The sequence below is a fragment of the Pseudidiomarina aestuarii genome (genome assembly GCF_048263735.1).
Classification (GTDB): Bacteria; Pseudomonadota; Gammaproteobacteria; order Enterobacterales; family Alteromonadaceae; genus Pseudidiomarina; species Pseudidiomarina aestuarii_B.
On the sequence record NZ_JBLXDX010000001.1, the window covers coordinates 115,344 to 172,882 of the forward strand.

Genomic DNA, 57,539 nt, shown 5'->3' on the forward strand with positions numbered 1-57,539 from the left:
TTGCGAGAGATAATCAGGCTTCTGCGTCAGACTGCAGGTTCGGGTGCGCAGCCTCAACCCATGGTAATTCGAGTAACCGTTTACCAATTCGGGTCAAATAGGGATACGCGCTCACATCGATGCCAAATCGCTCGGCACTATAGAGCTGTGGCACTAAGCAGACATCCGCCAAGGAAAACTCGTCACCGACACAAAACTCACCACTGGTTTCATGCAAACTCTGCTCGAAAGCCGAGAACGACTGTTGGAACCAATGGTCGAGCCACGCTTTTTTCTGTGCATCGGTGACACTGAGTTCTTGACTCAAATATTGCTGCACCCGCAGGTTGATCAGTGGTTGCAACTCAGCTGCTAGATCCAATGCAAGTGCGCGAATCGCAGCACGCTTCGCTGCTTTACCCGGCAATAATGCAGGACCCGGATATTTCTCTTCGAGATATTCCATAATCGCTAACGATTGATGAATTACCACCGGGCCATCGACTAACGTAGGGACCAGTCCATTGGGGTTGAGTTGTCGATAGGCGGTCTTATGTTGCTGACCGCCCTCTTTCAACAAGTGAACTGGAATGTAGTTGTAATCAAGACGCTTAAAATTTAAAGCGATGCGCGCGCGGTAACTGGCGCTTGAACGCCAGTAGCCATACAGTTCCATGTCTCGCTCCGTCGGATCGTTTAATCAGGGTTTTGGTACTGAATCACCGTTTGGTCAATCGCTCCAAAGATGCTGTTCGCGTTCGCGTCCAACATTTCAATGCGGATGGTATCGCCAAACTGCATAAAACCAGTACTCGGTTTACCGTCACGAATGGTTTCGATCATTCGGACTTCAGCAATACAACTATAGCCTACTCCGCCCTCTTTGATCGCACTTCCGTGCTCGGTCCCTTGTTTATTCGATACAGTTCCAGAACCAATTATTGCCCCAGCGCTGAGATGACGGGTTTTCGCTGCATGCGCAACCAACTGTCCAAAATCAAACGTCATATCTTGTCCAGCGTTGGGTTTACCGAAAGCTTCACCGTTGTAGTGGCTTAATAACGGTAAATGAACTTTGTTATCGCGCCATGCGGTACCAAGCTCGTCGGGTGTCACGGCAACCGGCGAAAACGCCGATGATGGCTTGGATTGGAAAAAGCCGAAGCCTTTACCCAATTCGTTGGGAATCAAACCGCGCAACGACACATCATTCACCAGCATCAACAACCGAATGTAGTTGCCCGCTTGGCTTGCCGATACGCCCATGGGGACATCGTCAGTAATCACTGCGATCTCACCTTCAAAATCGATACCCCAACTGGTATCCGCCATTTCGATCGGGTCTTTCGGTCCCAGAAAGTCATCAGACCCACCCTGGTACATCAACGGATCCGTCCAAAAGCTCTCCGGCATTTCAGCATTCCGAGCCTTGCGCACGAGTTCAACGTGATTCACATAGGCACTGCCGTCGGCCCATTGATAGGCACGCGGCAAAGGTGATTCACACAGCGACTCATCAAACGGTTGCGCATCACCCAGTTCACCGGCATTTAATGCGGCGTAAACCGTTTCTAGCTGAGGAGCAATACCGTCCCAATCATCCAAGACTTCCTGCAAAGTTGCAGCCAACGCTGGCACCGCAATTGCGTGCTGAAGATCACGGCTCACTAGCATGAGTTGGCCGTCACGAGAACCATCACGGTAAGTTGCGAATTTCATAAATCTCCTTATTTATCGGATTCGGTTTTCGGCTTCCAGCTGTATACATAGTCGGGATTTTCGACCGAGGCACAAACGTCCCCCATCTGTAAGGCATCCCGACAATCCAGCATCACCGCTACTTCATCGGTAAACTTCTTCTTGTATTCACGTCCAGCTTGGAACGCTTTTGGATGAGGTCCATGGGTGAAGCCTGCCGGATGGAAGGTCACCATACCCTTGTCGATATTATCGCGGCTGAAGAAATCACCTTCGTGGTAGAACAACACTTCATCATAGTCATCGTTGTTGTGGTAGAACGGCACTCGCAGTGCGCCGGGATCGGATTCGATCGGCCGCGGCACAAACGTACACACCACAAAACGCTCAGCTACAAAAGTGGTATGCGCTGACGGCGGTAGATGATAGCGATGACTCATTAACGGTCTGAAATCGCGCCAGTTCACCCGCACAGGCGCTAAGTCGCCATGCCAACCCACTGCATCGAGTGGATTGTACGGATAGGTGATCACCGATACTTTGCCATGTCGTTTGACTTGAACTTGCCATTCATTCTCGTCGTACTGAGCTTTGAATGCATCATCAATATCAGGGACTTCAAGACAGGCAGGATCGAAGATCGCATGGTTACCGACCAAACCTTTCTCAGGCAATTGATAGCTACCATTGGTGGCTTCAATCATCACCAGTTGCATCGGCTCAATAGGCTCTAAGCGCCATGAAGTGGAACGTGGAATGCTGAAGTAATCGCCTTTCTCAAGCGTTATGTGACCGTAGTCACAGAACAACTCACCGCGGCCCTCATGCACGAACAATAACTCGTCACCATCGGCATTACGCACCAGAAACGGCATGTTCTGCTGGCAATGCCAGATCCGGAACTTACAGTGGGCATTGTGCAATAACATGGGCACTTGCCACGGCGAATCGGTCGATACATTATCCAACTTGTTAAAGTCAAAGTTACGTGGCCGCAAATCACCCGTCCACTCACTCCAACCCGTTGGCGCATGACGATGATGGAAATGCGTCGCTGGGCCAAAGAAACCGCTACGCCCAACTTCACGTTCATAGATCGCCTGCTCCGGCAAATCAGCGTGCGCCTGCTTCGAGGTCACGCCAACTTGTTTCGGAAAACTGATCCATTTACGCATCGCTTAACACTCCACGACGAATTTGATCTTCTTCAATCGACTCAAATAAAGCCTTGAAGTTACCCTCACCAAAGCCTTCGTTGCCTTTGCGTTGGATAATTTCAAAGAATACTGGGCCAATCACTGTTTTAGTAAAGATTTGCAGTAAGATGCCGTCTTTCATTGGCGCGCCGTCAATCAGAATCTGTAGGTCACGCAGGTCCTCAAGACTCTCCTCATGCCCTTCAACACGCTCATCAACTTTCGCGTAATAGGTATCAGGGGTCGGCATAAAGTTCATACCGATGCTGCGGAGGTCACGCACCGTCTGATAAATATTATCTGAGGTCAGGGCAATATGCTGAATACCTTCGCCTTTGTATTCGCGCAGATATTCTTCAATTTGCGACTTGTCATCATGTGATTCGTTAATTGGGATACGAATTTTGCCGCAAGGTGCAGTCATTGCGCGGCTCAATAAGCCAGTTAACTTACCTTCAATATCGAAGTACCGAATTTCGCGGAAGTTACCAATGCGCTCATAAAAACCAGCCCATGTATCCATGTTGCCACGGAATACGTTATGGGTCAGGTGGTCAACCTCATAGAGGCCTGCCGCATGATCTTTCATCTTCGCTTCCCAATCTGGATAGAAGTCAAAGTCTTGCTTATACACTTCTAGGCCCTGGTAGTTGTCGACAAACGCCAATACGCTCTCACCAATACCATAGACTGCTGGGAAATCAGCTTCGCCAGCCGCCACGTCGCGTTGGAAAGGTTTCGCACCATTTTCAACAGCGTGAGCGAAGGCGTGCTGAGCATCCTTCACGCGCCATGCCATACCACAGACACTTGGACCGTGATCTTTTGCAAACGCTTCTGCCTGACCACCTGGTTCAGCGTTAATGACAAAGTGAATATCGTTTTGCTTAAACAACCAAGCTTCTTTGCGTTTGTGTTTCGCAACTTCAGTAAAACCAAGCTTGTCGAACAAATCTTTCAATGCAGCGATGCCCTCGGCATTCGGAGCTGTGTACTCAACGAATTCGAAACCATCAGTTTGGAGTGGATTATAGTTTTTGTCAGTCATGATTGTAGCTCCCTTGCAAACAACGGCCGCGGAAGTGGGCCAATAAACGATTATGTAGTGCTACCATTAAGCGTTACATCACGGAAATTGACCAGTTTTAGGCGTAAAAAGACTAAGGTGGAGTGTTCATTCGTTTTGTAAATATATCATTACAGCTGTTCATTTAATGCCTGTTATCGCAAACTCTTGTCAACTTTTGCTGCCAGCTGCCCATTTTGAGCTGTTGGCTGTATCGTTTCCGCTACAACTGATCACTAAGGGTCTTTATTAGGCGTCGGTAGGCTTACGTTTGCGCTGTTTTCCAATGCCGTAATCGCGCAATTTATTCGCCACCGCAGTGTGCGACAACCCCAGCTTCCGAGCCAGTAATCGTGTACTTGGATAACTCGGGTAGAGCCGCCGTAACACTGCACTCTCAAACTTTTTAACGGCCTCATCCAGCGTATCTGCATCCAAGTCGAGATCAACATTCTCGGGTAGTGCGCTCGGTTGTGGTAGTTGTAATTGCTCAGCGCCTAAAGTGTCGCCCTCGAGCATAGATATGGCACGAAACAACACATTCTCGAGTTGACGAACATTCCCCGGCCAGTGGAAGTCCTGCAGTCGTTCCCGTGCGGGTCGAGTTAATGCCACCAAGCTCCGACCAAGCTGCTGACACGCTTGCACCGTAAAGTGATCAACCAGCACTTGGATATCACTGCGACGTTCACGCAACGGTGGAACGTTCAGTGTCAGCACGTTCAGGCGGTAGAACAAATCTTCGCGGAAGGTTCCAGCATTGACCCGATCAGCAAGCTCACCTTGGGTTGAGCAAATAATGCGAACATCCACCCGCACCTCTTGCTCCTCACCAATACGGCGAAAGCGACCATCTTGAATAAAACGCAATAACTTGGCTTGCAGGCCATTCGACATCTCGCTGACGGCATCCAACAACACGGTACCGCCGTGGGCTTGTTCAAAGATACCCTTCTTCGCTTCGGTGTATGGCCCGACACTACCTTTACCATGACCAAATAACTCACTCTCTGCGACATTGTCTGGCAGTGCTACACAATTGATGGCTAAGAATGGCTGTTGCGCGCGCCGACTGGCTTGATGACAAGCGCGCGCCAGTAACTCTTTACCGACTCCAGTTTCCCCTTGAATCAGCAGTGGCACATTGAGTTCAGCCATCCGGGCGGCTTCTCGTAGTACCCGTTTCATGCTGGCATGGTCACCAATGAGTTGACTGAACGCCTCTTCGTTACCACCGCGCTGCCACGCACCTGAAAGCGGCTGTGGTTTGCAGGTAATCACGGCGCCAGCGAAATTGTTCTTGCCGTTGTCATCATGGATCCAAATCGGTAATACATCAGCAAAATATTTAGCACCGCCAATAATGACCTGCTGCACAGTTGCTTCGCGGGGTTGCTTATCGAGCCAACGTTGAATTGAAAAACCGGTCAGATAGTGACTAATCTGTTGACCAGACAACCGCTGCCCTTGCTCATTTAACAGCAGCTCTGCAGCGTCATTCGCAATGTCGATGACCCCACGCGTATCCACCGACAACACCGGGTCTGGTAATTTGGAGAGGAGCAGACTGTATTCGAAGTGTTCGCGCTCAGATGGCATAAAGGCCACGGTTTTGACATCTTTGACGTTGGGTATGCGTCTAATTTCTGGCATGAGATGTTGGAAGTCTTCAAATTCCAATTCAGGGAAATTGAGGAAAATCTTTCCTTTAGGATCGACTTCGATACCGCGCAAATCAATTTCATGGTCACGCAATATTTCGAGCACGTCCTGCGCGATGCCAAGGCGGTCATCACAAGTTATCTCTAAACGCATAGTTCACCGTAGGCCTGTGAATCGTTAACTGTAAACATTAGTATACACAACAACGCCCAATGCGATCACTCGCATTGGGCGTTTATTTTCTACTAGGGACCGCAAACAGTTGTTTAGCTGTCAGCTAACACCGCGTCAGTACGGGCCGCCATAATGAAATCATTTTTGTGTAAACCATGAATCGCATGGGTCCACCAGGTGACGGTTACCTTGCCCCACTCTGTGGTGAGTGTTGGATGATGAAACTCAGCTTCAGCAATCTCACCAACGCGATTGGTGAAGGCTAGCGCAAGTTTAAAGTTTTTAAACTTAAACTCACGTTCCAGTTGCATCACGCCATCTCGAACTACCGGAGTCCAATCAGGGATCTCACGCATTAAACTGGCTAGTTCTTCATCTGTAACCTGCGGTGCATCTGCATTACAGGCTTCACACTTCTGTTGTTGTAACTCTGACATCTCGTTTCCTTCTCTACTTCAAGTTCTGTGCGTTATGACATTATTGATTGGCAGCAAGCTTCTCTTTCGGCGGGAACTTAGGCTCAAATAACCCTAATTCCATCGCCTCATGCACCAATGCCATGATATCAAGGTCCGCTATTTCAAATAATTGGTCGGTCGATTCAATGGTGTAATACAGCGGCTGCATAATATCGATACGATACGGCGTGCGCAACGCGTCCAGCGGCTTCAGCGGCAGACGCTCTGGTTTGTCACTGTAGAGCGAGTAATCCGTTTCACCAGGCGACGACAAGATACCACCGCCATAAATGCGCAGGCCTTCAGCCGTTTTCAACAAACCAAATTCTACTGTGAACCAATAGAGTCGTGCCAAATAGACGCGCTCTTTCGGCGTGGCGTTGAGACCTAATTTACCGTATTGATGGGTAAAATGAGCAAAAGCTGGATTAGTCAGCAGTGGACAATGTCCGAAAATTTCGTGGAAAATGTCTGGCTCTTGCAAGTAGTCAAATTCTTCACGTGTACGGATAAATGTGGCCACTGGAAACTCTTTGTTCGCCAAGAGTCGGAAGAATTCATCAAACGGAATCAACGCCGGCACCTGAGCAACCTGCCAACCGGTGGTTTCTTGCAACACAGCGTTGACTTCGTGCAATTGCGGCACACGATCACGTGGTAAATCCAGTAACTCAAGGCCGTGCATATATTCATCACAAGCCTTGCCCGGAATATGTTTCAGCTGTCGGTCAACTAAATCGCGCCATACTGCATTATCTTCATCTGACCAATGGATGATTCCATTTTCATCAGGTTGACGTGACACGTACTTACTTTGTTTACCCATACCCAATCACCCGTATATTGCTTGAGGTTGTGTGTGTTTATGTTGGCTCGCAATCGTTGCAAAGGCTTGTTCCAAATCGGCAATAATGTCACCGACGGCCTCTAAGCCCACTGAAATCCGTATCAGCGTATCCGTGATACCCGCTGCGGCTCGCGCTTCAGGGGTATACGGCGAATGTGTCATCGACGCCGGATGCTGAATCAGCGTCTCTGCATCACCTAAGCTTACCGCTATGGTAATCAGCTCAAGTTCATCCAACAGCTGCCGTGCGCTGTCGATATCGCCATGCAACTCAAATGCAATCACAGCGCCAGCGCCATGCATCTGAGTTCCCATTAAACGTTGCGCCGGATGTGTCGGGAAGCCCGGATAATACACTTCACGAACGAGTGGTTGCTGCTGCAGATACTCCGCAACTTCTGCGGCATTACGACAATGGCGTTCCATTCGTACATCCAGCGTTTTCAGACCGCGCAGAATCAACCACGCATCATGTGGACTCATCGTCGCACCCATGTCTTTCAACGTAGTCAGCTTAATCAATTCGATATCCTCTGCGGAACCGCAAACAATACCCGCGACCACATCACCATGGCCGTTTAAATATTTAGTCGCGCTATGCAAAACCAGATCAGCACCTTGCTGAATCGGTTGTTGCAATAGAGGCGTCATAAAGGTGTTGTCGACAATGACCCGCGCATCAAACTCGTGCGCTATGGCACTGACCATTGCAATATCGACCACGCGCAAATGCGGATTCACCGGCGATTCTAAAAAGACGACCTGCGTTTCTGGACGCATGGCTGAGCGCACTTGGTCCGGCGTACTCATGTCGACAAAAGTGACGTCGATACCAAACCGAGTAAACAGGTGCGAAAATAAAGCGAAACTACAACCATAGATAGCATCTGAAATCACCACATGATCGCCCTGCTGTAAAAATGCGAGCATCGATGCGGAAACCGCACCCATGCCGGTGGCGCAAGCAGCTGCTGCTGGGTAGCCCTCTAAAGCAGCAACGCGATGCTCTAATTCCGTAACGGTAGGATTGCCAAGCCGAGAGTAGATATACCCTGCTTCTTCACCAGCGAAGCGCGCCGAACCTTGCGCAGTATTTTCGAACGCAAAAGTGGCGGTTTGATAGAGAGGCGACACCAGCGCACCGTGCTCATCACGTTTCTTACCACCGTGAATAGTCACCGTTGCGGGTTGCCAACGCTTGTTATTATTATCGTTTGAGCGCATAGCAGCAGAATATCCTTGTTATCATCTGCTATCAGAGTGCATCTGCTCTCGTTTGAACGCAACTATCTCCAGTAGGTCAGCTGCACACAAAGGTGTAACGTTATTTTTCCACCTGTGAGGAAGCGACCGAAACGGGCTGCTTCGCTGCCACTGCAGAACGCCAAAATTGCGGAACTTGATGCATTAGTCTTTGCATCATGTGTTTGCGGATAACGCTCAATCGCGGCGCTTGAGTGTATTGAAATATCAGTGGTCGGCATAACTGTTGAGCCTGCAGCCCAAGTCGCGCTGTCAGCAGACCTGCAGCAACGCCTTGGCCAGCGCGTGCGGATAGCTTGCTCGCAACACTGGCATCGAGCCATGAGGTTGATAAATCGATGGCCACTTCCGTCACGCCAATACCTACGATGTTCACGAATAACTGGCGCCACAGCCGCATACGACTCCAATACCCCATTTCCAAGCCGTAGCATTTCGCAATAGCTGTGACCATACGTTGATTCCGCCACAACATGGCTCCCGCATCGACCAAGGCAATAGGACTGACAGCGACCAACAATGCACTCTGCAGGGCATGATCGGAAATAATACGTTCCGCCTGCTGATCAACCTTATGCAGCACCTGCTGCTCAAACAGTTGTAACTGCTCTTCCTGCTGTAATCCTTGTCGATCAAATTGCGCCCAATGAGCATACAAGTCTGGGTGTCCTAATTGTGGCAATAGTTGCTCTGGACGGAATGACTCTGGTCGCTGCTGATTAGCGTCGCGTTGCTGCCAACGTTTGCGCAATTTGCGCAGTAACCACCATTCACGCACCAACCAACCACCTGCTATGATTACCACAATACTGAGAGCCAGAGACCATAGAGCACCCAGCAGCCATGACTCACGCCAGCTCGCCAGAATAAATAGCACGGCTTCAACTACCAATAACAGACCAATCACACCCTTCCCTAGCACTAGCCACCCACGCCAACGACGCTGGCGCGGCTGTTCGACGAACCGCGACGGTAACGTATCGGTCAACTCCACTGCGGGCGACGGCTCCGGTGCGACAAAATCATCGGCCTCGTAATACTGAACTTGCGGGCGTTTCGAGGATTCCGTCATGCTAAATCTCCCAATAAAAACTCAAGCAGTTGATCAATGCGCAGATGTGGTACTGGCCCCGGTTCATTCGCATGTGGTGGGTCCAACTTTGGTAAAGCAATGGGGGCATCCAATTCGGTGCCAATGGCTGGTAGATAATCAACATGAAACGCGCGTTGCGTTCCATCAATAGAACCCCGCAGGACTTCACGACCATCAGCTAGATGTCCGTATTCTGTGGCTTTCACTGCCGCCACCACTTGTTGTAATTGGTGTACTGCAGAGTCAACTTCGGCAACCGCTGAACCGACGAGCGCTTGTAACCATTCCAATACGGTTCGTTGTTGTGACAATGTCAGCGAGTCGGCCTTGGTTGCGACAAAGGCAACGCGTTCAATACGCGGACGCCACAATCGCTGCCACCAACTATTACGGCCATAGTGAAACACCGGCAGTAACGCGTGCAAGGCCAATTGCAAATCAGCAAAAGCAACCGGTCCTCGTTGCATCGCGCCAAGAATATCCACCAACACAATTTGCCGATTAAACCGACAAAAGTAATCCCGATAAAAGGGTGTGACGACTTCCGTTTTGTAGCGCTCAAACCGCTGTTCTAAAGCTTGTGTAATGGTGCTGGAATCGTCATTAAAGCGGCCTGCCCACGGGAAAAAGTCGAGAATTGGCGCCCCCTCAAGAGAACCTGGCAACAACATCCGTCCGGGCTGCGACCAAAATACGCCAACGTCATACCGCAGGCGCTTCAGTAAATCACGATAACCAGCACTGGCAGCGCGCAAAACCGCGTCCAGATCCGTTGTGGTTGCGTGGTCGGTAAGACTCGCCGTCGTTTTCAGCCAAGCTTTTGCGGTAGGCTCTCGACTAGGTTCGTTCAGCAATTTTAGTTGTGCTGCGGACCAGTCCTTGAACGTCATGTCGAGTAGCGGCAGGTCCAACAGCCACTCGCCCGGATAATCGAATAAGTCGATAACGAGCTTCTGTGTTGGCCACGCCGCTTGTTTCCAGCCACCGTCGCGAGCGATGGTCAATTCCAATCGCAATTCGCTTAATCCGGTCGTACTTTCCGGCCACTTCGGTGGGTCGGTGCGCAACGCGTGCAGTGCCCCCTCATAATCAAAGCGAGCAATGGACCAATCGGGCTGTGCCGCGAACTTAACATCCACGATGCGTCGCTGCGCAGCAAGTGACCACCGTGGCAACCGTTGCGGGTAGGCAGCAGAGTGACTCAGTTGATCGATCAAACTGGTGATTAACGCCGTTTTACCGGCACCGCTGAGACCCGTTACACCGAGCCGTATATGACGATCAAGGCCGCGATCGAGGAGATCGCGGCCTTGTTGTTGGAGCTTTTTTAATCGTGTTAGCTGCATCAGTGAATCAGTTATAACCGATTCAGTTCACGATCTAGCTTGTAAGCATTGGAGGTCACGTACGTTTCCATACTTTGCAAACGTGATTCCAAGTCATTGTAGTCTCCGCTGATTTCGCGGAATGCACCATGCGGTGGCGCACCGGCTTGCCAAACTTTCGTTTTCAGTTCGACCGGTTCATGCCCATCAGTATTGGCGCTCTTTGGCTTTTCATCCAAAATAAACCAAGCTGCAATATATAAAATGAGCGTAAACCCTTGGCCGAAAATAAACGAGGTAACCACGACGATTCGGACTAACCAAACTTCCCAGCCGAAGTAGTTGGCAATACCTGCACAAATCCCCGCAATTTTGCCATTCTTTTTGTCACGTAATAGTTCACGTTTTGCTGTTGGGGTACTCATATCCGTTCCCTCCATTTTGGCGACTCAGCATCAAGAATCGCTTCTAAAGTGTGGATTCTTTCGCGCATCCGCTCGCCTTGACGCGCCAACTCTTGCAACTGGGCCACCTCGTCCTGATTTAACCCTTGATTGATTTTACGCTGTGCCCGGTAATGCATGATGATCCATATCGGCGCCACGAATATCATAAAGATAATCAGTGGAATAGTTACCATTTCAAACACGTTCATGAGTCGGTCCTTTTCGTTCTAATTAGTCGCTTTTCTTACCGCTATCTTTTTTCATGCGGGCCCGTAAAGCTTCCAGTTCATCATTAATTTTATCTGCGCTTTCCAATTCAGCAAACTCATCGCGCAAAGTTTTCTTGCCCAGGTCATAAGAGTCTACTTGCGATTCGATATCATCAATTTTAGCTTCATAGCGCTCAAACTTGTGCATCGCATCATCAATTTTGCTGCTATCAATACGCTTCTTCACTTCAAGGCGCGTGCTTGCAGAGCGTTGACGCATAATAATACTCTTCTGGCGCGCTTTCGCATCGGCTAGCTTCTCTTGCAATTGCCCAACTTCATCACCCAGGCGCTGTAAGTGCTCATCGATGCGCGCAATATCCGCATTTAAACTACCTTGTTGGTCTGTCGCTTTTTGCTTCTCAACCAACGCTAACCGAGCCAGATCATCACGATCTTTACTCAATGCGAGTTCAGCTTTCGCTTCCCATTCTGCAACTTCTTGTGCGAGTCGACCGGCTTGACGCTCAGTGTCTTTTTTCTCGGCAATCAAGCGCGCTGATGTAGAGCGAACTTCAACGAGTGTGTCTTCCATTTCTTGGATGATCAGGCGAACCATTTTTTCCGGATCTTCAGCCTTATCCAATAATGCATTGATGTTGGAATTCACGATATCTGTAAAACGTGTAAAGATACCCATAATTATCATCCTCAAAAATTTTAAAAAGTGGTTTTGGTCACTGTCACGGTTTAATATGCAGAACCCATGCCAACTTTTAAAAAATGCTCCTAATCGCCTGTTTTATTGAGTTTTTGGCCAGTCAGGAGAAAAACAGTTTGACGCCTGTCGGTAATGAAATACACTAATATTTAGCCAAATTCACTAAAAACGTTTCGTTCTCGGAAATGGCAAGCTGAACGAACGCAATAATAACGATAAGTGTGGTGCTTCGCATGAGCCGATTCCGTGATAACGACAATCTCATCGGTCAAGCTAACAGCTTTCTCCAAGTTTTAGAGCAAGTGTCACAAATTGCTCCTCTCGACAAACCTGTTCTGATTATTGGCGAACGGGGTACTGGTAAAGAACTCATTGCTGCCCGGTTGCACTTTTTATCACAACGTTGGGAACAAGCCTACGTGAAATTAAATTGTGCGGCACTGAGTGAGTCGTTGCTGGAGAGTGAACTGTTCGGACACGAGCAAGGCGCTTTTACCGGCGCCCAGAAACGTCACGAAGGCCGCTTCGAGCGCGCCGATAGCGGCACCCTCTTCCTAGATGAACTCGCCAATACTTCTGCATTAGTACAAGAGAAAATTTTGCGGGTGATTGAGTATGGTGAGTTTGAACGCGTGGGTGGCAAAACCACGGTAAAGGTCGATACACGACTGATTGCTGCGACCAATGAAGACCTCCCTGAACTGGCTGCGCAAGGTAAATTCCGAGCAGATTTGTTAGATCGTCTCGCGTTTGACGTCATCACCCTGCCACCACTGCGCGAGCGTCGTGACGATATTCTCATGTTGGCCGAACATTTTGCGATTCAGATGGCCCGTGAGCTGGGCTATGAACTGTTTAGTGGCTTTACTGAAGCCGCGCAACGCGTATTACTGGATTACCAATGGCCAGGCAATGTGCGCGAATTAAAAAATGTAGTCGAACGTTCGGTTTATCGACTCGGAAGCGGTCAAATTCCAGTTTCAGACATTGTTTTAGACCCTTTTGATAGTCCATATCGACCCAAGCCTGCGGCACATCGAAAATCGCCGGCAACATCCACAGATAGGTCCGCAACAGAGCGCACAGACACCCCACCAGCACCTAATGAGAAAACTGTTTCGGAAACTGTTGCCGTCGCACCGGAAATCGACTTCACTTCGAGTACTTTGGATTTTAAAGAGTTGACGGCTGACTATGAGGTTCATGTACTTAAGCAAGCGTTACAATTTGCGCAATTTAATCAGAAAAAGACCGCAGAACTACTAGGTCTGACCTATCATCAATTGCGTGGTTATTTAAAAAAGTATGCCTTACTTGAGGGACAAGCATAATGGGGATCCAGCGGTTGTGGCTGGTTATCGGTTGCTGCTGCGTTGTAGCAGCCTGCAGTTATCCTGAGCAGCAACCGGAGCCACTCCGACATGGACTCGTTTACTGTGCTGAGGGTAATCCCGAGAGTTTCAATCCGCAACTCGGTACATCTGGTACCACCATAGACGCGACATCGGCTCAGCTCTATGATCGCTTGATCGACTATGATGCCGAGCGGCAACAGTTCGAGCCGGCATTAGCACTGTCGTGGCAAGCTTTAGATAACGGTCAGCGCTATCGTTTTGAGCTTCGCAAGGATGTCCAGTTTCACCAAACGCAATGGTTTACGCCAACACGGCACTTCTCGGCTGAAGACGTTCTCTTTAGTTTTAATCGATGGCTACAACCCGAGCACCCGTATCATTCAGTGGGCGGTGGTAGCTATCCATTCTTCAATTCTAGTGGTCTCATTCATTTAATTGAGCACGTTGAAGCTATTGATTCACACACCATCGATATCCATTTAGCGCAAGCTGACAGCTCGTTTCTCGCGAATATGGCCACTGACTTTGCAGTCATTCTCTCGGCCGAGTATGGCGCCAATTTGCTGCATGCGAGTACGCCAGAAGCTATTGATCGACAACCCGTAGGTACTGGACCTTTTCGTTTCGTCGAGTTTCGCAAAGATATCAGTATTCGTTATTACCGGCATGAAAACTATTGGCGCAAACCTCCCGGAATTCGCCAACTGGTGTATACCATTACACCCAACGCCAACAAACGCATGTTGAAGCTACTCACCGGTGAATGTGATGTTATTCCTTATCCGTTGGTCGACAAATTAGCCGAATTCTCGACCGATACAGAAATAGAAGTGCAATCGGCGGTTAATCCCAATATCGCCTTTTGGGCTTTTAATACGGAACGGCCACCCTTCGACCAACCGCTGGTCCGTCAAGCGCTAGCACATGCGATTAATCGTCCCGCTATTATTCAGACCATTTACGATGGTAACGCACGTCTAGCAACCGGCGTCTTGCCAGAAACCTCATGGGCGTTTAGTGAAGAAGACCAAACCTATCCGTTTGATCCAGAGCGAGCCCGCGCACTACTGGCTGAAGCTGGCTATGCCGATGGCTTTTCGATGTCAATTTGGGCCATGCCCGTGCAACGCGCCTACAATCCGAATGCTGAGCGTATGGCGGAACTGATTCAGTCTGATTTAGCGCGGGTCGGTATCAGCGCAACGATGGTGACCTATGAATGGAACACATTCCGGCGTCGGTTAGCCAATGGCGAACATGACAGCGTCTTGATTGGTTGGGTTGCCGATAATGCCGATCCGGATAATTTTTTCCGACCCATCTTGAGCTGTGCCGCAAAAGCATCGGGTAACAATCGAGCCAATTGGTGTGACCCCGAATTTGATCAATTGTTGATTGATGCCATCAGTGCGACGAACCGCGATCAACGCGTTAATCTATATCAAGATATTGAGCGAGCAATCACGCAAGCTGTGCCGCTAGTCCCCATTGCCAACTCGTTGCGGTTTCAAGCACAACGAGCCGACATCGAAGGGGTTGAATTACCGCCCTATGGTGGGCTCAGCTTTCGCCGTGCAAGTCGAATTCAAGAACCACAACCAACTACAGATCAGCCTGTAAACGTAACGGAGGAGCAACCATGATTCGCTATACATTGCGACGCGTTGTCTTATTTCTGTTTACGTTGTGGTTGTTAACCTTATTTCTGTTCGCGCTCAATTTCTCCTTCCCAGGTGACCCGCTGACAAACATGACCGGTATCGCAGACAACACCAGCGAGGCTTATCGACTAGCCGCTGAACAACGTCAGTTTGGTGGTACTCTCATTGAGCAGTACTTAGGCTTTATCCAGCAACTCATTCAAGGTAACTGGGGGCAGTCCCTAGTTACCGAACGGCCGGTATTCGAAGACGGTTTAACCGCTCTCGGGGCGTCGTTAGAATTAAGTTTACTGGCCATGTTGGTTGCCTTTGTGTTTGGCGCACCGTTAGGTATTTACGCCGCGATTCAACAACGCGGCTTCTTGGACCGTGTGATTATGGGCTCTGGTCTCAGCGCCTATTCAATCCCCGTTTTCTGGCTGGCGCAGCTGTGTATCCTCTTATTTGCCGTGAAGCTTGGTTGGGCACCGATTTCGAGCCAAATTAATCCGCTCTACGATGTGCCGACGACCACAGGCGCAATATTGATCGATATCAGTATTTCCGACTACGAATATAAGCAAGCCGCATTGCGAGACGCACTGAATCACTTATGGCTGCCGGTCGCAGTGCTCGCCATCATGCCATTGACGATGTTGATGCGGATTACACGCAACGCGATGTTAGATGTACTGTCACACAATTACATTCGTGCCGCACGAGCACGAGGCTTAAGTGAAACTCGCATTTTGCTCCGGCACAGTATTCCGAACTCCATGCAGCCGGTGGTGCGCCAGTTAGGCCTGCAATTTAGTATGTTGATGAGTAACCTGATTGTGACCGAGGTCATTTTTAATTGGCCCGGCGTTGGCAGTTGGTTGGTCAAAGCAATCTATGAGCGCGACTATCCGGTTCTGCAAGCAGGACTCCTGATGTTTGCAACGCTGATTCTTTTCGTCAATGTAGCCGTCGAACTCTTCCACGCTTGGCGTTACCCACAGGTTCGTAAGGAGTTGTATGCCGAGCACTAATATTTATTATCAGTATCGCGAACCATCGCCTCTGCGTGCCATTTGGGTGTTAATGAATAACAACCCTTTTGCAGTTGCGGCACTTTACGTGTTTGGCTTTATTTTACTGGTCATGCTGCTATCACCGATTATTGTGCCGCACGACCCCGACTACCAATATGCTGATGCCGTGTTGCAGTCTCCATCGTGGCAGCAAGATGGACAAATTCGTTTTCTGTTCGGCACCGATGACTTGGGGCGCGATCTACTCTCACGCATTATTGCGGGCTCAGTCTACAGTCTGGGCTACCCAATTCTGGCGGTATTTATTGCGGCAGTCATCGGCAGTAGCATTGGCGCTTGGGCAGGTATGAGTCGGGGCGTTCAGTCCTCGACTCTCAATCACCTACTCGACGTTATTCTGTCGATTCCGTCGTTACTACTAGCCTTGGTGATTATCGCAATTGTAGGGCCATCGCTGTTTAATGTGATGATTGCCATCACACTGGTGTTGATTCCGCAGTTCATTCACAGCGTCCACAATGCAATATATGAAGAGCGTTACAAAGAGTATGTGACCGCGTCGCGCCTCAACGGTTGCAGCCGCTGGTATATTCTGACGCGTGTTATCGCGCCCAATATTACCACTGTGATTGTCATGCAAGTGACCATTGCCTTGTCCACAGCAATCCTCGACATTGCTGCACTGGGCTTCCTTGGCCTTGGTGTGCAATCCCCAGCACCTGAGTGGGGATCGATGCTGGCGCGTAGCCTCGATCAAGTCTACCTCTCACCATGGACAATGATTTTGCCGGGAATCGCCCTATTTTTGACGATTTTGGCCATCAACGTGCTCGGCGATAGTATTCGAGCCGCTATCCAAGAACGGGTTCGTAGCTCATGAGTATTTTAGATATTCGCAATCTCACTATCGAACTCGAAACATCAGCCGGCGTGGTGAAAGTAGTCGATAAACTGAGCCTACAAATTGCCGAAGGCGAAATTCATACCTTGGTTGGTGAATCAGGCTCCGGTAAAAGTTTACTCGCGAAGGCAATTCTCGGTTTTATTAATCCGCGTTGGCGGATCACAGCCGACCGATTGTGGTGGCGCCATTATGACCTACTCGCTCTGAATCCAGCGCAACGTCGACTGGTAACCGGCCGCGACATGGCCATGATTTTTCAGAATCCGGGCAGTTACCTCGACCCCAATTCCAAGGTGGGTGAACAACTTCGTGAATTGATTCCAGCGGGCGAACTGAAGGGACTCTACTTGCGTCGAAAAGCTGACCGACAAACACGCGCAGAACGATTACTGCATCGCGTCGGCATTAAAGAAGCCAAGAGCATCATGGACTCCTACCCTTACGAACTTTCCGAGGGCTTGGCACAAAAAGTCAGTATCGCAATGGCTATCGCGCACAATCCGAAGTTGTTAATTGCAGACGAACCTACCACTGCGATGGAGCCCAATACTCGCGCACAAATTTATCGCTTACTGGCCAAGCTAAGCGCGAGTCAGAGCATGTCCATCTTAATGATCACCCAAGATTTGACGTCCATTATTCCAGAAAGTCAGCGTATTTCACTGGTGTACTGCGGACAATTGATGGAGGCAGGTCCAACTGAGACTGTCCTCACCAAGCCGGCACACCCGTATACAGAAGCAATGTTGAGCATGAGCTTATTCGGTCAAACTGCGGCACCCAAAACACGATTACCCACGCTCACGGGGGCCATTCCGACATTGCAGCATTTACCGATTGGCTGTCGCTTAGGTCCACGTTGCCCTTATGCTCGCCAAGCTTGCGTGAATACACCACGATTGAGCAAAGTGAAGCAGCAACAGTACGCCTGTCATTTTCCAATTATCGAGGTCGCTAGTGATGACTAAGCTACTCGAACTAAAGAATGTATCGAAGTACTACGTACATAAAGATGGCTGGCTGCCGGGGCGCAAAATTTGTGCACTCGAACCTCTCACATTAACGCTCGAACGTGGCGAGACTCTTGCTATTATGGGGGAAACGGGTTCAGGTAAATCTACTATAGCCAAACTCATTGCTGGTGCTGAAAAGCCCTCCACGGGTGAAATCTATCTCAATGGACAACTCTTAGATCCTCGTAATTACCGCCAGCGCAGTCGTCATATTCGGATGATTTTCCAAGACAGTTTACGCTCGCTCAATCCGCAAACGACTATTGGACGGCAATTATCGGAAGCCCTCCTCTTTAATACTACTTTGACGAGTGAGGAGCAGCGTGACCACGTCATGTTGACACTGCGTAAAGTGGGTTTATTGCCTGATCATTATCACTTCTATCCACATATGCTTTCGAGTGGACAACAGCAACGGGTCTGCATCGCTCGTGCCATTATCGTAGACCCACAGATCATCGTTGCCGATGAAGCCTTTGTTTCGCTCGATCCATCCATTCGAGCTCAAATCATTAATTTGATTTTAGATCTTCAGGACGATATGAGTATTTCGTTCATTTTCGTGTCGCATTCGGCGGAGATCGTGAAACATGTCGCAGACAAGATCTTGATTATGCATCATGGTAAACTAGTCGAGTTTGGTTCAACTCAAACGATGATGTTACAGCCTCAAGAACAATTAACACGGTTGCTGTTGCAAACCGATTTGCAAAACAACGTCACGGCTGCAACATCGTCATCACACTCAACAACACAGGAGTAATGCTTTGGAAACAGGTACGCTTATTTCATTAGCGCTCTATTTCATAGCGATGCTAGGTATTGGTCTCTATGCCTATAAAACATCCACCGACGATGTATCCGGTTATATGCTCGGAGGCCGATCATTAGGCCCTGGTGTGACTGCTCTCAGTGCCGGCGCCTCAGATATGAGTGGCTGGATGCTGATGGGCCTACCCGGCGCCATTTACGTCTCTGGTGTTTCACAACTTTGGATAGCGGTCGGTCTCATTGTCGGTGCGTGGCTTAATTATTTAATCGTCGCGCCGCGACTGCGGATGTACACCGAGGTCGCAAACGACTCAATTACTATTCCTGATTTCTTCGCCAATCGATTCGACGATCGTTCGCGCGCTTTGCGGGTATTCTCATCACTCGTCATTATCGTGTTCTTTACCTTATATACCTCGGCCAGCTTGGTCGCCGGTGGTAAGTTGTTCGATAGCTCCTTTGGTATGGATTATAGTACGGGCCTCTGGGTCACGGCTGGGGTGGTTTGTGCTTATACCCTGTTCGGGGGCTTCTTAGCCGTGAGCATGACCGACTTCGTGCAAGGCTGTATCATGATCGTTGCTCTCGTCTTGGTACCTATTGTTGCGATCTTTGATCTCGGTGGTATGACGCAAGTTACCAGTACCGTACGTGATATCAATCCAGATTTTCTGAGTTTCTTTAGGGACGGAGCCATCGCCGACTCTATGGTGAACCAACTGTCGTTCCTCGGCATCATTTCACTACTCGCCTGGGGCTTGGGATACTTTGGACAACCGCATATTATCGTTCGCTTTATGGCGATTCGTTCGGTGAAAGACATTCCTACTGCACGTCGTATTGGCGTGACGTGGATGGTAATTTCAATTATTGGTGCTATGGTGACGGGCTTTGTTGGGATCGCCTACGTTGCTGAAACGCGGATGACGCTTCCTGATCCAGAGACGATTTTCATTATCTTCTCGCAGTTCCTGTTCCACCCGCTGATTGGTGGGTTCCTCTTAGCAGCAATTCTTGCGGCTATTATGAGCACCATTTCATCGCAGTTGTTGGTCACATCGAGCTCGCTGACAGAAGATTTCTATAAAGCATTCTTACGTCGCGACGCATCTGATCGTGAACTCGTTCGAGTGGGGCGTATTTCAGTCTTGGTGGTCTCATTAGTCGCTATTTACTTAGCGTGGGATCCTGACTCGACTATTCTGGGTCTTGTTGCGAACGCTTGGGCTGGCTTTGGTGCTGCGTTTGGACCTGTGATCATTCTGAGCTTGTATTGGAAGCGTATGAATCGACACGGTGCTTTAGCAGGCATGCTGATTGGTGCAGCAACGGTTCTGTTCTGGATATACGCACCAGTGCTCGCGGATGGTCAAACGCTTTCGAGCGTTGTGTACGAAATCATCCCAGGATTTATTCTATGTACCTTTGCTATCGTGGTCGTCAGCTTACTAACTGCACCACCGATACAATCACAGCAAGATACTTTTGCAGAAATGGAAAAACGACTGAAGAACTAGTCTAGTAAGTACAAAAAGGCCCAGATGTGATGAGCATCTGGGCTTTTTTGTGAACAATGAACGGTTAATAGAAAAAAGAAAAATAAGAAGGCTAGCCGCGGCGTTCAACGTATTGTGCCAACTCGTCCATGATAAAACTTTCCATTTTCATCGTTGTTTCATAGCCGACTTCAATGGCTTCAGTGCCTCGTTCAAACTCCAGCAATCCAATATGACCTAACTTGGGCTGAATAAGAACATCCGGCGGATCACCGGCTATCCGTGCCTTGGTAATACGCTCCTGCATAATATCAATCGCACCCGACATGACACCTAACATGCCAGGTGCCTTATGATCAGGACCATTAAACTTATCTTTGACAGAGTCCCAATATTGCGAACTGGTGCTAATGAAGTTTTTAAAGAAGCCTTCGTCATGGTCATTATCAGGCTCATTAGAATCCATCTCAGAAGGATTTGGAGCCTTTTGACCATGAATATCAGCCATTGGATTCACCTGCAAATGCGACTGTGGCGCACGATGCTTTTTACGGGTTTCCACACCTGAGGTAGTCAATTGAGAATTCAAATGAACCGCAATCACAAAATCAGCTCCAAGCGCTCGACACAGGGAAACAGGAACAGGATTGACCAAAGCGCCATCCACCATCCAACGTCCTTCGTGAGCAGTTGGTGCCAAGAGTCCTGGCATGGCGCATGATGCACGTGCGGCATGGTAGACGTCACCAGCTCGAATCCACACCTCGCGCCCCGTATACAAATCGGTCGCGACTGCACCAAAAGTCACCGGCAGATCTTCAATATCTACTGCACCGAAGCGCTCTCGAGCATGGCCGAATACTTTCTCACCTTGAATAATTCCGCCGTGGCTGATTCCGAAATCAAGCAAATTCCAAACCTGCCACCGCCCCATGTCTTGAACCCATTCTTCAAGTTCTTCTATGCGACCAGAAGCAAAACCGGCCCCCACTAGGGAGCCGATTGAAGTGCCAGCGACAATATTTACTTCGATCCCCATCTCTTGTAGTGCCTTTAAAACACCTATATGAGACCAGCCTCGCGCAGCTCCTGAACCTAGAGCTACGGCTACTTTCGCGTATTGCATGTTACTCAGTCCATTAAATTAAATCGTCATCCATTAAATCTACATCATCTGCAGCCGATGTGGTATCCACAGCTTTCTTTTCACCTTTCACTGGCTTCGCTAGGAGCTGCTCACGAATCAGACCTTCGATTTCTTGTGCAATCTTAGTGTTCTCGGACAAAAATTTGATCGAGTTGGCTTTACCTTGACCAATTTTATCGCCCTTGTAGCTATACCAAGCACCTGATTTATCGACGATCTTCTGCTTGACGCCTAAATCAATCAACTCGCCCTCTTTCGAGATACCTGAGCCGTACATGATTTGGAATTCAGCTTGCTTGAACGGTGGCGCAACTTTGTTTTTAACAACCTTCACTCGGGTCTCGTTACCTACCACCTCGTCACCTTCTTTCACCGCACCAATGCGACGAATGTCCAGACGAACTGACGAGTAGAATTTCAGCGCGTTCCCGCCTGTGGTTGTTTCTGGATTCCCAAACATCACACCAATTTTCATCCGAATTTGGTTGATGAAAATACACATGCTGTTTGATTTTTTGATATTCGCCGTCAACTTCCGTAACGCTTGTGACATCAGTCGTGCCTGAAGGCCCACATGACTATCACCCATATCGCCTTCAATTTCTGCTTTCGGCGTTAATGCGGCAACCGAGTCGACAATCACAATATCAACTGCTCCAGAGCGCACTAACATATCGCAAATCTCGAGTGCTTGTTCACCGGTGTCCGGCTGTGAAATCAATAAGTCCGCAACATTGACGCCGAGCTTCTCTGCATAAATTGGATCTAACGCATGCTCAGCATCAACAAACGCACAGGTTTTCCCTTTCTTCTGGGCTTCTGCAATAACCTGCAAAGTTAAGGTCGTTTTACCACTCGACTCAGGACCATATATCTCTACCACTCGACCAAACGGTAAACCGCCGATACCCAACGCAATATCGAGACTGAGTGAACCGGTTGATACCGCCTCAATATCTAACGTTTGGTTGTCTCCCAAACGCATAATCGACCCTTTACCAAATTGACGTTCAATTTGACTTAATGCTGCGTCTAAAGCTTTTTGTTTATCGTTGCTCATGATAGTGTCCGTGTTGTTGAGACGTTGATTTGAGTATACTGTATTTTTATACAGTATCAAGTATTTTTTTATACCCCTGTAATGCTTCCTCAATCGTGGCTTGTCGCACCGCCTCGCGGTCACCTGGGAAAACCTTCGACCAAGTCACACACTGGTCTGCCCAAGCCAACCCGAACCAAACTAAGCCTACGGGTTTTTCTGCAGTGCCGCCATCCGGTCCGGCGATACCGGTTACAGCGATAGCACAGTCCACCTGCGTACGCTCTAGTGCTCCTAGTGCCATGGCTGCGGCCACTTCACTCGATACGGCACCAAACCGCTGAAGGTCTTCGGCAGGAACGCCTAACAGCCGTTGCTTCAGTTCATTACTGTAGGTAATCAAGCCACCCTCGAGCCATGCAGAGCTACCTGCTATGGCGCTAATAGCATAGCCGATTCCTCCGGCTGAACAGGATTCAGCGGTGGCCACTCGCCAGTTTTTTTGTTGCAGCCACAGCCCGAATTGCGCTGCTAATTCTGTTGTGGATTGTGCTAACATGACACCATTCAACTCCGCGGATAATCGACTCTATACGGATAATAACAGGCATGTCGAACGCTACAACACCAGCTTCAAATTTTTCATCGCATACACCCATGATGCAACAATATCTGCGCATCAAAGCAGAGCATCCTGACACTTTATTGTTCTATCGGATGGGTGATTTCTACGAATTATTCTATGCCGATGCACAACGAGCTGCCCAGTTACTCGATATTTCCCTGACCAAACGCGGTGCCAGTAATGGCCAGCCAATTCCCATGGCTGGCGTCCCCTATCATGCCGCGGAAGGCTACCTTGCTCGACTCCTGCAGTTAGGTGAATCTGTCGCAATCTGCGAGCAAATTGGTGACCCTGCCACCAGCAAAGGGCCAGTGGAGCGGCAAGTGGTTCGCATTCTGACTCCGGGGACGCTGACGGATGAAGCTCTGCTGAACGAAGATGAAGATCAACCGTTGGTGGCCATTCAGCCACATGCAGACGGACTAGCCATCGCATCACTAACCATGGCTAACGGTCGCTTCACCATTGTTGAAGTGAACAGCCTCGATGAAGGCCGCGCAGAACTTGAACGTTTGCATCCGGCCGAACTGCTCTATCCAGATACCTGGGAATTACCGGCTACCTTGCAGCTACGTTGCTGCTTGCGCCGTCGTCCCGATTGGGAGTTTGATCGAGATACCGCACAAGCACTGCTCAAGCGGCAATTTCAAGTACAACATCTGGATGGTTTTGATGTAAGCCATCTTCCTGCAGCTTTGGGTTCTGCAGGCGCTTTATTGAGCTATGTTCGGACCACCCAGCGTGGTGCGCTGCCGCATATTCAGTCGATTGTTGCCGAACATTTACACGATACCATTATGCTCGACGCGACAACTCGTCGAAACTTAGAGATCGTGGATTCGTTGAGCGGTCAGCCAACAGCGCTGGTCGATGTCCTCAACCAAACGCACACAGCGATGGGCGGACGATTATTACGACGCTGGTTGCAACGGCCACTGCGAAATCATCGCCATTTACAAACTCGTTACGACGCAGTCTCAGCATTACAACAGCTACCCGCAGCAACACTCCAAGAATCACTCCGTGCTATTGGTGATCTAGAGCGGGTTCTCACCCGGGTTGCCTTACGTACCGCGAGACCCCGTGATTTAACGCGGATACGAGCGGCGTTCACGGCATTACCCGACTTGCACGATCAATTAGCGACGCCAGCACTAGAGCATTGGCATCAAGCAATGTCGCTACAACCTGACTTGGTTGCTTTACTCGAGCGTGCACTCGTTGACCAACCACCGCAGCTGATTCGTGATGGTGGCGTGATTGCTGATGGCTATGACGACGAACTTGATGAGCAACGCGGTCTCGCTGCTGGAGCCACTGATTTTCTGCAACATATTGAGCAACGTGAGCGCGCGCGAACGGGAATTCATACATTGAAGGTGGGCTACAACCGTGTGCATGGCTATTACCTCGAGGCAAGTCGCGCAGCTAGCCATCAAATCCCAGCAGATTACCAACGCCGACAAACCCTGAAGAATGCCGAGCGGTATATCATTCCGGAACTCAAAACCTACGAGGATAAAGTACTGCAGAGTCAAAGCCGCGCCTTGGCCCGAGAAAAATGGTTGTATGAACAACTCCTCGAGCGCATTGCTGAGCCTTTGCCACAGCTGCAACAAACCGCACAGGCCATTGCCGAAATTGACGTCCTCAACAGCTTTGCGAGGCAAGCTGAAGAATACCATTATGTAGCCCCAGAGCTCACCGCAGAAGCAACAACCATTCAGATACGTCGTGGTCGTCATCCGGTTATCGAGACGGTGAGTTCAGAACCTTTCATCGCCAATGATGCGGATTTATCGTCAAACCAGCGGTTGCTGTTGATTACCGGCCCTAATATGGGTGGTAAATCAACGTACATGCGGCAAATAGCATTGCTCACTATCATGGCGCACTGTGGGAGTTTTGTGCCTGCGGAAGCTGCCTCATTTGGTCCTATTGACCGTATTTTCACCCGTATTGGCGCCTCTGATGATTTAGCTTCTGGGCGTTCTACGTTTATGGTGGAAATGACTGAGGCCGCGACGATTTTGCACAATGCAACCGCACAAAGCTTGGTTTTAATGGATGAAATTGGCCGTGGCACCTCTACCTATGATGGTTTAGCTCTGGCATGGGCTTGCGCAGAAACACTACTGCAAAAAAATCGGGCGCTCACACTATTTGCTACGCATTACTTTGAGTTAACGCAAACGGTTGGGGCGGAAAACGGTGCTGTAAACTTGCATGTGGAAGCCGTTGAACACGGTGATTCCATTGCCTTTAAACATCAAGTCGTCAAGGGCGCGGCGAGTAAAAGTTTTGGCGTTCATGTGGCACAGCTGGCGGGTATTCCAAAAGCTGTCATTGTCGGAGCCCGGAAGCATCTCCAAACGTTGGAGGAGAAGTCTTTAGCAGCTGTGCCAACACCAACGCAGCAGCCCAAACAGCAGGTAACACATCCTGTAGTTCAGGCTCTGCAGGAACTCAACATCAACGAGCTGACACCATTAGCCGCTTTACAGCAACTCGAGCTCTTACAGCGCCTGGCGACGGAACAGCAACGAGATGATTAGAAAATCAGTTCCGATGAAACAGCGCGTCCAAGCTTAAACCTTGTTGCCGCAGCATATCGCGTAATCGACGCAGCGCTTCAACCTGAATCTGTCTGACCCGTTCACGAGTGAGGCCAATTTCTCGACCAACATCTTCTAGAGTTGCAGGCTCGTGCCCCATTAAGCCGAATCGACGGGCCAGCACTTCACGTTGTTTGGTGTTTAAATTGGCCAGCCAATCGATAATATGTTCGCGGAGGTCGTTATCTTGCAGCACCCCCTCCGGACCGAAGTCGTTCTCATCAGATAACATATCGACCAAAGCTTTGTCATTGTCACTTCCACCCATGGGTGTATCAACTGACGACACGCGTTCATTCAGTCGTAGCATCCGGCTGACTTCTGCTACCGAGACATCCATTTTGGCTGCAATGTCCTCAGCGGTTGGCTCATGGTCAAGGGTATGGGCTAGTTCGCGCGAAGCACGCAGGTAAGAATTAAGCTCTTTCACCACATGAATAGGGAGGCGGATAGTACGGGTTTGATTCATGATGGCACGTTCGATGGTCTGCCGAATCCACCAAGTCGCGTATGTTGAAAAACGAAATCCACGCTCTGGATCAAATTTCTCGACAGCACGAATGAGACCTAAATTACCCTCTTCGACTAGATCAAGTAATGCCAAGCCACGGTTAGTATAGCGTCGAGCAATTTTTACTACTAAGCGCAAATTGCTCTCGATCATTCGCGCGCGCGCCTTCGCATCACCTTTACGTGCCAAGCGAGAAAAATAAACTTCTTCCTCCGCGGTCAATAACGGCGAAAACCCTATTTCGCTCAGATACAACTGTGTTGCATCCATCTTCCGTTGATTGTTGACTCGACTCGCAATAATTTCGTCGAACTCACTCTCATCGTCAGACTCAGCTTCAGCCTGCTGCATTGCAGACGTCAGGTCTTGTTCATCGATATCCTCGATGTCATCTTGACTTCGACTCATTGTGCCCCCCGAGGCAAATAATGCCTTGGATTTACCGACTTTCCACGGAATCTAACTTCGAAATGAAGTTTGACGCGCTCCGCGTCGGTGTCCCCCATTTTGGCAATTTCATCACCCACCTGCACCCACTGTTGCTCTTTGACGAGCAATTCTGAATTATGAGCGTAGGCCGTTATGTAATCATCGTTATGTTTCAAAATGATTAAATTGCCGTATCCCTTCAACGCATTGCCAGCATAAACCACTTTACCTGCAGCAGCAGCGAGGACGGAATCACCTTTAGCTCCGCCAAAATCTAAACCTTTATTACCAGCCTCGGTCGTTGAGAATTCTCGGATAACCGAACCAGATGCAGGCCAGCGCCAAACAATGTCTTTACTGGCTGGAAGTACTTCTACAGGCTTAGGTAATACCTTTGGTTTGCTAATATTTTGTTTATATTTAACATCAACATACTCTTTATTCGTTGCTGAATCAACGGTCTTAGGGGGAGATTTTAGCGCTGAACGGTCGACTTCTTGCGCTGGTTGACGGTCAGATTGCTGGCTGCTCGGTCGGGTAGTCACGGGCTGCCTTTGCAACCGGAGTTCTTGTCCGGGGTAGATCAGATAGGGGTCAGCTAACTGATTGAGACGTGCCAATTCACGCACGTCTATATTGGCTCGAAACGCTATTGAATACAGTGTGTCACCGCGCATTACGGTATACGTGGGTGCTGTTAATGAGGCACGTTCATAATCATAGATAGAGGAGCCTGTATAGACTCTTTTGACCGGTGCAGCATCCTCTCGCTGCGCGCAGCCGACGCCAGTCAGCACGCACATCGCAGTAATCAGAAGGGTTCTCTTAACGTGTCCATACATAAGCAATTATGGCGATAATCACCATCCCCCAACCAATCCGATCCACGTAGGTTCGCAACTTAACAGCCATGATCGGACCGCCGGTGCGCAATAGCCAAGCGACCAAGAAGAAACGCAACCCTCGACTAATCAATGAGCCCATGACGAACGGAATAAATGCAACTTGCAGCATACCACCCGTTACCGTGAACAGTTTATAAGGCAACGGTGAAAAGCCAGCAATGAAAATAATCCAAAAACCATAATCCTGAAACCATTGGGTCACTGTGGCGAGCTTGTCCTGATAGCCTGCCCATTCAACCAGTGGCAACACAATAGGTTCAAATGCAAACCAACCGAGCAGATAGCCCGCAATACCGCCTAATACAGAGGCTATAGTCGTGATACCAGCAAAGAACCAAGCGCGTTTCGGCTGCGTCATCGCCATCGGTGCCAACATCACATCAGGAGGAATCGGGAAAATCACCGACTCAGAAAAGCTTAAAGCAGCAAGAATGGCTGGTGCGCGACGATGCTGTGACCATTGAAGAACGCGGTCATAGAGCCAGCTAAACAACTTCATGCCAGTGCTCCCGGGACCAAAGGCACAAACTTCACGTCACCCAATTGCTTTTGTTCATAACTATCGCCAAAGCGCCGAACCACATGGAGTGCTTGCCGCTCGGTGCCAACGGGGATGATCAGTACACCGCCATCCGCTAATTGATCCAACAGTGCTTGCGGAATAGATTGTGCCGCAGCGGTGACAATAATGCCGTCAAACGGTGACTTGCTAGACCACCCCTGCCAACCATCACCATGGCGCATTTGAATATTATGCAGATCGAGATTTTTAAGCCGACGCTTCGCTTGGTACTGCAACTCAGCAATACGTTCAACGGAATAAACGCGCTCCACTAGTTGCGCTAACACGGCGGTTTGATAGCCGCTGCCGGTACCTATTTCTAATACCTTTTGACAGTGATGCTGCATCAGCAACTGCGTCATTGACGCCACCATCAGCGGTTGCGAAATAGTCTGTCCTTTGCCAATCGGTAATGCGGTGTTTTCATAGGCTTTGTGTGCCAATGACTCTGGCATAAACTGATGCCGAGGAGTGGTCTCAATCACCCGCAAAACATCTGGATCGCTAATACCTTGCTGACGCAACAATGTCGCTAAACGTCGCGCCATTCCTTGGAAATTCTGGATCATCATGGTGCCGTTTTACTCAACCACTGATTCAACGTTTCTTGATGTGACTTCGCCGTCATATCAAGGCTTATCGGCGTTACCGATACGTAGCCTTCTTTCACTGCATGGAAATCGGTGCCCTCAGCATCATCCTGCTGACCACCAATTGGCCCATACCAATAGATATCGCGACCGAATGGGTCACGGTCATGTACCATGGTTTCTGCGCGATGGCGACGGCCTAAACGCGTTACCCGGATACCTTTCAACTGATCATAAGGTACTGAAGGCACATTGATGTTCAGGATTGTATCCATGCGCAATGGCTCATCGGCCATGCGACTCACAATTTCAGCAACAACCTGCGCTGCTGTTTCATAGTAATCATGACCACGCGAGCCCATCGAAACGGCTATGGATGGAAGCCCCATGTAACGCCCTTCCATTGCTGCGGCTACAGTACCCGAATAGAGCACATCATCACCCATATTCGGACCGTCATTGATGCCCGACACCACTAAATCGACATCGTCGGCTAATGGCGAATTGGTGCCCAAATGCACGCAGTCAGTGGGGGTGCCATTTAACGAGTAAAAACCATTCGGTAGCCGTTGAACCCGCAGCGGATTGTGCAGCGTCAGTGAATTACTGGCGCCACTGCAATTCCGGTCCGGTGCTATGACCCGAACCTGAGCGATTTCTTTTAATGCCGCATGCAATGCTTCTATGCCTGGCGCATGAACACCGTCATCGTTACTGACTAATAACTTCATCATGTTGTTTTACCTTTTTAATCGTCGCTCAATTCTACTGCGGCATCAGGATTTGCTTTTGCATTCGTTAGTTGCACTATTTCACGCAATAAACTGGTCGCAAAGGCACCTGCATCCAAACTAAACTCTACTACTAGGGTATTCGCATCAATCTGTTGGTGCTGCGCATCACGCGGGAATGCGAGCAAGGGCCGACGTGCAGCTTCCACCCGTTGCTGACGCAACCCTTGCACCCAAAATTCATCGCAGCAGGAGCGCTCGAACTGCGCAATCTCACTATCGTTAAGCTGCTTCTCATCACCGACTAAAGGCCCTGTCAGATGCACATCTCCAGAGGCCATTCGATTCAGTAACTCTGCGTCAACCTGCTCCACTCGAAATACGGAACGGTTGCCCGCTAAGCCCAACACATCGCCCACTTCTGGCAGCAATCGCTGCGTGCTCACGCGCGCGGAGGTGACTTGATTAAACAGCAGACTGCGCACGCTGGATAACAGAAAACTTTGTTGGTTACGGTTTACTCTATACTTTCGGCCAGCCTCAAACCAGCGTTTTGCCTTGGCAATATTGGCACCATCGCGACCAAAACGTTGCTCGCCGAAATAATTGGGGAAACCAGACTCAACAACCCGTTGCCAACGTTCCAACAAGGCTTCCATATTCTGCACATCGGTCAGACGAATGCGAAAACGATTGCCGTCATGAAAGCCTAATCGTAGCTTTTTCGGCTGCAGCACCGCTCGCTCAACGGCAAATTCAGCATGGTGTAGCTCTTCCCAAGCAAGTAGCGCTTGCCCCGGTAGTTGCACTGAAAACCATTGCCACGTTTCCGCGTGACGATCTTTCAGCCCAGCATAACTGACTTGCCGCGGTGAAACGCCTGCAAAAGCAGCGAGTTGCTCGGCCACGAATACGGTATTCGCTCCTTTCTTGCGCACCCATAGCCACTGATGTTCACCTTCGCCGTCCGTGCTAGGTGGTGTTAGTTGTTCAATGACTTGAAAATGCTCGGGCTCTTGCCGAAAAATTGCTGTCGCTAGCGGTTGCCCGTGCAAATAAGCTAACTGCTGATACCACTGATTAAACGCTTCAGAATCCACTCGGTCTCGACTCCAGTAACACGACTACGTGGCAGGCTATGCCCTCTTCACGACCGACAAAACCAAGCTTCTCGGTGGTCGTTGCTTTCACGTTGACCTGCTGTGTTTGTGCATTTAATAACGCGGCAATGCGGTTACACATCGCGGCTATGTGGGGTGCCATTTTAGGTGCTTGCGCAACAATCGTCACATCCACATTGCCCAATTGGTAGCCTTGTTCTTGCACAAGTGCGAAAGCATGTTGCAGTAACTTGGCGCTGTCTGCCCCAGCATACTGCGGATCGGTATCAGGGAAATGACGACCAATATCACCCAGCGCCACGGCGCCGAGTAACGCATCTGTAACCGCGTGCAACACCACATCACCGTCAGAGTGAGCAATCAGTCCTTGATGATGCGGAACTTCAACACCGCCCAGTAATAATGGTTTCGTACCACCGAATTTATGAACATCGTAGCCGTGCCCAATTCGCATAGTTATTCCTGTAATATATCGGGTAATAAAGCTGCCGCAATGACCTCGTCACCGGGCTGCGTAATCTTGATATTCGTTCGTCGCCCCATCACTAATCGTGGCTGTAAGCCCAGCGCTTCAATCGCCGATGCTTCGTCCGTTAAATGTGGGTCATCCAGGCCTATCATTCGCCATGCATCCAAGAGCACGGAAATCGCGAAAACTTGTGGTGTTAATGCTTGCCACAGTCCGTCACGCGGCACCGTCTCTAATGCATAGCCACTAGCACTACCGCGCTTGATGGTATCAGCCACCGGGAGAGCTAGCAGAGCACCTGCGCTGTGTTCCAGGCCATGTTCAATCACTGCTGCCAATTCACTGCGAGCAAGACAAGGACGTGCCGCGTCGTGAACCGCTACATATCGATATCCAGCGCGCTGGGCTGCGGTAACACCCGCGGCAACGGATTGCGCGCGTGTGGCACCCCCTTCGACTCGAATTACCGGAATCGTCAGATCCATTTCGAGTTGCGCAAACCAGGTATCATCACTGGCAGTGGCAACAAATACAGCACCGATGCGCGGGTCACGCGCCATCGCGCGGATACTGTGCTCAAGCACAGTGGCGTCACCGATATGGAGATATTGTTTTGGGATGGCAGCTTGCATTCGCTGACCAATTCCGGCCGCGGGGATCACGGCTGCGACCGATTGTTGTTTCGTCATGCTATTGAGTTTTTGTTGGCACCACGCGAAAGAAGGTTTCTTGGCGTTTTATCAGTCCGAGCTCGTTTCGAGCACGTTCTTCGAGCGCTGCTTCACCTTCGCGAAGATCGGCGATTTCGGCAGCCAACACCTGATTCCGCTGTTCGAGTCGGTGATTCGTTTCGGCTTGTCGAGAAACTTCCTGCTGCGTACGCCAGTAATCTGGCAAACTATTTTTGCCAAACCACAGCCGATATTGCAGGCCAATCAGTAAGCATAAAAACAGTAATTTCAACAGTCGCATCGGTTTCCCGCTCGAGTTTTCTGTTAGTATACGCACTCCAAACCAGAAGCCCAAGTACTATCCGAATGCCTATAGACTATTTGCTTGCAGCCTTGATTATGTTTGCCGGTGCCCTGCTACAGGGTATCACCGGATTTGGCTCTGGCTTGGTCGCAGTCCCGCTACTTTCCTTGCTACTGCCACTGACACTCATTACACCGACGTTGTCGATTGTCAATTTACTGCTGGCCGGCTTCCTCTATTTAAAACTGCACAGCTACGTGACTATTCGCGACTGGCGGCCACTGCTCGTGGCGGGAATTGGTGGTAGTTTGATCGGCACGGTTGCACTCGCTCACATTCAATTAGATTGGTTGCAACGGGGAATGGCTGTGTTCGTTGTGCTGGTGGGCATTCTGCTGTGGACTGGCGTACGCTTTCAATTGCCACCCACACAGAGGAATCAGAGTTGGATTGGCATTCTCGCTGGATTCAGTAATGGTGCATTAACTCTGGGTGGACCGCCCATTGTCTTATTCCTGAGTAATCAACAACTCGCTATATTGACCTTTCGTGCAACCCTTACCGTGTTCTTCCTTGCTTTGGCGACGACCAACGTCCTCTCCTTTACGCTGCAAGGGCGCTATACCACGGATATGTGGTCGTGGCTTATGGTACTGGTGGTGAGCGCGCTTGTGGGCGCTTGGTGTGGTCACAAAGTGAGCTTACAGCTGCCTGAAAAGTGGTTTCGCCACTTAACCTTGAGCGTTGTTATCGGTGCGGGTTTGTTAGTGTTACTGCGCTGGTAACGAAACTATTTGTCCCATTTTAGCGTGGTGGCGAGCAATACTTCGCGCAGACTTAAGGTGCGTGGTTCCGTTCTACCTTTGTGATTCCATTGATGACCACATAAGGCTGGTGTGAGCGATTGGCTATCGGGTCGTGCCAATTGCCAATGTTGATAACCTTGGTCATCAACCTCAAGCGACTTACCGTCAAAATCGAACCAACCAAATTGATTCAAATGCACGCGCTGCTTCGCAAAATCAATGCGGTCGATCGAATCCAATACCACCCGTTGTTGAGTTTGATTGAAGTCGTAAACCACCGTCACCACACCCAATCGAGCGCCTTTCAAGAGCCACGCTTGGAGCTTTTTACGTTGGGTTTCGGTGAAATTCAACCGTGCTTTCTGCGGTGCCTGCCAACTGGCATTTTGCTGATCCAATTCCAACGGAAACGACTGCTCGAGCATACCTCGAGCAGCTTGTTGAACATAGTATGGGACACTTTTTAAGCGGCGTTGCAAACTCACAGTAGAGGCAACATTGAGTTGTGATAAAACGAGCAATTCCCGTTCATAGAGCGCTGTGCATAGCTCAGCAAAACCACCCTGCTTGGTCAGCGGTTGAAAAATATCGCCTTGACTCATCATTGTGGTCGGATTCATTGCCCGTCTCGTTACCTTTGTTGCTCTAACCGAGCTGCCTTACGGACGTTGTCGCTTTGTTACTTTGCATTCACTTCTGAGCGACCACGATAAGGCGCCGCACCTTGCAGCTTTTCCTCAATTCGCAACAATTGATTGTACTTAGCCACACGGTCTGAGCGACACAGCGAGCCAGTTTTAATTTGTCCAGCCGCGGTGCCAACAGCTAAATCAGCAATGGTTGCATCTTCGGTCTCACCACTGCGATGGGAAATCACAGCGGTAAAGCCCGCCTCGCGCGCCATACGAATGGCTGCAAGGGTTTCTGAGAGACTACCAATTTGATTAAATTTAATCAAAATTGAATTGCCAATGCCCTGCTCGATACCACGCTTCAGTATGGCGGTATTGGTCACGAACAAATCGTCACCGACCAACTGCACTTGTGCCCCTAACCGTTCCGTCAGAATCTTCCAACCATCCCAATCACTCTCATCCAATCCATCTTCAATAGAAATGATTGGATAACGCTGGCACAAGCCGCCGAGATAATCCGCAAATTCTGCAGCAGTGAAGTGCTTGCCTTCACCCGTTAGGTGGTACTTGCCATCGCGATAGAACTCAGATGCGGCGCAATCTAACGCCAACGTCACGTCCGCACCCATGCGATAACCAGATTGTTCAACCGCTTCTACAATCACGGCCAAGGCTTCTTCATTCGATGCGAGATTCGGCGCAAAACCACCTTCATCACCCACCGCTGTGCTCAAACCACGTTTTTGCAGAACTTTTTTCAGTGCATGGAAAATCTCAGCACCCATCCGTAACCCTTCACGGAAGCTCTTGGCGCCAACGGGCTGAATCATAAACTCTTGGATATCAACATTGTTATCCGCGTGCTCACCACCGTTCAAAATATTCATCATTGGCAATGGCATGCTGTACTGACCTGCAGTACCGTTCAATTCGGCAATGTGTTCAAACAACTCCATGCCTTTGCTCGCAGCAGCCGCCTTCGCGGTAGCCAAAGAAACCGCGAGAATGGCATTCGCGCCCAAGCTTTCTTTGTTGGCCGTACCATCCAATTGAATCATTACAGCGTCAATATTGGCTTGGTCGGTTGCATCTAAACCCTGCAACGCTGGCGCAATGCGGTCCACAATGTTTGCGACTGCCGTCTCAACACCCTTACCGAGGTAACGGGCTGGATCACCATCACGCAACTCTAATGCTTCACGCGAACCTGTTGAGGCGCCACTTGGCGCTGCAGCGCGGCCCCAATGACCGTCACTCAAATAAACATCCGCCTCAACGGTTGGATTGCCCCGTGAATCCATAATCTCACGGGCTTTGATGCTTTGAATAGTTGCCATAACTCTGTCTTACTCCTTAAACGACGACGCGCACTTTAGCCGCGTCGTTGCTTCTTATACACACCAGCGGCCTCAATAAAGCCACGGAATAAAGGATGTCCATCACGCGGGGTAGAGGTAAATTCAGGATGGAATTGAGCCGCTACAAACCATGGGTGCTCAGGAATTTCAATCACTTCTACCAATCGCTTATCGAACGACCAACCGGAGATTTTCAAACCTGCGGCTTCCAGTCGCTCAATATAGGTACCATTGACCTCATAACGATGCCGGTGCCGTTCACGAATTTCGTCTTCACCATAGAGCTCATGAGCACGTGTACCCTGCTCAAGATGACAAGGCTGCGCGCCTAAGCGCATCGTGCCGCCCAGATCAGAGTTCTGGTCGCGCAGCTCTTTTTGCCCTTTTTCATCCATCCACTCGTTGATCAAACCGACCACTGGATGATCTGTTTTCGGATTAAACTCAGAGCTATTCGCACCGGTTAGCATGGCGATGTTGCGCGCGTACTCAATCAACGCAACTTGCATACCCAAGCAAATACCCAAATAAGGTATTTTCTGCTCACGAGCATACTGCGCTGCTAGGATCTTTCCTTCAATACCACGTTCACCAAATCCACCAGGTACCAGAATGGCATCAACGTCAGCCAGTTTCGCCAAACCTTTCGTTTCCAGATCTTGCGCATCAATGTAACGAATATTGACGGTTAACCGATTCTTCAAACCAGCATGGGCCAACGCCTCATTCACTGATTTATAAGCATCTGGAAGCTCAATATATTTGCCGACGAAACCAACTGTGACTTCACCGCTGGGGTTCGACTCTTGATAGAGAACCTGTTCCCACTCGCTTAGATTCGCCTCGGGGCGATCAAGTCGGAAACGACTGACAACGATTTCGTCGAGGCCTTGTGATTTCAGAATCGCTGGGATTTTGTAGATGCTATCGACATCTTTCAAACCGATGACTGCACGCTCTTCAACGTTGGTAAACAACGCAATTTTTGAACGCTCATTACCTGGTAACGCGCGGTCAGACCGGCAAATCAAAATGTCCGGCTGAATACCAATCGAGCGCAATTCTTTCACAGAATGCTGCGTTGGCTTCGTTTTCACTTCACCCGCGGCGCCGAGGAATGGCACCAGCGTCAAATGCATAAATAGCGTGCGATCACGGCCGACTTCAGTCCCGAGTTGGCGGATGGCTTCTAAAAAGGGTTGTGACTCGATGTCACCCACAGTACCGCCGATTTCGACAATCGCGATATCAAACCCGTCGCCGCCGTCAACAATGCGCCGTTTGATTTCATTAGTAATGTGCGGAATGACCTGAATAGTCGCACCGAGGAATTCACCTTTTCGTTCACGGCGAATAATGTCTTCGTAGACACGTCCAGCGGTAAAGTTATTCTTGCGCGACATCCGCGTGCGGATAAAGCGCTCGTAATGACCAAGGTCGAGGTCAGTTTCAGCACCATCTTCGGTGACAAAAACTTCACCGTGCTGAATGGGACTCATAGTCCCTGGATCGACGTTGATATAGGGGTCGAGTTTGAGGATCGTAACCTTGAGGCCACGTGCTTCGAGAATTGCCGCCAATGAAGCTGCAGCAATACCTTTACCCAGCGAGGATACTACTCCGCCGGTGACGAAAATATAGTTAGTTGTCATGTGAGACCTAAGTCGTCAGGTTGATTCGGGAATTGCTTTAAGACGGGAAAATAGTATACCCGAGGCATTGCGATCCGACAATCAAAACTGCGTTATTCGTCTTGTTTTACTTTTTGCCAGTAGCGTTCTAATTCGGTCAGATTCAAATCAGACGGTGCTTGACCAACAGCCGCGAGCTCACGTTCAATGGCTTGAAAGCGTTGCTGAAATTTTTGATTGGTGCGCCGCAGAGCCTGCTCTGGATGAACCTGAACATGGCGAGCTAAATTGATCACAGCAAATAATAGGTCGCCGATTTCGCCCTCTAATGCTTCCTGATCACGGTTCGTAAGTTCTACTTCTACTTCGTCCAGCTCTTCGCGAATCTTCGCGACCACCGGTTCGGTAGAATCCCAATCAAAACCAACACTAGCGGCACGTTTCTGCAGTTTCAAGGCGCGTAACAAACTCGGTAATTGTTCAGGAATATTGGCAAAAACTGTCGATTCGGTCGCTTGCGACTGCTGTTTTTCTGCGCGTTCTTCTTGTTTGATCGCTTCCCACCGCGTCTTGATCTCAGCTTGACTCGGGCGCGCTTCGTGAGCGCCCAGTGGGCTACCATCGGCATGGAATACGTGCGGATGACGACGAATCAACTTCGTTGCCGTTTGCATCGCCACATCGTCAAAATCAAAATGACCAGACTCTTCCGTCAAGCGCGTGTAAAACACAACCTGAAACAGGAGATCACCAAGCTCATCCTTGATTTCTGGATAGTGACCATCGGTGAGCGCCTGTGCCACTTCATAGGTTTCTTCAATGGTATACGGAATCAAACTCGTTAACGTCTGTTCCAAGTCCCAGGGACAGCCCGTTTCAGGATGACGAAGGTGTTCCATCACACGCACTAATGCCGCGACCCCAGGAAACTCTGCTGAGCTTGATTTATTGCTTCGTTCGGTCAACGCGATGTACCCCTTTCACCTGCTGTAAGCGCCCTAAAATCCGCGTCAACGCCTCATTTGAATCAACAATGAGACCCAGTGCAATTCGTGCTTGTTGGCTCAGCGAGTCCAACTGCGAATCCAATTGCACAACGGCTGCCTTTTCGTGCGCCAAAATACTGGTAATATCATGCAGCAAGCCCGTTCTATCATTCGCATCGATGGTTAAATCAACGCGATAATTACCACTTTCACGGGCGCTCCAACGCACCGCTAAACCCCGTTCTGGATGTTGTTCGAGAATATGTTCCAACTGTTCACAATCAGCTCGATGCACCGAGACTCCGCGGCCTTGCGTCACAAAGCCCATGATAGGTTCACCGGGCAAGGGTTGGCAGCACTTCGCAAACTGCACTAACAAGTTACCGATGCCTTCCACGGTGACATCACTTTGTTTGCCGGCCTTCCCTGACTTCGCTGCTGGTTTAGCGCGAGCGGTGAGTCGCTCTAAGCGCTCTGCCGAGGCGCTTGCTGAAGTCTGCGGACGTAATTGATTCACTACTTGATGCAAGCGGACGTCACCGGCACCAATCGCAGCCAGCAAGTCATCGAGATGCTGCATGTTAAAGCGCTCGAGCACCTGCTCCGCTTGTCCCACGGGCACATTAATTTTGGCGAGTTCCGCTTCTAAGCTTTCTTTACCGGCGGCAATATTCTTGTCACGATCGAGCTTCTTGAAGTAGGTTTGCACCTTGCTGCGCGCCCGCGCGGTGTTTAAATAGCCTAGACTCGTATTTAGCCAGTCTCGCCGTGGTTGGGCCGATTTCTGAGTCAGGATCTCAATTTTCTCGCCATTCTGGAGCTGATAAGTAAATGGGACAATGCGCCCGTCTACCTTCGCACCGATACAACGATTGCCCACTTGTGAGTGGATGTAATAGGCAAAATCAAGTGGTGTGGCACCCGCCGGCAAGTCAATCACTTCGCCCTTGGGCGTAAACACATAGACGCGGTCTTCAAATACTTGTGAACGAATTTCAGCCACTAACTCATCGTTCTCGGCCATATCTTCTTGCCACGCCAGCAATTTACGTAGCCATGCTATCTTTTCCTCAAATCCATGCCCTTTGCCCGCAGTTGAGCCTTCTTTGTATAACCAATGCGCTGCAACACCGAGCTCTGCATCATCATGCATGGTCTGGGTGCGGATCTGAATTTCAATGTGCTTCCCTGCCGGACCGGCCACCACCGTATGAATCGACTGGTAACCATTCGCTTTGGGTGTGGCAATATAGTCGTCAAATTCAGATGCAATATGCCGGAATAAGCTATGCACGACGCCCAGCGCCGCATAACAATCTTTTAGGCTGCGGGTAATAATACGGACGGCTCGAATATCGTATAACTGATCGAATCCAAGATGCTTTTTCTGCATCTTTCGCCAAATTGAATAGATATGTTTCGGGCGGCCATAGATGTCGGCTTCAACACCCTCGTCCAGCAGTCGAGTTTGCACTTGTTGTACAAAGTCTTGAATGTAGGTTTCACGGTCGACACGGCGCTCGTGTAACTGTTGCGCAATGGCCTTGTAGGTTTCTGGATTCAAATAGCGGAAGGCAAGATCCTCTAGCTCCCACTTGAGTTGGCCAATACCCAGGCGATTGGCTAACGGCGCGTATATTTCTTGGCATTCTTTGGCGGCTAAAACGCGGGTTTCTTCATCCAGACTTTTCACTTCGCGCAGGAAGCAAACACGTTCAGCAAGTTTAATCAGTACTGCGCGAACATCGGCCACCATCGCCAATAGCATGCGCCGCACATTATCAATTTGAGCCGTGTTGGGTTTGCCGTGCTGAAAGTGCTGCAGCTCACTAATGGTCTGCATTTGCTGAACGGCTTGGATCAAGTGGACGATAGGCCCGCTGGTTTGCTCTTCAACTGCGTCTAATTGAATGACACCGGCTTCTAATGCCGGTTCAAACAGGGCGGCTACCAATGAATCATGATCAAGATTCAATGTGCCTAATATTTCCACCATCTCCTGCCCTTTTAAGAGCAAGCCAGGTCGCTTTTTACAGTGTTGGGTGAGCCAATCCGAATGCGCTTTGATGGCTTCTGCGCGCGCACTAGCAGGCACTGCAGCTAACCAATTCCCATGTTGCTGCGGCTTATCGACATGGGTACTTCTGACCAACACCACGGTTACGACTCCCGTTCAAACCAAACGATAGTCTCAATGTGATGGGTCTGCGGAAACATGTCAACCACTTGTGCCTGCTTGATGCGATAACCATGCTCATGCAAGTAACCTGCATCACGCGCTAGCGTATCTGGCGCACAAGAAACATAAATAATACGAGGTATTTCTCGCTTCGCCAACATGGTAACAGCATGTTGGGCACCGCTCCGCGCCGGATCTAATAATGCCTTGGTGTAGCGAGGCTCGGCAGCGGGTAGCGTTATCTGCGGCTGATTTAAATTGGCTTGTATGGCAGTCCCATTGTGGCCATGACCCAAAGCTTCGGTGAGATTCGCTTGCAAGCGCTCAACCATGCGTCCCACCCCTTCAACTGCGGTGAGTTTCGCACCGGTTGCGGCAATCGGAATACTGAAGTTGCCGGTGCCAGCATAAAGTTCGAGAATAGCATCCTCTGGACGTGGATCTAACCAACGGAGTGCTTGTTGAACCATGCCTTCGCTGATTGCGGCGTTCGCTTGAATAAAGTCGCCTGGTGCATAGGGCAATTCATACTGCTGCTGTTTCGCTGGCGTATCAATCGCCGTTGAATAACGCGGCAATGTCGGCGCACCTGCAATAGGCAGTGACTCGCCATTATCAAGCTGAAACCATAAAGCAACGCTGTGAGTATCGGCAAATGCTTCCAGCAAGAAGCGATCATCATCACTCAATGCGCTTATTTGCCAATCACTCAAACGCAAGACCACCACCGGCGCTGACGCAGCGTATAATTCAATATGCCCGAGCCAACGCAACAGAGTGAGTTTCGGCAGCAGTGTCTGCAACGGAACCAGGAGTTGATTTAACACTGGCTCCAGGACCATACAGTCATGAATAGCGACAATATCTTTACTTTGTTTCGCTCGAAAACCGAGTTTTAACGTTTGGCGCTTGGCGTTCCAGTACACCGCCAAACGGCTGCGACGGCGATAACCGAACGCCTCGCCAGCGAGCGGCGGCAGCCATGATTCGGGTTGGGTACCAGCAAACTTTTGCAGTAGCTCATCAACCACTTGCTGCTTGTGGCTGCGTTGCTGGCTGAGCTCGAGGTGCTGCAAGTCACAGCCACCACACTGCTGATAGAACGCACAGGGCGGTTCCACTCGTTGCTCAGAGGGCGTCACAATTTGAATCAAACGCGCAGTGTACTTACCATCATTTTGATACCGAATACTATCGCCTGGGAGCGCACCATCAATGAAACGGGTGCCCTGCGGTGTGCGCACCACACCGCGACCTTGATGATCAAGCCCAACTACAGGAGTCGGGGCACTGCTTTTTGCGGGCGGTTGACGACGCTTCGCTTGCCGATAAATCTGTGCCATTAGCCCTGCTTCAGAAGTGCCTGTTGGCGTGCGGATACCATCAATGCTTTCATATCGCGCACAGCACGATCAAGCCCTACTAATACGGCACGAGCAATGATGGCATGACCGATATTTAACTCCACTAATTCAGGAATCGCGGCAATAGGGGCTGTGTTGTGATAGTGCAAACCGTGTCCGGCATTGACCTGCAAGCCTGCCGAATGCGCGTATTGAATACCTTCTATTAAGGTTGCCAGTGCCTGTTGTTGCGCTTTCTCAGACCCTTGTTCTGCGTAATGTCCGGTGTGAATTTCGATAATCGGCGCGCCACAGTCGAGTGCAGCATCAATTTGTTCGCGCTGGGCATCAATAAATAGTGACGTTTCAATACCGGCGTCAGCTAACCGTTCGACTGCTGCTCTAATTTTGTCGCGTTGCCCGGCAACATCTAAGCCGCCTTCTGTAGTCAGTTCCTCGCGTTTTTCTGGAACCAGACACACATACGCAGGTTTAATGCGACAGGCTATGGCCAGCATCTCATCCGTGACTGCCATTTCTAGATTCATCCGCGTTTGCAGGGTGTCCGCGAGCATCTCAACGTCACGGTCACGAATATGCCGTCTGTCTTCTCGCAAATGAATCGTAATTCCGTCCGCACCCGCCTGTTCTGCCAGTGCAGCAGCAGTAACAGGGTCGGGATAAGACACGCCCCGCGCATTACGAACTGTCGCTACATGGTCAATATTCACACCCAACAGAATGGGATAATGTTCAGGTATCATGTGTTGTATCCTTGACCGATTTAGTTTGCCCTTGAAATAGCGAGCGAGAACGCAGTGGCTGGCTGCCCAAATACGGTTGTAAAGCGGCTCGCATGATATGTTTCATCAGCCGCAATAACCGCTCATCGCTCACTTCAAAATCATGAATCTTCAACAAATCGACTCCGTCGAAGGCGCCCTGCAATGACTCAACAAAACCATATTCCGCTCGAAAATCGTAGCGCTTCAACGGTTCGATAGCAGCCCCAGATTCAGCATCATGAAGCCAGTCAAACGCATGTCCAGAATGCTGTAACAACTGCCATTCGAAACGCCGCAACAACGGTTCTACATGCTCAGCTTCTTGCAGCAACTGCAACGATTCTTGATAGTCGTCGAACAATGCATCGTTTGCTTGGTATGGGGTCGTAAGCCGCTGTATGAGCTCATTCAGATAAAAACCGCTATAGAGTTGTCGGCCCGCCAATTGCAAAGCTCCGGCAGAACTCTCTGCATGCGTGAGTGTTTGGAGGTCATGGCGGCCACGAGTTTCGATCGTTAACGGAACAAACGGCTGAAGAATACTACGCCAAGGACTCTTGGGACGTTTTGCGCCTTTGGCGACCACCCGCATACGGCCTTGTGTACGGCTATAGAGCTCAACAATGAGACTCGTTTCCTGATAAGGCCACCGATGCAAAACAAAGGCCGCCTCCACAGCTATTCCTCGCCGTATCCGAGACTACGCAGTGCTCGCTCGTCATCCGCCCAACCTGACTTCACTTTCACCCAGAGCTGTAAATGAACTTTACTGCCAATGAGCGGCTCTAGATCACGTCGCGCTTCACTACCGATCGTTTTTAGCTTACTTCCACCGGCACCAATGACCATGCGTTTTTGGCCTTCTCGCTCAACCAAAATCAAGGCATGAATATGCGTGGTCCCATTCGGGGCCGTTTTAAATTGTTCGATTTCAACCGTAGCGCTATAGGGCAGCTCATCACCAGTAAAACGCATCAGCTTTTCCCGAATAATTTCTGCTGTCATGAAACGCAGCGAACGATCGGTTACATAGTCTTCAGGGTAATGATGGGCGCCAGGCTTTGCATATTTGTGCACGATTGTACGCAACGCCTCAACTTGCTCACCGGTTTCCGCGGACAACGGAATAATTTCTGCAAAATCATGTCGCTGCGCCAATTGCTGTAATTGCGGCAACAAGGCACCTTTGTCTTTGGCTAAATCAATCTTATTCACAACCAAAATCACCGGCCGCTGAGTGCGCTTCAAAGTGGTTAGCACCAGTTCGTCGTCGGGTGTCCACTTGGTCGCCTCAACCACAAATAAAATGACTTCGACGCCACTGATCGAGCTGGTTGCCGCGCGATTCATGAGTCGATTCATGGCACGCTTTTCTTCCTGATGTAGGCCCGGTGTGTCCACGTACACAATTTGTCGTGAGCCTTCCGTTTCAATACCCAAAATGCGATGGCGCGTGGTTTGTGGCTTACTGGAAGTGATGCTGATTTTTTGACCCAACAGTTGATTCAATAAGGTCGATTTACCCACATTCGGGCGACCGACAATGGCAACAAATGCCGACTCTTGATCTGGATCTGACATCTCAGCTAATAGGTTTTCAATATTCATTTCGATAGCTCCAAGTCCAATTTTTCGAGGACTTGCTGTGCAGCGGCTTGTTCAGCTTTGCGCCGACTGGTTCCGGTACCCATAACAGGCTTGTCGATGCCTGCAACAGTACAAGAAACGGTAAATTGTTGGTTGTGTGCTTGCCCTTGCGTGCTTACCACTTGATAGTCAGGTAAGGGTTGTTGGCGCCCTTGCAGATATTCTTGTAGCCGCGTTTTTGGGTCTTTGTGCGTTGCACCCGGTTGAATCGTCGCTAGTTTGTCAGCAAACCACCCCAGCACTACCGGACGACAGGTTGGCAAGTCACTTTCCAGATACATGGCACCTAAGAGCGCTTCAATACCATCGGCTAAAATCGACTCACGCCGATTCCCACCACTTTTCATTTCACCGGGACCTAACACGAGAAACTTCCCGAGTTCAAAGCGCTGCGCAACTTTGGCAAGCGATCGACCACAAACCAAGGTTGCACGCATGCGGCTTAAATCACCTTCGTCTATGCGTGGAAACCGCTCGAACAACGCTTCGCTGATAATAATACTCAGCACCGCATCACCAAGGAACTCAAGACGTTCATTGTGCGTCGCAGAAGCACTGCGATGCGTTAGTGCGCGCTGTAAACGTTCACGGTTCTGAAATTGGTAACCGAAAACACGTTCTAACTGTTCTACTGGAGGCTTCGGAATACTCAAAATTACTCCACAGTTCCCAAACGATGCCAACGAATACCTGTTGGGATCCAGCTGGGCAGGAATCGATTAGAGCTCTGATCAAACTCAAAACTCATCCAAATAAATACGGCGCGGCCGACTAAGTTCTCTTCTGGAACAAAACCCCAATAGCGGCTGTCCTCGGAATTATCACGATTGTCACCCATCGCAAAATAATGCCCTTCAGGGACAATCCACTCATCGACTGCTGTTGCTCTATCCGGTTGCTGATAATAATAGCTCACGCGCGGGGAAACGCTCGGGTCAATGAGAATATCGTGGGTCACATCACCGAGTTGCTCGCTATAACGCTCGAGCGGTCGAGAACCGTTGAAGTACACTTCTTCTTGGGGCTCGATGTTTTTCGCAACCACTTGAATTTGCGGGCACTCTTGTTGCCCATCGACGCACGCAGGCTCGAGATACAAAGTTTTATTGCGATAAATAATACGGTCACCCGGAACACCGACGATGCGTTTGATGAAATCAACGGACGGTTGTGGTGGGAATTTAAACACCGCAATATCACCGCGCTCGGCTTGTCCCACTTCAATCAGCTCATGTCGCCAAATCGGATCACGCAGACTGTAGGCAAACTTTTCCACCAAAATAAAGTCGCCATCGAGCATCGTCGGCATCATTGACGCCGACGGAATTCGAAAAGGCTCGTATAAGAAACTGCGCAAAATCAGAATCACAAAGAGGATCGGAAACACCGACTGACAGAACTCGGCGACTCGTCCTTGCGGTGCAATTCGCTGTTGCGCATCTTCACTTAAAGTTTCTTGCAAGCGTTCTTCTTCTGCCGTGATCTTGGCTTGTCGTTGCGGTTTGTTCACCCGCGCGTCATACCACCAAATCAATCCTGCCAAGATGGTCACGACCGTCAGCAGAATAGAATAGATATTTGCCATGCGCTATTTCCCTACTTTTAACACTGCAAGAAACGCCTCTTGAGGCACCTCGACATTGCCGAGTTGCTTCATCCGTTTCTTCCCTTCTTTTTGTTTTTGTAACAATTTCTTCTTCCGGCTTACATCGCCACCATAACACTTCGCGATAACGTTTTTCCGCAATTGCTTCACTGTCGAGCGAGCAATAACATGGGTTCCAATAACCGCTTGAATCGCAATATCGAACATTTGTCGTGGGATCAGTTCGCGCATCTTCTCGACCAATTCACGGCCACGTCCCTGCGAATGATCACGGTGAGTAATCATAGCGAGCGCATCGACGCGTTCTTGGTTGATCAGGATATCAACGCGCACCATATCCGCTTCTTGGAAGCGTTTAAAATGGTAATCCAACGACGCATATCCGCGACTCGTTGATTTGAGTCGGTCAAAGAAGTCCATAACGACTTCAGCCATTGGTAATTCATAAGTGATAGCCACTTGCTTGCCGTGGTACAGCATTTTGGTTTGAACACCACGCTTATCCACACACAATGTAATGACATTACCCAGATATTCCTGTGGCACCAAAATATTAGCCTCTACAATGGGCTCATAAATGGTTTCGATATCATTCACAGGAGGCAGATTGGATGGATTATCGACCATCACTTCCTTGCCATCTTTGCGCACGACTTTATACACAACCGTCGGCGCCGTCGTAATCAGGTCAATATCATATTCACGTTCCAGTCGCTCTTGGATAATTTCCATGTGCAACATACCCAAGAATCCACAGCGGAAGCCGAAGCCTAGTGCCGACGAATTCTCTGGCTCATAAAATAATGACGCATCATTCAACGATAATTTGCCGAGTGCATCTCGGAAGCTTTCATAGTCTTCCGACGAAATCGGAAACATCCCCGCGTAGACCTGCGGTTTTACTTTCTTGAAACCCGGTAACGGTTGTTCCGCCGGCGATTTTGCTAACGTCAGCGTATCCCCTACTGGCGCTCCCAAGATTTCTTTGATGCCAGCAATCACAAAGCCTACCTCGCCACAGCGGAGAATGCCGGACTCGGTCGCTTTGGGTGAAAAGAAGCCGACTTTATCAATTTGATACACTTGCCCTGTCGACATGACTTTCATCTTATCGCCAGCACGCAAAGTACCATTCTTGACGCGAACCAAGGACACCACACCTTGGTAGTTATCGAACCACGAATCAATAATCAGTGCCTGCACAGGTGCGTCCGGATCACCTTGTGGTGGTGGTATTTGGCGAACAATGCGTTCCAGCACATCATCAATACCAATACCGGTTTTTGCGGAACACTGCACCGCATCGATGGCTTCGATTCCAACAATGTCCTCAATTTCTTCTGCAACCCGCATCGGATCGGCCTGTGGCAAGTCGATTTTATTGAGAATCGGCACCACTTCCAAATCCATGTCCAGAGCGGTGTAACAGTTCGCTAGAGTTTGTGCTTCCACACCCTGCGCCGCATCAACGACTAACAACGCCCCCTCACAACCGGCTAAACTGCGCGATACCTCATAGGAAAAGTCCACGTGTCCCGGTGTATCGATAAAGTTTAACTGATAAGTTTCGCCGTCTTTCGCCGTGTAATGCAACGTCACACTTTGGGCTTTGATCGTGATACCACGTTCACGTTCCAAGTCCATGGAGTCCAACACCTGTTCTGCCATCTCACGCGCAGTCAGACCGCCGCAATGTTGAATCAGTCGGTCAGACAGAGTCGACTTGCCGTGGTCAATGTGCGCGATGATAGAAAAGTTACGAATATTCGTTTGCTTGAACGCCTGTGCGGGCATTAATGCACCTCAACAACTGATTAATTTGCAAGAAATAGAAGAATGCGCCGATCATACTGATTATGACGCCAGGAACAAAGGAATTTCGGGAGATTTGCGTCTAAATCATGCCCATAAACGGCATAATCTTATGCCGATGTGCGCACCGGCTGTATGGTCAATAATTGGTTGACCCGCAGATCATGGTGTTTTAGAAAGCGCTTCAAGCTCCAAAAACTCAGTCCAAACGCGAGTAAAGAGGCCAAGATCACGGCACCCTCAGGCCACTGCAGTGCTGATGTGGTGAGTACCGCAGCGCCCAGTAAGGCAGCCAACGGAGTGCCATAAAGCAATAACGATAATTTGGTGAGCGCTGTCTCTGGAAGTAATAATTCGACCATTTCGCCGGCACGGAATTGCCCCTGTTTAGGTTTGGCAATACGAAATTCCGCGCGGCGGTCGGAGAATGCTTTAGAAATAATTCCCGCACCACAGGTATTTTGTTGCTGACAACTGCCACACCCCGTCTTCAGTTGCGTGCTAACCAGCAGATAATCGGCTTCAACCGCGACAATGTGGGCATGCTCGCGAATCATGACGGATTCGCCACGCGGATACTGTCTGCAATCCGATTTAACGTTTCGACCGGTAACTTACCGACGACAGTAATGGCAAAATTCTGCCGTTGCGCGGTAACCAATGACTCAGGTCCCTGAATGGACAAATTGGGCAAATTCACATCACTGACCGGTGACACATAAATAGAAACGTCGGTCAGCCCATCACTGTACAAAAAGTAATCCGCCGGCACGTTGGTTTCCAATAATCGACGGTGGTTTTTCCGCTGTAATTCAAAACCTCCCGGCAACCAATCCACCATCACGCCATAACTGGTATCTGTCATTTGTTGTAACTCAAACAGCCGCGGCGGACGCTGTACACCACGCAAATCGGCGAGCGATACAGGTAACTCCGAGCGCACTTGGAACGATGTCAATTGCACTTGCTCAAGGACTTCACCTTGCGGCGTAGTCATTTGCATTTTCAACAACATACCGGTCTCACGATCCACCCAGAGTCCGTAATGATAGCGGCTGTTATCGCGACTGACTAAGCGGAGAAATTGCGTATTACGACCCGTCACGCGCATGCCTGTTCCAGCAATCACTTGATAGAAATCGCTCAGTGTCGAAAAGCGCTGATAAAAGGCCGCAGGCAACAAGCCATAGGTTACGTCGCTCTGTAACGAATAGGAATTATCAGACGGTTGAAAATAATAAGATGTCGTATCACCAAGGCGCAGAATGCGAACATCAGCACCATTCAATTGCACCAGCAGTTCAACCTCGAGACCATCAGCGTGCCGGCCATGCAACCACAACAGTGGCTGAATGCGGTCGCCCTGAGTATGTACTAAGGTAGCTTCGAAGTTTAATTGCCGCAGTGCTTGGCTCATGCGATTGAACCACTGCACACCCATCGCCTCTGGGGTTGCCACAGCCATGGTGGCCATCGCTTCAGGCGTCGGCTGCGTGAGTGCTTCACTGGTTTGTTGCGCTGGAGTGTCTGTCTCTGTAGCGAGGGCTACAGCTTGGGCATTCAGAGGGGTTGGGAAACAAAGCATGGCAGCCGCTATCAACCCGACACCGGCGGCCGTTGCACCCAGTTTAATCATTCGTTGGTTTTTCACTCTCACTAGCACTGGTAGACTCGCCACGATCTTGTTGTTTCGCCTGCAATGATAACTGCAATTGACGCTGATGATCGAGCATGTAAGCCTGTAATAATTGTCGCTGCTGAGCAACTTCTGCTGCTGACGGACCATTGTCCGGAACCACTGTATTAAAACTCACAGGGTTACGACCACCTAATGGATTCGTCACCAATGCAGGTTCCATTGATTCTGTAGCGGCACCGTTATCCAGCACCGGCTGTTGAATACTTAACACCGCAACCACAGCCACACTGGCTGCAATGGCAACACTCGACAGTGGTTTCAACCACCGTAATGCTGCCTTGCTCTGTGCTTGGCCAGCACCGAGTTCCGGCTTAATCACTGCGTTTGGTGCAGCTTCAGCGGCAATCGCAACGGCTACTTGGGCACTAATATCTACCGATTGACCCGTTCGTACCGTGTCACGAACAACATGACCAATCAGTGCATAGCGCTGCCATGTCGCTGTCGCTTCTGAGTCAGCTAACAACGCATCTAATTCGCTATGATTCTCACCGTCGAGGTGATCATCTAATAGCGCTGATACGTGTTCATTGCTGCATTTAGGCATAGTGTTTCCTTGCGTCATGTCGTTTTCGTTAGCGCTCTAATAACGGGCGAAGTTGCTGATCAATGGCTTCTCGAGCGCGGAAAATCCGTGAACGAACCGTACCAATTGGACAATCCATTTCAATCGCAATTTCTTCGTACCCTAATCCGTCCAATTCACGCAAAGTAATAGCTCGGCGCAAATCTTCTGGCAAGTTATCGATGGTTCGCATCACTACATCACGAATTTCATCGGTTAATAATAAATTTTCTGGAGAAGCGGAATCTTTTAACGCGCCGCCACCCTCATAATATTCTGCTTCACCTGCATCGACATCACTGGCAGGTGGTTTGCGCCCTTGCGCAACTAAATAATTCTTCGCTGTATTGACCGCAATACGATACAACCACGTGTAAAATGCACTTTCACCTCGAAAGTTTTCCAGTGCTCGATAAGCTTTCACAAAAGTTTCTTGAGCTACATCAGGTACATCAGCAGATTGCTTTACATACCTTGAAATCAGACTCATCACTTTGTGTTGGTACTTTTTGACCAACAGATCAAAAGCTCTCGGGTCACCTTGTTGTACGCGCTCGACCAATACCTTGTCGGTTTCGTGTTCGCTCATCCGAGCCTGTTCTCCTCAACCCTTGGCTACTTCAGATTTTAGGCCCGTCGCGTGATTGTCAGTTATGACCGACGCTCAGGTAAAAAGTTCGCAAAAAATCTGCAAAAGAGTAAAATCGATTCTATTCAATAGGCCACGCAGCGAATTTTCGCCTTAGATATCCCTACTTTATGGAACGAATCCCTGATTTTCAATGTGATGTTTTGATCATCGGTAGCGGTGCTGCCGGCCTCACCTTAGCACTGCAACTCGCCTCAGACGCCGACGTTATCGTCATTTCTAAAGGGCCTCTTACTGAGGGCTCTACTTACTATGCGCAAGGCGGTATTGCCGCTGTGTTCGATGAGAATGATAGCATTGAAAGCCATATTGAGGATACGCTGATTGCAGGTGCCGGTATTTGTGAAATGGATGCCGTTGAATTTACCACCCGCCATGCTCGCGAAAGTTTGCAATGGCTGATTGATATGGGTGTCGGTTTCGACCAAGTTCCCGCAAGTGGTGGCGAAGCGAAATATCATTTAAATCAAGAAGGTGGACATAGCCACCGACGCATCTTGCACGCGGCTGATGCGACTGGACGTGCCGTACAAACAACGCTCGTTGAGCAAGTGAAACTGCACCCTCGCATCAAAGTGCTCGAACGCTACAACGCTGTCGATCTGATTACCGAACGGCACACCCGCGGTGCTCGCGGTTGTTATGGTGCTTACATCTGGAACCGACTGGCTGAACGAGTCGAAACAGTAGCAGCAAAATTTGTTGCCTTAGCCACTGGCGGCGCCAGCAAAGTCTATCAGTACACCAGTAATCCCGATGTAGCCAGTGGCGATGGTATTGCTATGGCTTGGCGCGCGGGTTGTCGCGTTGCCAATATGGAATTTAACCAATTCCATCCAACCTGCTTGTTCCATCCCAATGCGCAGACATTTTTGTTGACCGAAGCCTTACGAGGCGAAGGTGCTTTGTTAAAACGCCCAGACGGGTCACGCTTTATGCCTGAATTTCACGAGGCAGCCGAACTGGCTCCGCGAGATGTCGTGGCTCGCGCAATCGACTTTGAAATGAAGCGGCTCGGTGCAGATTGCATGTACCTCGACATTTCCCACAAGCCGGCAGACTTTGTGCGTGCGCACTTCCCCACTATTTATGAAAAATGTCTAGGGTTAGGTTTAGACATTACCAAACAGCCGATGCCCGTGGTTCCGGCCGCGCACTACACCTGTGGTGGCGTCAAAACCGATTTAACCGCACAAACCGATTTACCGCATTTATATGCCATTGGTGAGGTTGCTTATACCGGCTTGCACGGCGCTAATCGAATGGCGAGTAACTCGTTACTGGAATGCTTGGTATTTGCGCAAGCGGCGGCGGTTGATATCAAAACTAAACTCGCGACAGCCCAACGCCTCGAGCACTTACCCTCGTGGGACGAGAGCCGAGTCGGTGATTCCGACGAAGAAGTCATCATTCAGCACAATTGGCATGAACTGCGCTTATTTATGTGGGACTACGTCGGCATTGTGCGGACAACCAAACGTCTTGAACGCGCGCTGCGCCGCATTGAGCTGCTGCAACAAGAAATCCAAGAATATTATCGGAACTTCCGAGTCAGTAACAATTTACTCGAACTGCGGAATTTGGTGATGGTGGCTGAACTGATTGTGCGCAGTGCTATGGAACGTAAGGAGAGTCGCGGCCTCCACTACATACTCGACTACCCCGAGTTGGCCGAGGACTCAGGTCCAACGATCCTCACGCCACAACAATAGTAGTCGTCGCAGTCGGTGCCATTGTTGTCGGCCTAAAGCCTTGCGGTTCAGGTACAACCAACGGCTCTGTTTGAGGGCTCCACACCTGCGGTGCAGACGAATAAAAGCCCAGTTAGCGATACACCAACTGTGCTTTTCTGCCAGCCAAGGTTGTTGGGGCTTCCCGCCAGCACCAGACAGCTCCAGCCATTCCCGCTGCTGCAACTGAACTCCCCAGATTACGGGCTCTTGCCATGCAGTGCGAGTACTCGCAAATAAACAGTAGGGACCTGACATTTACACTTTAACGCGGCGTAATATCACCTGCACCATTTCGGCTAAGTCCGGATCTGGGCAAGCTTGATGCCCCATAAACCAGGCAAACAAATCAGGGTCATCGCAAGTCAGTAGTCTCCGAAACTTCTCTTGTTGCTCAGCAGGCAAATCATCGTAGGCTTCGTCAACAAACGGACGAAACAATACGTCTAATTCCAACATTCCTCGACGACAAGCCCAACGCATACGATTTTTATCACGCAACAATTCAGCACTTTGTTGTAGCTTTTCCATGAGGATTCCTTTTATCCCGTGTTTCAACCCTTGTATAATGAGCAATCGTCCCCACCTATATGCCTATGACACTTTTGGGTGGTCACTCGCGGTAATCATTCGCGAGAGCTCCGAAGGTTTGCACGACTATTTAATACGAGGTGATTGTGTTAGCACCAGAGTTTACCAAAGCTCCACCTGAATACGTAACCGTTTCTCTGAAAGATTATGCGGTGATCGAATTACAGGGGCCAGAAACCGATAAGTTTCTGCAAGGTCAGTTGTCCTGCGATCTGAACCAATTGCAGGACAATAATTGGTTGTATGCTGCGCATTGCGACAATAAAGGTAAAATGCTGAGTACCTTATGGGTGACTCGCTTCGCCTCCAGTGTGCTGCTGATATCATCACAAGCAGCCATTGCCGCAAGTCTCGCGCAACTGCAAAAATACGGCGTATTTAGTAAAACTGAGATTACTGCCGGTACAGATTTTCAACTATTTGGTGTGTTTGGCACCGCAGCACCAGCTCGAGTTGCTGAATGGCTACAAACACCATTGCTTGATGGCCAGCATACGGCTACCCAGACTGAACATAGCGTCGTGCTGAATCTCGGCGCAGAACCTGATCAATACCTTTTGGTGACCCGTGGCCACGAGCTGCCCACCAATTCGCCTGCTGAGTACTGGCAGGCGCTGGAAATCGAACGCGGTCGTGCTACCCTGCAAGAGGGTACCGTGCTCGAATTCGTACCACAGATGCTAAACGTGCAAGCGTTAGCGGGAATTAGCTTTACTAAAGGCTGCTATATCGGCCAGGAAACAATTGCTCGGATGCACTATCTGGGCAAACAAAAGCGCGCTTTATTCCGGCTCCGCGGGAAAGGTTCAATGGTGGCTCCAGGAGCTATTATTGAACAACAACTCGGAGAGAATTGGCGCCGTGCGGGTACGGTAATTAATGCAGTGAGCCGTGCCGATTATCCACTCGATATGCTGGCCGTATTGCCGAGCGATAGCGAAGCGACCACGGTCTATCGAGTGAAGGATGATGACGCAAGTTTCTTGGAAATTTACCCACTGCCATATAACTTGGATGAATCATGAGTCAAACCATTAGCCAAGACAAAGTTGTCGGCATTCACTACACCGTAAAAACCGCTGAAGGCCAAGTGCTGGATCAATCAAAAGAAGGGAACCCATTACAGTTCATCTTCGGTCGAGGCATGCTGATCAAAGGTTTAGAAGACGCTCTTGCAGGTAAACCTTCTGGTGAAAAATTTGTCGCTGACATTGCTGCTGCAGATGCCTACGGCGAGCGTCATGATGGGCTTATTCAGACCGTCCCACGCACCCTATTTGGTGACAACGAAGTCGCACCTGGCATGCAGTTTCGTGCCAGCACTGACAACGGTGAGCAATCAGTGGTTATCGTTGAAGTGTCTGATGACGAAGTCACTGTCGATGGCAATCACCCACTAGCGGGTGTTGCGTTAACTTTTGACGTTGAAATTGTCGAAGTTCGTGACGCTACCGCCAGTGAACTGGACCACGGTCACGTGCATCCAGAAGGTGATCACCACGACCACTAAGCATGCCGTTCGTGCACTGCTTATGAGAACCACAGCATCAATTTGATGCTGTGGTTTTTTATAGCTCCCCTATCCTGTCTACACACACTCTGTGCTATCGTATTCTTAACTTTCACTGACCTCGATACGTGCATCTACAATGACTCATAAATCGTCTTACTATTCCGCAGCCACGGCACTCGCGCAAGCGCTAGGTGCGCATGATCACGAATCACAAGGTGTGGTGCCTGCTATTCATATTGCGACGACCTACATTCGTGGCGCCGACAATAGTTATCCTACTGGTAATGTTTACTCGCGTGCAGATAATCCCTCATACAAACCCGTTGAAGCGCTGTTATGTGAGCTAGAACAGGGCCATGAGGCATTACTATTTAGTTCCGGAATGGCGGCAGCTACAGCAGTATTTCAAGGTCTACAGCCGGGCGATCACGTGCTGGCTCCACAGGTCATGTATTGGGCACTGCGGAACTGGTTGCTGAACTACGCAACGCGCTGGGGATTAGAAATTGAGCTCATCAATATGACCGACGTCAGCGCAGTCGAACGTCACCTACGTCCCGGTGAAACGAAATTAGTATGGTTAGAAACTCCAGGCAACCCTTTGTGGACCATTAGCGACATTGCGGCTATTGCAAAAGTTGCGAAAGCAGCTGGAGCTCGGGTTGCCGTTGACTCAACTTGCGCCACGCCACTGCTCACGCAACCGTTGCAGCTCGGTGCTGACATCGTCATGCATTCAGCGACCAAGTACCTCAATGGGCATTCAGATGTGATTGCAGGTGCATTGGTTAGTGCTGAAGACAGCGAGTTTTGGCAGCGTATTCGCGCAGTCCGCTCACAAGGCGGAGCCGTCCCGAGCCCGCATGACGCCAGTACATTGCTACGTGGTATGCGAACCATGCACTTACGGGTTCGCGAGGCCTGCACCAATGCACAGTTTATCGCTGAACAGTTGAGCCAACATCCAGCCGTTCTTGCGGTACTCTACCCGGGCTTAGCCTCTGACCCTGGTCATGCGATCGCAAAACAGCAAATGCACGGTGGTTTCGGCGGCATGTTGTCTATTCGCATGCGCGCGGGAGAAACCGCTGCCGTTCATGTCGCCGCACACACCAAACTGTGGAAACGTGCCACCTCGCTCGGCGGCGTCGAGTCTTTGATCGAGCATCGCGCCAGTGTCGAAGGACCCAGCAGCCCATGCCCGCCGGACTTATTGCGACTGTCCGCTGGCATCGAGAACAAAGACGAACTCCTTGCCGACTTACTGCAGGCCTTTCCGAGTTAAAGTCTTACATTCCGTAATAAAAAAGGGGCCACTATCGGCCCCTTTTGTTTTGATTCAGGTTTACCCTTTACGCGGTCGCATATGGGGGAACAACAACACATCACGAATCGACGGTGAGTTGGTCAGTAACATGACCAAACGGTCAATACCAATGCCTTCACCCGCTGTTGGCGGCATGCCATGCTCTAATGCGGTGATGTAGTCATCGTCATAGAACATCGCTTCGTCGTCACCCGCTTCCTTCTGTTGCACTTGATCCAGAAAGCGTTGCGCTTGATCTTCGGCATCATTCAACTCAGAAAAACCGTTCGCTAATTCACGACCACCCACGAAGAACTCAAAGCGGTCCGTAATATGCGGATCGTCGTCATTTCGACGCGCCAATGGCGATACTTCAGCCGGATAGGCGGTAATAAAGGTTGGCTGAATCAACTTGTGCTCAGCCACTGCCTCGAAGATTTCGATCTGCACTTTACCGAGACCCCAATTCGATTTGACCTGAATACCTAACTCACCGGCAAGTGCACTCGCCTGCTCTAAGGTGCTCAATTGCGCTTCCGTCGCACTCGGCAAATGTTGCAAAATCGCTTCATTCACCGTCATCCGATGGAACGGCTGACTGAAGTCATAAGCGACGCCTTCGCTTTCAAATTGCATGGAGCCAAGAATTTCTGCCGCCATACCACGCAGCATATCTTCGGTAAGATCCATCAAGTCATTGTAGTCGGCATAACCCCAGTAGAACTCGAGCATGGTAAATTCTGGATTATGACGCGTCGACAAACCTTCGTTGCGGAAGTTACGGTTGATCTCAAATACTTTCTCAAAGCCACCTACAACGAGTCGTTTCAGATAGAGCTCTGGAGCAATACGCAAGTACAGCTCCATATCCAATGCATTGTGGTGCGTCACGAATGGCCGTGCCGCAGCGCCGCCTGGGATGGTTTGCATCATCGGCGTTTCGACTTCTAAAAACTGCTTAGCCGTTAAATAACGACGAATATAATCGACAACTTTCGACCGCACGATAAAGGTATTGCGGGACTCTTCGTTGGTGATCAAATCTAAATACCGTTGGCGATATCGCGTTTCTTGGTCCGCTAAACCATGGAATTTGTCTGGCAGTGGACGCAACGCTTTCGTCAATAAGCGGACATCGTCCACTTGCACACTCAACTCACCCGTATTGGTCTTAAACAAGGTTCCCGTGGCGCCGAGAATGTCGCCCAAATCCCACTTTTTGAATTGCTCGTTGTAGAGCCCTTCGGCTAAATTGTCGCGCGCGACATAGATTTGAATCTGACCTGACATGTCCTGCAAGGTCGCAAAACTGGCTTTACCCATAATGCGACGCGTCATCATACGTCCAGCAACGGCAACGCGAATACCTTGTTCAGCCAGTGCTTCTTTTTCCAGGCCGTCAAAACGAGCGTGCAGATCAGCTGCGAGGCTGTCACGACGAAAGTCATTCGGAAAAGCAACGCCGTGCTCACGTAACGCCTTAAGTTTGGCCTTACGCTGCGCTATTTGCTCATTGACATCAACTTCTGGCGTTTGCGTTTTATCGTTCATTCTTTCGTCCTAATTTAACTGGATTGGCTTCGTGTCGAGACATTAAAGTCCAGACTTCAAGCTCGCTTCAATAAATGGGTCAAGTGCGCCATCAAGCACCGCTTGTGTGTTTCTATTCTCTACGCCCGTGCGCAGATCTTTGATTCGTGCATCATCCAATACATAGGATCGAATCTGACTGCCCCAACCAATATCCGATTTCGAATCTTCGAGCGCTTGTTTTTCCGCAAGTTGTTTCTGCAACTCCATTTCATACAATTTCGCTCGTAATTGCTTCATCGCGGCATCACGGTTTTTATGCTGAGACCGATCACTCTGGCATTGCACGACAATACCGCTGGGTTCGTGAGTAATCCGTATCGCCGAGTCTGTTCGGTTGACGTGCTGCCCACCAGCTCCCGAAGCTCGATAGGTATCCACCCGCAAATCGGCAGGATTGATCTCGATATCAATATCGTCATCCACCTCAGGATAGACGAACACCGATGCAAACGACGTATGGCGGCGATTCCCTGAGTCAAACGGTGACTTTCGCACGAGGCGGTGTACACCCGTTTCAGTGCGCAACCAGCCGTAAGCATACTCACCCTGCACTCGCACAGTCGCTGACTTGATACCGGCGACCTCACCTTCTGATAGCTCGGTGATCTCTACCTTAAATTCGTGCGCTTCAGCCCAGCGTAAATACATACGCAAGAGCATATTCGCCCAATCTTGTGCCTCGGTACCGCCGGAACCAGATTGAACATCCAAATAGCAATCAGAGGCATCATCTTTACCGGAGAACATACGCCGAAATTCTAGCGTTGCGAGTTGTTTCTCTAACTCATCCAGTTCCGCAACCGCGTCATTAAAGGTTGCTTCATCATCCGCCTCAACGGCTAACTCGACCAGTCCTTCAACGTCCTCAAGACCCTGTTGTAGCTTGTTCAGCGTTCCGACGACTTCATCGAGTGCAGCACGTTCCTTGCCTAAGGCTTGCGCGCGCTCTTGATTACCCCAGACATTGGGGTCCTCGAGTTCACGGCTGACTTCTTCTAATCGTTCAACTTTGCCTGCATAGTCAAAGATACCCCCG

58 protein-coding genes (1 of these 58 only partly in view) are annotated in these 57,539 nt (G+C 49.8%); 13 read left to right on the top strand and 45 right to left on the bottom strand.

Annotated features, from left to right (window positions below; all coding sequences use genetic code 11):
• Positions 1-13: 13 nt before the first annotated feature.
• From maiA to pspA, 13 genes are all read right to left on the bottom strand, one after another.
• Positions 14-655, bottom strand: a complete 642-nt coding sequence (maiA, locus tag ACN0S4_RS00520; protein ID WP_417655801.1) for a maleylacetoacetate isomerase — start codon at positions 653-655, stop codon at positions 14-16.
• Positions 656-675: 20 nt separating this feature from the next.
• Complete coding sequence (locus ACN0S4_RS00525) at positions 676-1,698, bottom strand: fumarylacetoacetate hydrolase family protein (protein WP_417655802.1); 1,023 nt, start codon at positions 1,696-1,698, stop codon at positions 676-678.
• An 8-nt stretch (positions 1,699-1,706) separates the two neighbouring features.
• Complete coding sequence (locus tag ACN0S4_RS00530) at positions 1,707-2,852, bottom strand: homogentisate 1,2-dioxygenase (protein WP_417655803.1); 1,146 nt, start codon at positions 2,850-2,852, stop codon at positions 1,707-1,709.
• Positions 2,845-3,921 carry a 4-hydroxyphenylpyruvate dioxygenase gene (gene hppD, locus ACN0S4_RS00535; protein WP_417655804.1) on the bottom strand — a complete coding sequence of 359 codons (1,077 nt, stop codon included), beginning with the start codon at positions 3,919-3,921 and terminating at the stop codon, positions 2,845-2,847. The genes ACN0S4_RS00530 and hppD overlap by 8 nt, the downstream gene beginning before the upstream one ends.
• Positions 3,922-4,188: 267 nt before the next feature.
• A complete protein-coding gene (gene tyrR, locus ACN0S4_RS00540; protein WP_417655805.1) occupies positions 4,189-5,754 on the bottom strand; it encodes a transcriptional regulator TyrR in 1,566 nt (521 codons plus the stop codon).
• Positions 5,755-5,867: 113 nt separating this feature from the next.
• On the bottom strand, positions 5,868-6,212 hold the full coding sequence (locus ACN0S4_RS00545) for a 4a-hydroxytetrahydrobiopterin dehydratase (protein ID WP_417655806.1): 345 nt from the start codon (positions 6,210-6,212) through the stop codon (positions 5,868-5,870).
• Between the two features lie 40 nt (positions 6,213-6,252).
• A complete protein-coding gene (phhA, locus tag ACN0S4_RS00550) occupies positions 6,253-7,059 on the bottom strand; it encodes a phenylalanine 4-monooxygenase (protein ID WP_417655807.1) in 807 nt (268 codons plus the stop codon).
• Between the two features lie 6 nt (positions 7,060-7,065).
• On the bottom strand, positions 7,066-8,304 hold the full coding sequence (gene megL / locus ACN0S4_RS00555; RefSeq protein WP_417655808.1) for a methionine gamma-lyase: 1,239 nt from the start codon (positions 8,302-8,304) through the stop codon (positions 7,066-7,068).
• Between the two features lie 100 nt (positions 8,305-8,404).
• Positions 8,405-9,415 carry a TIGR01620 family protein gene (locus ACN0S4_RS00560; RefSeq protein ID WP_417655809.1) on the bottom strand — a complete coding sequence of 337 codons (1,011 nt, stop codon included), beginning with the start codon at positions 9,413-9,415 and terminating at the stop codon, positions 8,405-8,407.
• Positions 9,412-10,782 carry a YcjX family protein gene (locus tag ACN0S4_RS00565; protein ID WP_417655810.1) on the bottom strand — a complete coding sequence of 457 codons (1,371 nt, stop codon included), beginning with the start codon at positions 10,780-10,782 and terminating at the stop codon, positions 9,412-9,414. Before ACN0S4_RS00565 ends, ACN0S4_RS00560 begins: the two co-directional genes overlap by 4 nt.
• 11 nt (positions 10,783-10,793) lie before the next feature.
• On the bottom strand, positions 10,794-11,186 hold the full coding sequence (gene pspC / locus ACN0S4_RS00570; RefSeq protein WP_417655811.1) for an envelope stress response membrane protein PspC: 393 nt from the start codon (positions 11,184-11,186) through the stop codon (positions 10,794-10,796).
• Complete coding sequence (gene pspB / locus ACN0S4_RS00575; RefSeq protein ID WP_417655812.1) at positions 11,183-11,416, bottom strand: envelope stress response membrane protein PspB; 234 nt, start codon at positions 11,414-11,416, stop codon at positions 11,183-11,185. The genes pspC and pspB overlap by 4 nt, the downstream gene beginning before the upstream one ends.
• 22 nt (positions 11,417-11,438) lie before the next feature.
• On the bottom strand, positions 11,439-12,116 hold the full coding sequence (pspA, locus tag ACN0S4_RS00580; RefSeq protein ID WP_417655813.1) for a phage shock protein PspA: 678 nt from the start codon (positions 12,114-12,116) through the stop codon (positions 11,439-11,441).
• 254 nt (positions 12,117-12,370) lie between these two features.
• Here pspA and pspF point away from each other — a divergent pair, with 254 nt between their 5' ends.
• From pspF to putP, 7 genes are read left to right on the top strand one after another with little or no spacing between them, the layout of a single operon-like run.
• Positions 12,371-13,468: a phage shock protein operon transcriptional activator gene (gene pspF, locus ACN0S4_RS00585; RefSeq protein WP_417655814.1), complete on the top strand. Its 1,098-nt coding sequence runs from the start codon at positions 12,371-12,373 to the stop codon at positions 13,466-13,468.
• On the top strand, positions 13,468-15,135 hold the full coding sequence (locus ACN0S4_RS00590; protein ID WP_417655815.1) for an ABC transporter substrate-binding protein: 1,668 nt from the start codon (positions 13,468-13,470) through the stop codon (positions 15,133-15,135). The genes pspF and ACN0S4_RS00590 overlap by 1 nt, the downstream gene beginning before the upstream one ends.
• A complete protein-coding gene (locus ACN0S4_RS00595) occupies positions 15,132-16,163 on the top strand; it encodes an ABC transporter permease subunit (RefSeq protein ID WP_417655816.1) in 1,032 nt (343 codons plus the stop codon). Before ACN0S4_RS00590 ends, ACN0S4_RS00595 begins: the two co-directional genes overlap by 4 nt.
• Positions 16,150-17,046 (top strand): ABC transporter permease subunit, encoded by an 897-nt coding sequence (locus ACN0S4_RS00600; protein ID WP_417655817.1) that lies wholly within the window; start codon positions 16,150-16,152, stop codon positions 17,044-17,046. Before ACN0S4_RS00595 ends, ACN0S4_RS00600 begins: the two co-directional genes overlap by 14 nt.
• On the top strand, positions 17,043-18,038 hold the full coding sequence (locus ACN0S4_RS00605; protein WP_417655818.1) for an oligopeptide/dipeptide ABC transporter ATP-binding protein: 996 nt from the start codon (positions 17,043-17,045) through the stop codon (positions 18,036-18,038). Before ACN0S4_RS00600 ends, ACN0S4_RS00605 begins: the two co-directional genes overlap by 4 nt.
• Complete coding sequence (locus ACN0S4_RS00610; RefSeq protein ID WP_417655819.1) at positions 18,031-18,846, top strand: ATP-binding cassette domain-containing protein; 816 nt, start codon at positions 18,031-18,033, stop codon at positions 18,844-18,846. Before ACN0S4_RS00605 ends, ACN0S4_RS00610 begins: the two co-directional genes overlap by 8 nt.
• A 4-nt stretch (positions 18,847-18,850) precedes the next feature.
• Complete coding sequence (gene putP / locus ACN0S4_RS00615) at positions 18,851-20,371, top strand: sodium/proline symporter PutP (protein ID WP_417655820.1); 1,521 nt, start codon at positions 18,851-18,853, stop codon at positions 20,369-20,371.
• Between the two features lie 91 nt (positions 20,372-20,462).
• Here the strand turns inward: putP and ACN0S4_RS00620 are convergent, their stop codons facing one another.
• From ACN0S4_RS00620 to ACN0S4_RS00630, 3 genes are read right to left on the bottom strand one after another with little or no spacing between them, the layout of a single operon-like run.
• Positions 20,463-21,476, bottom strand: coding sequence for a patatin-like phospholipase family protein (locus ACN0S4_RS00620; RefSeq protein WP_417655821.1), 1,014 nt, complete (start codon positions 21,474-21,476; stop codon positions 20,463-20,465).
• Between the two features lie 13 nt (positions 21,477-21,489).
• On the bottom strand, positions 21,490-22,557 hold the full coding sequence (gene recA / locus ACN0S4_RS00625) for a recombinase RecA (RefSeq protein ID WP_417655822.1): 1,068 nt from the start codon (positions 22,555-22,557) through the stop codon (positions 21,490-21,492).
• Positions 22,558-22,603: 46 nt separating this feature from the next.
• Positions 22,604-23,095: a CinA family protein gene (locus ACN0S4_RS00630; protein WP_417655823.1), complete on the bottom strand. Its 492-nt coding sequence runs from the start codon at positions 23,093-23,095 to the stop codon at positions 22,604-22,606.
• 50 nt (positions 23,096-23,145) lie between these two features.
• Between ACN0S4_RS00630 and mutS the strand changes: the two genes are divergently transcribed.
• Positions 23,146-25,716 (top strand): DNA mismatch repair protein MutS, encoded by a 2,571-nt coding sequence (mutS, locus tag ACN0S4_RS00635; RefSeq protein WP_417655824.1) that lies wholly within the window; start codon positions 23,146-23,148, stop codon positions 25,714-25,716.
• A gap of 4 nt (positions 25,717-25,720) precedes the next feature.
• On the opposite strand, the gene rpoS is transcribed toward mutS, so the two are convergent.
• From rpoS to ftsB, 9 genes are read right to left on the bottom strand one after another with little or no spacing between them, the layout of a single operon-like run.
• Entirely contained in the window at positions 25,721-26,695 is a 975-nt protein-coding gene (rpoS, locus tag ACN0S4_RS00640) for an RNA polymerase sigma factor RpoS (protein WP_417655825.1), read from the bottom strand.
• Positions 26,692-27,519, bottom strand: a complete 828-nt coding sequence (locus ACN0S4_RS00645; protein ID WP_417655826.1) for a peptidoglycan DD-metalloendopeptidase family protein — start codon at positions 27,517-27,519, stop codon at positions 26,692-26,694. The genes rpoS and ACN0S4_RS00645 overlap by 4 nt, the downstream gene beginning before the upstream one ends.
• A 22-nt stretch (positions 27,520-27,541) precedes the next feature.
• Entirely contained in the window at positions 27,542-28,120 is a 579-nt protein-coding gene (locus ACN0S4_RS00650; RefSeq protein WP_417655827.1) for a YqaA family protein, read from the bottom strand.
• The gene (locus tag ACN0S4_RS00655) at positions 28,117-28,752 is read right to left on the bottom strand and encodes a protein-L-isoaspartate(D-aspartate) O-methyltransferase (protein ID WP_417656541.1); all 636 of its coding nucleotides are present in this window, start codon (positions 28,750-28,752) and stop codon (positions 28,117-28,119) included. The genes ACN0S4_RS00650 and ACN0S4_RS00655 overlap by 4 nt, the downstream gene beginning before the upstream one ends.
• Positions 28,752-29,507 (bottom strand): 5'/3'-nucleotidase SurE, encoded by a 756-nt coding sequence (surE, locus tag ACN0S4_RS00660; RefSeq protein ID WP_417655828.1) that lies wholly within the window; start codon positions 29,505-29,507, stop codon positions 28,752-28,754. The genes ACN0S4_RS00655 and surE overlap by 1 nt, the downstream gene beginning before the upstream one ends.
• A 14-nt stretch (positions 29,508-29,521) precedes the next feature.
• Positions 29,522-30,604: a tRNA pseudouridine(13) synthase TruD gene (gene truD, locus ACN0S4_RS00665; protein ID WP_417655829.1), complete on the bottom strand. Its 1,083-nt coding sequence runs from the start codon at positions 30,602-30,604 to the stop codon at positions 29,522-29,524.
• Entirely contained in the window at positions 30,594-31,085 is a 492-nt protein-coding gene (gene ispF / locus ACN0S4_RS00670) for a 2-C-methyl-D-erythritol 2,4-cyclodiphosphate synthase (RefSeq protein ID WP_417656542.1), read from the bottom strand. Before ispF ends, truD begins: the two co-directional genes overlap by 11 nt.
• A complete protein-coding gene (ispD, locus tag ACN0S4_RS00675; RefSeq protein ID WP_417655830.1) occupies positions 31,082-31,783 on the bottom strand; it encodes a 2-C-methyl-D-erythritol 4-phosphate cytidylyltransferase in 702 nt (233 codons plus the stop codon). The genes ispF and ispD overlap by 4 nt, the downstream gene beginning before the upstream one ends.
• Before the next feature lies 1 nt (position 31,784).
• Positions 31,785-32,066: a cell division protein FtsB gene (gene ftsB, locus ACN0S4_RS00680; RefSeq protein ID WP_417655831.1), complete on the bottom strand. Its 282-nt coding sequence runs from the start codon at positions 32,064-32,066 to the stop codon at positions 31,785-31,787.
• 65 nt (positions 32,067-32,131) lie between these two features.
• Between ftsB and ACN0S4_RS00685 the strand changes: the two genes are divergently transcribed.
• The gene (locus tag ACN0S4_RS00685; protein ID WP_417655832.1) at positions 32,132-32,854 is read left to right on the top strand and encodes a sulfite exporter TauE/SafE family protein; all 723 of its coding nucleotides are present in this window, start codon (positions 32,132-32,134) and stop codon (positions 32,852-32,854) included.
• Positions 32,855-32,859: 5 nt separating this feature from the next.
• On the opposite strand, the gene ACN0S4_RS00690 is transcribed toward ACN0S4_RS00685, so the two are convergent.
• The 16 genes from ACN0S4_RS00690 to rpoE all read right to left on the bottom strand — a co-directional run bounded on the left by ACN0S4_RS00690 (position 32,860) and on the right by rpoE (position 49,710).
• A complete protein-coding gene (locus tag ACN0S4_RS00690) occupies positions 32,860-33,495 on the bottom strand; it encodes a hypothetical protein (RefSeq protein WP_417655833.1) in 636 nt (211 codons plus the stop codon).
• 59 nt (positions 33,496-33,554) lie between these two features.
• Positions 33,555-34,847, bottom strand: a complete 1,293-nt coding sequence (gene eno, locus ACN0S4_RS00695) for a phosphopyruvate hydratase (protein WP_417655834.1) — start codon at positions 34,845-34,847, stop codon at positions 33,555-33,557.
• A 35-nt stretch (positions 34,848-34,882) separates the two neighbouring features.
• Positions 34,883-36,520: a CTP synthase gene (locus ACN0S4_RS00700; RefSeq protein ID WP_417655835.1), complete on the bottom strand. Its 1,638-nt coding sequence runs from the start codon at positions 36,518-36,520 to the stop codon at positions 34,883-34,885.
• Positions 36,521-36,612: 92 nt separating this feature from the next.
• Entirely contained in the window at positions 36,613-37,464 is an 852-nt protein-coding gene (mazG, locus tag ACN0S4_RS00705; RefSeq protein WP_417655836.1) for a nucleoside triphosphate pyrophosphohydrolase, read from the bottom strand.
• The gene (gene relA / locus ACN0S4_RS00710; protein ID WP_417655837.1) at positions 37,445-39,643 is read right to left on the bottom strand and encodes a GTP diphosphokinase; all 2,199 of its coding nucleotides are present in this window, start codon (positions 39,641-39,643) and stop codon (positions 37,445-37,447) included. The genes mazG and relA overlap by 20 nt, the downstream gene beginning before the upstream one ends.
• A gap of 2 nt (positions 39,644-39,645) precedes the next feature.
• Positions 39,646-41,007 carry a 23S rRNA (uracil(1939)-C(5))-methyltransferase RlmD gene (gene rlmD, locus ACN0S4_RS00715; RefSeq protein WP_417655838.1) on the bottom strand — a complete coding sequence of 454 codons (1,362 nt, stop codon included), beginning with the start codon at positions 41,005-41,007 and terminating at the stop codon, positions 39,646-39,648.
• Positions 41,007-41,771: a pyridoxine 5'-phosphate synthase gene (gene pdxJ / locus ACN0S4_RS00720; RefSeq protein WP_417655839.1), complete on the bottom strand. Its 765-nt coding sequence runs from the start codon at positions 41,769-41,771 to the stop codon at positions 41,007-41,009. The genes rlmD and pdxJ overlap by 1 nt, the downstream gene beginning before the upstream one ends.
• The gene (recO, locus tag ACN0S4_RS00725; protein ID WP_417655840.1) at positions 41,761-42,468 is read right to left on the bottom strand and encodes a DNA repair protein RecO; all 708 of its coding nucleotides are present in this window, start codon (positions 42,466-42,468) and stop codon (positions 41,761-41,763) included. The genes pdxJ and recO overlap by 11 nt, the downstream gene beginning before the upstream one ends.
• Before the next feature lie 2 nt (positions 42,469-42,470).
• The gene (gene era / locus ACN0S4_RS00730; RefSeq protein ID WP_417655841.1) at positions 42,471-43,400 is read right to left on the bottom strand and encodes a GTPase Era; all 930 of its coding nucleotides are present in this window, start codon (positions 43,398-43,400) and stop codon (positions 42,471-42,473) included.
• Positions 43,397-44,092, bottom strand: a complete 696-nt coding sequence (gene rnc / locus ACN0S4_RS00735) for a ribonuclease III (protein ID WP_169929918.1) — start codon at positions 44,090-44,092, stop codon at positions 43,397-43,399. Before rnc ends, era begins: the two co-directional genes overlap by 4 nt.
• Positions 44,093-44,094: 2 nt before the next feature.
• Complete coding sequence (lepB, locus tag ACN0S4_RS00740; protein ID WP_417655842.1) at positions 44,095-45,024, bottom strand: signal peptidase I; 930 nt, start codon at positions 45,022-45,024, stop codon at positions 44,095-44,097.
• 3 nt (positions 45,025-45,027) lie between these two features.
• Positions 45,028-46,839: a translation elongation factor 4 gene (gene lepA, locus ACN0S4_RS00745; protein WP_417655843.1), complete on the bottom strand. Its 1,812-nt coding sequence runs from the start codon at positions 46,837-46,839 to the stop codon at positions 45,028-45,030.
• 128 nt (positions 46,840-46,967) lie between these two features.
• Entirely contained in the window at positions 46,968-47,414 is a 447-nt protein-coding gene (locus ACN0S4_RS00750; protein ID WP_417655844.1) for a SoxR reducing system RseC family protein, read from the bottom strand.
• A complete protein-coding gene (locus ACN0S4_RS00755) occupies positions 47,411-48,493 on the bottom strand; it encodes a MucB/RseB C-terminal domain-containing protein (RefSeq protein ID WP_417655845.1) in 1,083 nt (360 codons plus the stop codon). Before ACN0S4_RS00755 ends, ACN0S4_RS00750 begins: the two co-directional genes overlap by 4 nt.
• Positions 48,486-49,103, bottom strand: a complete 618-nt coding sequence (locus ACN0S4_RS00760) for an RseA family anti-sigma factor (RefSeq protein ID WP_417655846.1) — start codon at positions 49,101-49,103, stop codon at positions 48,486-48,488. Before ACN0S4_RS00760 ends, ACN0S4_RS00755 begins: the two co-directional genes overlap by 8 nt.
• A 28-nt stretch (positions 49,104-49,131) precedes the next feature.
• Positions 49,132-49,710, bottom strand: coding sequence for an RNA polymerase sigma factor RpoE (rpoE, locus tag ACN0S4_RS00765; protein WP_417655847.1), 579 nt, complete (start codon positions 49,708-49,710; stop codon positions 49,132-49,134).
• A 170-nt stretch (positions 49,711-49,880) separates the two neighbouring features.
• On the opposite strand from rpoE, the gene nadB reads away from it, so the two are divergent.
• Positions 49,881-51,482 (top strand): L-aspartate oxidase, encoded by a 1,602-nt coding sequence (gene nadB, locus ACN0S4_RS00770; RefSeq protein ID WP_417655848.1) that lies wholly within the window; start codon positions 49,881-49,883, stop codon positions 51,480-51,482.
• Here nadB and ACN0S4_RS00775 read toward each other — a convergent pair.
• Together ACN0S4_RS00775 and ACN0S4_RS00780 are read right to left on the bottom strand one after the other, a co-directional pair.
• The gene (locus ACN0S4_RS00775; protein WP_417655849.1) at positions 51,450-51,758 is read right to left on the bottom strand and encodes a hypothetical protein; all 309 of its coding nucleotides are present in this window, start codon (positions 51,756-51,758) and stop codon (positions 51,450-51,452) included. The two genes, nadB and ACN0S4_RS00775, sit on opposite strands and share 33 nt — an antisense overlap.
• Positions 51,759-52,031, bottom strand: coding sequence for a succinate dehydrogenase assembly factor 2 (locus ACN0S4_RS00780; RefSeq protein WP_417655850.1), 273 nt, complete (start codon positions 52,029-52,031; stop codon positions 51,759-51,761). It lies immediately after the preceding gene.
• A 146-nt stretch (positions 52,032-52,177) separates the two neighbouring features.
• Here ACN0S4_RS00780 and ygfZ point away from each other — a divergent pair, with 146 nt between their 5' ends.
• The 3 genes from ygfZ (at position 52,178) to ACN0S4_RS00795 (ending at position 54,889) form a co-directional block, all read left to right on the top strand.
• Complete coding sequence (ygfZ, locus tag ACN0S4_RS00785) at positions 52,178-53,116, top strand: tRNA-modifying protein YgfZ (protein ID WP_417655851.1); 939 nt, start codon at positions 52,178-52,180, stop codon at positions 53,114-53,116.
• The gene (locus ACN0S4_RS00790) at positions 53,113-53,601 is read left to right on the top strand and encodes an FKBP-type peptidyl-prolyl cis-trans isomerase (RefSeq protein ID WP_169929929.1); all 489 of its coding nucleotides are present in this window, start codon (positions 53,113-53,115) and stop codon (positions 53,599-53,601) included. The genes ygfZ and ACN0S4_RS00790 overlap by 4 nt, the downstream gene beginning before the upstream one ends.
• Before the next feature lie 139 nt (positions 53,602-53,740).
• A complete protein-coding gene (locus ACN0S4_RS00795; RefSeq protein WP_417655852.1) occupies positions 53,741-54,889 on the top strand; it encodes a trans-sulfuration enzyme family protein in 1,149 nt (382 codons plus the stop codon).
• Between the two features lie 60 nt (positions 54,890-54,949).
• Here ACN0S4_RS00795 and lysS read toward each other — a convergent pair whose 3' ends face one another.
• Complete coding sequence (gene lysS / locus ACN0S4_RS00800) at positions 54,950-56,461, bottom strand: lysine--tRNA ligase (protein ID WP_417655853.1); 1,512 nt, start codon at positions 56,459-56,461, stop codon at positions 54,950-54,952.
• A 42-nt stretch (positions 56,462-56,503) separates the two neighbouring features.
• Positions 56,504-57,539, bottom strand: a protein-coding gene (gene prfB, locus ACN0S4_RS00805) for a peptide chain release factor 2 (protein WP_417655854.1) whose coding sequence is annotated in 2 segments (ribosomal slippage) — positions 56,504-57,526 and positions 57,528-57,539 — 1,098 coding nt in all (it continues 63 nt past the right edge of the window). Because the reading frame shifts where the segments join, the coding sequence is not laid out codon by codon here.

Bases quoted from the DNA above. Each gene is read 5' to 3' on its own strand.
- maiA (WP_417655801.1), bottom strand. From the start codon at position 655: ATGGAACTGTATGGCTACTGGCGTTCAAGCGCCAGTTACCGCGCGCGC.
- ACN0S4_RS00525 (WP_417655802.1), bottom strand. From the start codon at position 1,698: ATGAAATTCGCAACTTACCGTGATGGTTCTCGTGACGGCCAACTCATG.
- ACN0S4_RS00530 (WP_417655803.1), bottom strand. From the start codon at position 2,852: ATGCGTAAATGGATCAGTTTTCCGAAACAAGTTGGCGTGACCTCGAAG.
- hppD (WP_417655804.1), bottom strand. From the start codon at position 3,921: ATGACTGACAAAAACTATAATCCACTCCAAACTGATGGTTTCGAATTC.
- tyrR (WP_417655805.1), bottom strand. From the start codon at position 5,754: ATGCGTTTAGAGATAACTTGTGATGACCGCCTTGGCATCGCGCAGGAC.
- ACN0S4_RS00545 (WP_417655806.1), bottom strand. From the start codon at position 6,212: ATGTCAGAGTTACAACAACAGAAGTGTGAAGCCTGTAATGCAGATGCA.
- phhA (WP_417655807.1), bottom strand. From the start codon at position 7,059: ATGGGTAAACAAAGTAAGTACGTGTCACGTCAACCTGATGAAAATGGA.
- megL (WP_417655808.1), bottom strand. From the start codon at position 8,304: ATGCGCTCAAACGATAATAATAACAAGCGTTGGCAACCCGCAACGGTG.
- ACN0S4_RS00560 (WP_417655809.1), bottom strand. From the start codon at position 9,415: ATGACGGAATCCTCGAAACGCCCGCAAGTTCAGTATTACGAGGCCGAT.
- ACN0S4_RS00565 (WP_417655810.1), bottom strand. From the start codon at position 10,782: ATGCAGCTAACACGATTAAAAAAGCTCCAACAACAAGGCCGCGATCTC.
- pspC (WP_417655811.1), bottom strand. From the start codon at position 11,186: ATGAGTACCCCAACAGCAAAACGTGAACTATTACGTGACAAAAAGAAT.
- pspB (WP_417655812.1), bottom strand. From the start codon at position 11,416: ATGAACGTGTTTGAAATGGTAACTATTCCACTGATTATCTTTATGATA.
- pspA (WP_417655813.1), bottom strand. From the start codon at position 12,116: ATGGGTATCTTTACACGTTTTACAGATATCGTGAATTCCAACATCAAT.
- pspF (WP_417655814.1), top strand. From the start codon at position 12,371: ATGAGCCGATTCCGTGATAACGACAATCTCATCGGTCAAGCTAACAGC.
- ACN0S4_RS00590 (WP_417655815.1), top strand. From the start codon at position 13,468: ATGGGGATCCAGCGGTTGTGGCTGGTTATCGGTTGCTGCTGCGTTGTA.
- ACN0S4_RS00595 (WP_417655816.1), top strand. From the start codon at position 15,132: ATGATTCGCTATACATTGCGACGCGTTGTCTTATTTCTGTTTACGTTG.
- ACN0S4_RS00600 (WP_417655817.1), top strand. From the start codon at position 16,150: ATGCCGAGCACTAATATTTATTATCAGTATCGCGAACCATCGCCTCTG.
- ACN0S4_RS00605 (WP_417655818.1), top strand. From the start codon at position 17,043: ATGAGTATTTTAGATATTCGCAATCTCACTATCGAACTCGAAACATCA.
- ACN0S4_RS00610 (WP_417655819.1), top strand. From the start codon at position 18,031: ATGACTAAGCTACTCGAACTAAAGAATGTATCGAAGTACTACGTACAT.
- ACN0S4_RS00620 (WP_417655821.1), bottom strand. From the start codon at position 21,476: ATGCAATACGCGAAAGTAGCCGTAGCTCTAGGTTCAGGAGCTGCGCGA.
- recA (WP_417655822.1), bottom strand. From the start codon at position 22,557: ATGAGCAACGATAAACAAAAAGCTTTAGACGCAGCATTAAGTCAAATT.
- ACN0S4_RS00630 (WP_417655823.1), bottom strand. From the start codon at position 23,095: ATGTTAGCACAATCCACAACAGAATTAGCAGCGCAATTCGGGCTGTGG.
- mutS (WP_417655824.1), top strand. From the start codon at position 23,146: ATGTCGAACGCTACAACACCAGCTTCAAATTTTTCATCGCATACACCC.
- rpoS (WP_417655825.1), bottom strand. From the start codon at position 26,695: ATGAGTCGAAGTCAAGATGACATCGAGGATATCGATGAACAAGACCTG.
- ACN0S4_RS00645 (WP_417655826.1), bottom strand. From the start codon at position 27,519: ATGTGCGTGCTGACTGGCGTCGGCTGCGCGCAGCGAGAGGATGCTGCA.
- ACN0S4_RS00650 (WP_417655827.1), bottom strand. From the start codon at position 28,120: ATGAAGTTGTTTAGCTGGCTCTATGACCGCGTTCTTCAATGGTCACAG.
- ACN0S4_RS00655 (WP_417656541.1), bottom strand. From the start codon at position 28,752: ATGATCCAGAATTTCCAAGGAATGGCGCGACGTTTAGCGACATTGTTG.
- surE (WP_417655828.1), bottom strand. From the start codon at position 29,507: ATGATGAAGTTATTAGTCAGTAACGATGACGGTGTTCATGCGCCAGGC.
- ispD (WP_417655830.1), bottom strand. From the start codon at position 31,783: ATGACGAAACAACAATCGGTCGCAGCCGTGATCCCCGCGGCCGGAATT.
- ftsB (WP_417655831.1), bottom strand. From the start codon at position 32,066: ATGCGACTGTTGAAATTACTGTTTTTATGCTTACTGATTGGCCTGCAA.
- ACN0S4_RS00685 (WP_417655832.1), top strand. From the start codon at position 32,132: ATGCCTATAGACTATTTGCTTGCAGCCTTGATTATGTTTGCCGGTGCC.
- ACN0S4_RS00690 (WP_417655833.1), bottom strand. From the start codon at position 33,495: ATGAATCCGACCACAATGATGAGTCAAGGCGATATTTTTCAACCGCTG.
- eno (WP_417655834.1), bottom strand. From the start codon at position 34,847: ATGGCAACTATTCAAAGCATCAAAGCCCGTGAGATTATGGATTCACGG.
- ACN0S4_RS00700 (WP_417655835.1), bottom strand. From the start codon at position 36,520: ATGACAACTAACTATATTTTCGTCACCGGCGGAGTAGTATCCTCGCTG.
- rlmD (WP_417655838.1), bottom strand. From the start codon at position 41,007: ATGGCACAGATTTATCGGCAAGCGAAGCGTCGTCAACCGCCCGCAAAA.
- pdxJ (WP_417655839.1), bottom strand. From the start codon at position 41,771: ATGATACCTGAACATTATCCCATTCTGTTGGGTGTGAATATTGACCAT.
- era (WP_417655841.1), bottom strand. From the start codon at position 43,400: ATGAATATTGAAAACCTATTAGCTGAGATGTCAGATCCAGATCAAGAG.
- lepB (WP_417655842.1), bottom strand. From the start codon at position 45,024: ATGGCAAATATCTATTCTATTCTGCTGACGGTCGTGACCATCTTGGCA.
- lepA (WP_417655843.1), bottom strand. From the start codon at position 46,839: ATGCCCGCACAGGCGTTCAAGCAAACGAATATTCGTAACTTTTCTATC.
- ACN0S4_RS00750 (WP_417655844.1), bottom strand. From the start codon at position 47,414: ATGATTCGCGAGCATGCCCACATTGTCGCGGTTGAAGCCGATTATCTG.
- ACN0S4_RS00755 (WP_417655845.1), bottom strand. From the start codon at position 48,493: ATGATTAAACTGGGTGCAACGGCCGCCGGTGTCGGGTTGATAGCGGCT.
- ACN0S4_RS00760 (WP_417655846.1), bottom strand. From the start codon at position 49,103: ATGCCTAAATGCAGCAATGAACACGTATCAGCGCTATTAGATGATCAC.
- rpoE (WP_417655847.1), bottom strand. From the start codon at position 49,710: ATGAGCGAACACGAAACCGACAAGGTATTGGTCGAGCGCGTACAACAA.
- nadB (WP_417655848.1), top strand. From the start codon at position 49,881: ATGGAACGAATCCCTGATTTTCAATGTGATGTTTTGATCATCGGTAGC.
- ACN0S4_RS00775 (WP_417655849.1), bottom strand. From the start codon at position 51,758: ATGTCAGGTCCCTACTGTTTATTTGCGAGTACTCGCACTGCATGGCAA.
- ACN0S4_RS00780 (WP_417655850.1), bottom strand. From the start codon at position 52,031: ATGGAAAAGCTACAACAAAGTGCTGAATTGTTGCGTGATAAAAATCGT.
- ACN0S4_RS00790 (WP_169929929.1), top strand. From the start codon at position 53,113: ATGAGTCAAACCATTAGCCAAGACAAAGTTGTCGGCATTCACTACACC.
- ACN0S4_RS00795 (WP_417655852.1), top strand. From the start codon at position 53,741: ATGACTCATAAATCGTCTTACTATTCCGCAGCCACGGCACTCGCGCAA.
- lysS (WP_417655853.1), bottom strand. From the start codon at position 56,461: ATGAACGATAAAACGCAAACGCCAGAAGTTGATGTCAATGAGCAAATA.